This is a genomic window from Psychrobacillus sp. NEAU-3TGS (genome assembly GCF_029955155.1).
In the GTDB taxonomy this organism is placed as follows: domain Bacteria; phylum Bacillota; class Bacilli; order Bacillales_A; family Planococcaceae; genus Psychrobacillus.
In genome coordinates, this window is the sequence record NZ_JAPNOZ010000011.1 from 519,044 (window position 1) to 576,714 (window position 57,671).

At 37.5% G+C, this 57,671-nt stretch carries 59 protein-coding genes (2 of these 59 running past the window's edge); 9 read left to right on the forward strand and 50 right to left on the reverse strand.

What is annotated here, in order from left to right; all coding sequences use genetic code 11:
* From OR571_RS15315 to OR571_RS15365, 11 genes are all read right to left on the reverse strand, one after another.
* Positions 1–259, reverse strand: the 5' portion of a protein-coding gene (locus OR571_RS15315) for a GNAT family N-acetyltransferase (protein ID WP_142537249.1). It extends 101 nt beyond the left edge of the window; 259 of the gene's 360 nt are visible here — the first part of the coding sequence; the start codon lies at positions 257–259; its stop codon lies beyond the left edge, outside the window.
* Between the two features lie 211 nt (positions 260–470).
* Entirely contained in the window at positions 471–1,787 is a 1,317-nt protein-coding gene (gene lysA / locus OR571_RS15320) for a diaminopimelate decarboxylase (RefSeq protein ID WP_282243934.1), read from the reverse strand.
* A gap of 69 nt (positions 1,788–1,856) precedes the next feature.
* On the reverse strand, positions 1,857–3,275 hold the full coding sequence (locus OR571_RS15325; protein ID WP_282244212.1) for a spore germination protein: 1,419 nt from the start codon (positions 3,273–3,275) through the stop codon (positions 1,857–1,859).
* A gap of 26 nt (positions 3,276–3,301) precedes the next feature.
* On the reverse strand, positions 3,302–4,090 hold the full coding sequence (locus OR571_RS15330; protein ID WP_373287579.1) for a SigF/SigG family RNA polymerase sporulation sigma factor: 789 nt from the start codon (positions 4,088–4,090) through the stop codon (positions 3,302–3,304).
* The gene (gene spoIIAB / locus OR571_RS15335; protein WP_142537251.1) at positions 4,090–4,536 is read right to left on the reverse strand and encodes an anti-sigma F factor; all 447 of its coding nucleotides are present in this window, start codon (positions 4,534–4,536) and stop codon (positions 4,090–4,092) included. Before spoIIAB ends, OR571_RS15330 begins: the two co-directional genes overlap by 1 nt.
* Positions 4,526–4,882 (reverse strand): STAS domain-containing protein, encoded by a 357-nt coding sequence (locus OR571_RS15340; protein ID WP_142537252.1) that lies wholly within the window; start codon positions 4,880–4,882, stop codon positions 4,526–4,528. The genes spoIIAB and OR571_RS15340 overlap by 11 nt, the downstream gene beginning before the upstream one ends.
* 1,095 nt (positions 4,883–5,977) lie before the next feature.
* On the reverse strand, positions 5,978–7,267 hold the full coding sequence (locus OR571_RS15345; RefSeq protein WP_282243937.1) for a thymidine phosphorylase: 1,290 nt from the start codon (positions 7,265–7,267) through the stop codon (positions 5,978–5,980).
* Between the two features lie 20 nt (positions 7,268–7,287).
* On the reverse strand, positions 7,288–8,466 hold the full coding sequence (deoB, locus tag OR571_RS15350) for a phosphopentomutase (RefSeq protein WP_282243940.1): 1,179 nt from the start codon (positions 8,464–8,466) through the stop codon (positions 7,288–7,290).
* 222 nt (positions 8,467–8,688) lie between these two features.
* Positions 8,689–9,867, reverse strand: coding sequence for a glycosyltransferase family 4 protein (locus OR571_RS15355; RefSeq protein ID WP_282243942.1), 1,179 nt, complete (start codon positions 9,865–9,867; stop codon positions 8,689–8,691).
* A gap of 97 nt (positions 9,868–9,964) precedes the next feature.
* Positions 9,965–10,966 carry an LTA glycolipid anchor biosynthesis glycosyltransferase, IagA/BgsA family gene (locus OR571_RS15360; protein ID WP_282243945.1) on the reverse strand — a complete coding sequence of 334 codons (1,002 nt, stop codon included), beginning with the start codon at positions 10,964–10,966 and terminating at the stop codon, positions 9,965–9,967.
* 23 nt (positions 10,967–10,989) lie between these two features.
* Complete coding sequence (locus OR571_RS15365; RefSeq protein WP_282243947.1) at positions 10,990–11,607, reverse strand: TVP38/TMEM64 family protein; 618 nt, start codon at positions 11,605–11,607, stop codon at positions 10,990–10,992.
* Between the two features lie 444 nt (positions 11,608–12,051).
* On the opposite strand from OR571_RS15365, the gene OR571_RS15370 reads away from it, so the two are divergent.
* Positions 12,052–12,669 (forward strand): transmembrane-type terpene cyclase, encoded by a 618-nt coding sequence (locus tag OR571_RS15370; protein ID WP_282243949.1) that lies wholly within the window; start codon positions 12,052–12,054, stop codon positions 12,667–12,669.
* A 36-nt stretch (positions 12,670–12,705) separates the two neighbouring features.
* Here OR571_RS15370 and xerD read toward each other — a convergent pair whose 3' ends face one another.
* From xerD to OR571_RS15390, 4 genes are all read right to left on the reverse strand, one after another.
* Positions 12,706–13,608, reverse strand: a complete 903-nt coding sequence (gene xerD / locus OR571_RS15375; RefSeq protein WP_282243951.1) for a site-specific tyrosine recombinase XerD — start codon at positions 13,606–13,608, stop codon at positions 12,706–12,708.
* A gap of 51 nt (positions 13,609–13,659) precedes the next feature.
* Positions 13,660–14,100, reverse strand: coding sequence for a ferric iron uptake transcriptional regulator (gene fur / locus OR571_RS15380; RefSeq protein WP_282243953.1), 441 nt, complete (start codon positions 14,098–14,100; stop codon positions 13,660–13,662).
* An 86-nt stretch (positions 14,101–14,186) separates the two neighbouring features.
* Positions 14,187–14,654, reverse strand: a complete 468-nt coding sequence (locus OR571_RS15385) for a hypothetical protein (protein WP_142537258.1) — start codon at positions 14,652–14,654, stop codon at positions 14,187–14,189.
* A 56-nt stretch (positions 14,655–14,710) separates the two neighbouring features.
* Positions 14,711–15,253, reverse strand: coding sequence for an NUDIX hydrolase (locus OR571_RS15390; protein ID WP_282243957.1), 543 nt, complete (start codon positions 15,251–15,253; stop codon positions 14,711–14,713).
* Positions 15,254–15,322: 69 nt separating this feature from the next.
* On the opposite strand from OR571_RS15390, the gene OR571_RS15395 reads away from it, so the two are divergent.
* Complete coding sequence (locus OR571_RS15395) at positions 15,323–16,225, forward strand: aldo/keto reductase (protein WP_282243959.1); 903 nt, start codon at positions 15,323–15,325, stop codon at positions 16,223–16,225.
* A gap of 139 nt (positions 16,226–16,364) precedes the next feature.
* Here OR571_RS15395 and OR571_RS15400 read toward each other — a convergent pair whose 3' ends face one another.
* From OR571_RS15400 to OR571_RS15420, 5 genes are all read right to left on the reverse strand, one after another.
* Positions 16,365–17,030, reverse strand: coding sequence for an HAD family hydrolase (locus OR571_RS15400; protein ID WP_282243961.1), 666 nt, complete (start codon positions 17,028–17,030; stop codon positions 16,365–16,367).
* Positions 17,031–17,046: 16 nt separating this feature from the next.
* Positions 17,047–17,457 (reverse strand): DUF4181 domain-containing protein, encoded by a 411-nt coding sequence (locus OR571_RS15405; protein WP_282243963.1) that lies wholly within the window; start codon positions 17,455–17,457, stop codon positions 17,047–17,049.
* Positions 17,458–17,788: 331 nt separating this feature from the next.
* On the reverse strand, positions 17,789–19,912 hold the full coding sequence (locus tag OR571_RS15410; protein ID WP_282243965.1) for an ATP-dependent Clp protease ATP-binding subunit: 2,124 nt from the start codon (positions 19,910–19,912) through the stop codon (positions 17,789–17,791).
* Between the two features lie 187 nt (positions 19,913–20,099).
* Entirely contained in the window at positions 20,100–20,351 is a 252-nt protein-coding gene (locus tag OR571_RS15415) for a YqkE family protein (protein WP_282243966.1), read from the reverse strand.
* A gap of 18 nt (positions 20,352–20,369) precedes the next feature.
* A complete protein-coding gene (locus tag OR571_RS15420) occupies positions 20,370–21,551 on the reverse strand; it encodes an acetyl-CoA C-acetyltransferase (protein WP_282243967.1) in 1,182 nt (393 codons plus the stop codon).
* A gap of 218 nt (positions 21,552–21,769) precedes the next feature.
* On the opposite strand from OR571_RS15420, the gene OR571_RS15425 reads away from it, so the two are divergent.
* Both OR571_RS15425 and OR571_RS15430 read left to right on the forward strand, forming a co-directional pair.
* Positions 21,770–21,937, forward strand: a complete 168-nt coding sequence (locus OR571_RS15425; protein WP_282243968.1) for a hypothetical protein — start codon at positions 21,770–21,772, stop codon at positions 21,935–21,937.
* A 15-nt stretch (positions 21,938–21,952) separates the two neighbouring features.
* Positions 21,953–22,882: an alpha/beta hydrolase gene (locus tag OR571_RS15430; RefSeq protein ID WP_282243969.1), complete on the forward strand. Its 930-nt coding sequence runs from the start codon at positions 21,953–21,955 to the stop codon at positions 22,880–22,882.
* 23 nt (positions 22,883–22,905) lie between these two features.
* Here the strand turns inward: OR571_RS15430 and OR571_RS15435 are convergent, their stop codons facing one another.
* The 5 genes from OR571_RS15435 to yneA form a co-directional block, all read right to left on the reverse strand.
* A complete protein-coding gene (locus tag OR571_RS15435) occupies positions 22,906–23,127 on the reverse strand; it encodes a YneF family protein (RefSeq protein ID WP_142537267.1) in 222 nt (73 codons plus the stop codon).
* A gap of 149 nt (positions 23,128–23,276) precedes the next feature.
* Positions 23,277–25,277, reverse strand: coding sequence for a transketolase (gene tkt / locus OR571_RS15440; protein WP_282243970.1), 2,001 nt, complete (start codon positions 25,275–25,277; stop codon positions 23,277–23,279).
* An 88-nt stretch (positions 25,278–25,365) separates the two neighbouring features.
* The gene (locus OR571_RS15445; RefSeq protein ID WP_142537269.1) at positions 25,366–25,599 is read right to left on the reverse strand and encodes a DUF896 domain-containing protein; all 234 of its coding nucleotides are present in this window, start codon (positions 25,597–25,599) and stop codon (positions 25,366–25,368) included.
* Positions 25,600–25,664: 65 nt separating this feature from the next.
* Entirely contained in the window at positions 25,665–26,312 is a 648-nt protein-coding gene (locus OR571_RS15450; RefSeq protein WP_282243971.1) for a YneB family resolvase-like protein, read from the reverse strand.
* Entirely contained in the window at positions 26,309–26,626 is a 318-nt protein-coding gene (yneA, locus tag OR571_RS15455; RefSeq protein ID WP_142537271.1) for a cell division suppressor protein YneA, read from the reverse strand. The genes OR571_RS15450 and yneA overlap by 4 nt, the downstream gene beginning before the upstream one ends.
* A 173-nt stretch (positions 26,627–26,799) precedes the next feature.
* Between yneA and lexA the strand changes: the two genes are divergently transcribed.
* Positions 26,800–27,411, forward strand: a complete 612-nt coding sequence (lexA, locus tag OR571_RS15460) for a transcriptional repressor LexA (RefSeq protein ID WP_282243972.1) — start codon at positions 26,800–26,802, stop codon at positions 27,409–27,411.
* A 145-nt stretch (positions 27,412–27,556) separates the two neighbouring features.
* Here the strand turns inward: lexA and OR571_RS15465 are convergent, their stop codons facing one another.
* The 9 genes from OR571_RS15465 to OR571_RS15505 all read right to left on the reverse strand — a co-directional run bounded on the left by OR571_RS15465 (position 27,557) and on the right by OR571_RS15505 (position 35,666).
* The gene (locus OR571_RS15465) at positions 27,557–27,991 is read right to left on the reverse strand and encodes an OsmC family protein (protein WP_282243973.1); all 435 of its coding nucleotides are present in this window, start codon (positions 27,989–27,991) and stop codon (positions 27,557–27,559) included.
* A 19-nt stretch (positions 27,992–28,010) separates the two neighbouring features.
* Complete coding sequence (locus OR571_RS15470; RefSeq protein WP_282243974.1) at positions 28,011–28,757, reverse strand: amino acid ABC transporter ATP-binding protein; 747 nt, start codon at positions 28,755–28,757, stop codon at positions 28,011–28,013.
* 12 nt (positions 28,758–28,769) lie between these two features.
* Positions 28,770–29,411 (reverse strand): amino acid ABC transporter permease, encoded by a 642-nt coding sequence (locus OR571_RS15475; RefSeq protein WP_282243975.1) that lies wholly within the window; start codon positions 29,409–29,411, stop codon positions 28,770–28,772.
* Positions 29,412–29,428: 17 nt separating this feature from the next.
* Entirely contained in the window at positions 29,429–30,247 is an 819-nt protein-coding gene (locus tag OR571_RS15480) for a substrate-binding periplasmic protein (RefSeq protein WP_282243976.1), read from the reverse strand.
* A 257-nt stretch (positions 30,248–30,504) separates the two neighbouring features.
* A complete protein-coding gene (locus OR571_RS15485; protein ID WP_282243977.1) occupies positions 30,505–31,302 on the reverse strand; it encodes a peptidoglycan DD-metalloendopeptidase family protein in 798 nt (265 codons plus the stop codon).
* Between the two features lie 118 nt (positions 31,303–31,420).
* Positions 31,421–31,687 carry a hypothetical protein gene (locus tag OR571_RS15490; RefSeq protein ID WP_282243978.1) on the reverse strand — a complete coding sequence of 89 codons (267 nt, stop codon included), beginning with the start codon at positions 31,685–31,687 and terminating at the stop codon, positions 31,421–31,423.
* Positions 31,688–31,842: 155 nt separating this feature from the next.
* Positions 31,843–33,165: a gluconate:H+ symporter gene (locus tag OR571_RS15495; RefSeq protein ID WP_282243979.1), complete on the reverse strand. Its 1,323-nt coding sequence runs from the start codon at positions 33,163–33,165 to the stop codon at positions 31,843–31,845.
* A 538-nt stretch (positions 33,166–33,703) separates the two neighbouring features.
* Entirely contained in the window at positions 33,704–34,669 is a 966-nt protein-coding gene (locus OR571_RS15500) for a 3-hydroxyacyl-CoA dehydrogenase family protein (protein WP_282243980.1), read from the reverse strand.
* A gap of 91 nt (positions 34,670–34,760) precedes the next feature.
* Positions 34,761–35,666: a beta-keto acid cleavage family enzyme gene (locus OR571_RS15505; RefSeq protein WP_282243981.1), complete on the reverse strand. Its 906-nt coding sequence runs from the start codon at positions 35,664–35,666 to the stop codon at positions 34,761–34,763.
* Between the two features lie 238 nt (positions 35,667–35,904).
* Between OR571_RS15505 and OR571_RS15510 the strand changes: the two genes are divergently transcribed.
* Together OR571_RS15510 and OR571_RS15515 are read left to right on the forward strand one after the other, a co-directional pair.
* The gene (locus OR571_RS15510; RefSeq protein WP_282243982.1) at positions 35,905–37,344 is read left to right on the forward strand and encodes a sigma-54 interaction domain-containing protein; all 1,440 of its coding nucleotides are present in this window, start codon (positions 35,905–35,907) and stop codon (positions 37,342–37,344) included.
* A gap of 177 nt (positions 37,345–37,521) precedes the next feature.
* Complete coding sequence (locus tag OR571_RS15515; RefSeq protein ID WP_282243983.1) at positions 37,522–37,785, forward strand: excalibur calcium-binding domain-containing protein; 264 nt, start codon at positions 37,522–37,524, stop codon at positions 37,783–37,785.
* 108 nt (positions 37,786–37,893) lie between these two features.
* Here the strand turns inward: OR571_RS15515 and glnA are convergent, their stop codons facing one another.
* The 12 genes from glnA to cotE all read right to left on the reverse strand — a co-directional run bounded on the left by glnA (position 37,894) and on the right by cotE (position 52,884).
* Positions 37,894–39,228 carry a type I glutamate--ammonia ligase gene (glnA, locus tag OR571_RS15520; RefSeq protein WP_282243984.1) on the reverse strand — a complete coding sequence of 445 codons (1,335 nt, stop codon included), beginning with the start codon at positions 39,226–39,228 and terminating at the stop codon, positions 37,894–37,896.
* Positions 39,229–39,268: 40 nt separating this feature from the next.
* A complete protein-coding gene (locus tag OR571_RS15525; protein ID WP_282243985.1) occupies positions 39,269–39,652 on the reverse strand; it encodes a MerR family transcriptional regulator in 384 nt (127 codons plus the stop codon).
* Between the two features lie 653 nt (positions 39,653–40,305).
* A complete protein-coding gene (locus OR571_RS15530; protein ID WP_282243986.1) occupies positions 40,306–41,559 on the reverse strand; it encodes a methionine gamma-lyase family protein in 1,254 nt (417 codons plus the stop codon).
* Between the two features lie 83 nt (positions 41,560–41,642).
* Positions 41,643–41,942: a rhodanese-like domain-containing protein gene (locus OR571_RS15535; protein ID WP_282243987.1), complete on the reverse strand. Its 300-nt coding sequence runs from the start codon at positions 41,940–41,942 to the stop codon at positions 41,643–41,645.
* Between the two features lie 75 nt (positions 41,943–42,017).
* On the reverse strand, positions 42,018–42,239 hold the full coding sequence (gene hfq / locus OR571_RS15540; RefSeq protein WP_142537315.1) for an RNA chaperone Hfq: 222 nt from the start codon (positions 42,237–42,239) through the stop codon (positions 42,018–42,020).
* A gap of 66 nt (positions 42,240–42,305) precedes the next feature.
* On the reverse strand, positions 42,306–43,223 hold the full coding sequence (miaA, locus tag OR571_RS15545; RefSeq protein ID WP_282243988.1) for a tRNA (adenosine(37)-N6)-dimethylallyltransferase MiaA: 918 nt from the start codon (positions 43,221–43,223) through the stop codon (positions 42,306–42,308).
* Positions 43,216–44,112, reverse strand: a complete 897-nt coding sequence (locus tag OR571_RS15550; RefSeq protein WP_282243989.1) for an alpha/beta fold hydrolase — start codon at positions 44,110–44,112, stop codon at positions 43,216–43,218. The genes miaA and OR571_RS15550 overlap by 8 nt, the downstream gene beginning before the upstream one ends.
* A 20-nt stretch (positions 44,113–44,132) precedes the next feature.
* Positions 44,133–45,785 carry a glycerol-3-phosphate dehydrogenase/oxidase gene (locus OR571_RS15555; protein WP_282243990.1) on the reverse strand — a complete coding sequence of 551 codons (1,653 nt, stop codon included), beginning with the start codon at positions 45,783–45,785 and terminating at the stop codon, positions 44,133–44,135.
* Positions 45,786–47,297: a glycerol kinase GlpK gene (gene glpK / locus OR571_RS15560; protein WP_282243991.1), complete on the reverse strand. Its 1,512-nt coding sequence runs from the start codon at positions 47,295–47,297 to the stop codon at positions 45,786–45,788.
* An 11-nt stretch (positions 47,298–47,308) separates the two neighbouring features.
* Positions 47,309–49,114 (reverse strand): DNA mismatch repair endonuclease MutL, encoded by a 1,806-nt coding sequence (gene mutL, locus OR571_RS15565; protein ID WP_282243992.1) that lies wholly within the window; start codon positions 49,112–49,114, stop codon positions 47,309–47,311.
* A 293-nt stretch (positions 49,115–49,407) separates the two neighbouring features.
* Complete coding sequence (mutS, locus tag OR571_RS15570; protein WP_282243993.1) at positions 49,408–51,972, reverse strand: DNA mismatch repair protein MutS; 2,565 nt, start codon at positions 51,970–51,972, stop codon at positions 49,408–49,410.
* A 369-nt stretch (positions 51,973–52,341) separates the two neighbouring features.
* Positions 52,342–52,884 carry an outer spore coat protein CotE gene (gene cotE / locus OR571_RS15575; RefSeq protein WP_282243994.1) on the reverse strand — a complete coding sequence of 181 codons (543 nt, stop codon included), beginning with the start codon at positions 52,882–52,884 and terminating at the stop codon, positions 52,342–52,344.
* Between the two features lie 139 nt (positions 52,885–53,023).
* Here cotE and OR571_RS15580 point away from each other — a divergent pair, with 139 nt between their 5' ends.
* The gene (locus tag OR571_RS15580; protein ID WP_282243995.1) at positions 53,024–53,722 is read left to right on the forward strand and encodes a glucosamine-6-phosphate deaminase; all 699 of its coding nucleotides are present in this window, start codon (positions 53,024–53,026) and stop codon (positions 53,720–53,722) included.
* Between the two features lie 49 nt (positions 53,723–53,771).
* On the opposite strand, the gene OR571_RS15585 is transcribed toward OR571_RS15580, so the two are convergent.
* The 4 genes from OR571_RS15585 to OR571_RS15600 are packed head-to-tail and all read right to left on the reverse strand — an operon-like array spanning position 53,772 to position 57,366.
* The gene (locus OR571_RS15585; RefSeq protein ID WP_282243996.1) at positions 53,772–54,359 is read right to left on the reverse strand and encodes a hypothetical protein; all 588 of its coding nucleotides are present in this window, start codon (positions 54,357–54,359) and stop codon (positions 53,772–53,774) included.
* Positions 54,360–54,369: 10 nt separating this feature from the next.
* Entirely contained in the window at positions 54,370–54,939 is a 570-nt protein-coding gene (locus tag OR571_RS15590) for a nucleotidyltransferase family protein (protein WP_282243997.1), read from the reverse strand.
* The gene (locus OR571_RS15595; protein WP_282244216.1) at positions 54,936–56,585 is read right to left on the reverse strand and encodes a hypothetical protein; all 1,650 of its coding nucleotides are present in this window, start codon (positions 56,583–56,585) and stop codon (positions 54,936–54,938) included. The genes OR571_RS15590 and OR571_RS15595 overlap by 4 nt, the downstream gene beginning before the upstream one ends.
* The gene (locus OR571_RS15600) at positions 56,572–57,366 is read right to left on the reverse strand and encodes an ABC transporter ATP-binding protein (RefSeq protein WP_282243998.1); all 795 of its coding nucleotides are present in this window, start codon (positions 57,364–57,366) and stop codon (positions 56,572–56,574) included. Before OR571_RS15600 ends, OR571_RS15595 begins: the two co-directional genes overlap by 14 nt.
* Positions 57,367–57,554: 188 nt before the next feature.
* Here OR571_RS15600 and OR571_RS15605 point away from each other — a divergent pair, with 188 nt between their 5' ends.
* On the forward strand, positions 57,555–57,671 hold the 5' end (the start) of the coding sequence (locus OR571_RS15605) for a CynX/NimT family MFS transporter (protein ID WP_282243999.1). It continues 1,086 nt past the right edge of the window; only the first 117 of its 1,203 coding nucleotides appear in the window; its start codon is at positions 57,555–57,557; its stop codon lies beyond the right edge, outside the window.

Consider the following 57,671-nt stretch of genomic DNA (forward strand, 5'->3'; position numbering starts at 1 on the left):
GCATTTGTTTCCCAACACCTTCCCCGCGATGAGACGGATTGACGGAAAGATGCTGAATAATTCCATCTGTATTATTCATCCGAACGCCAACTAATCCTACTAAATCCTCACCTTTTTTCCATAAAAACAAATGCCAATCTGGATTCGTTTCATACATGTGTATCGTTTCTAGTAACTTTTTTACGTCTTTTTCATGAGGCATAAATGATAGAAGACCCATAGAAATTTTTTCGAATGCTTTTTTATACCGTAGCAACATAGTTAAAACCCTCTTTTAGTTTCATCACTTCTAGAAAATAGGAAGACTCTCATAAAATAAGATTAAAATGATCATTATAATCGTACACGACTTTTGGTCAAATTACAAATCAGCATTTGGTGCTATAAAGATCCAATATATTACTCCCCATACAATTCCTATTATTAATAACATGAGAAATAACATACGATTCGTTTTTTTCAACTTACCTTCACTCCTTTTCCATCGTTAGAGGAAGGTCAAGATGAACAATATCTTCTAGTGTTTCTCTTCTAACAGCTAATTGATGCTTTCCATTTTCCACAAACACAACAGCAGGTCTAGTTAAGCGATTGTAATTACTTGCCATGGCATATCCATAAGCACCGGTACAGAACATCGCTAAAATATCTCCTGGCTCTGCTTTTGGTAATGTAATATGTTCAATCAGCTTATCCCCTGATTCACAACATTTACCAGCAATAGTATACGTTTCGTCTGCTTTTTCATCCAGTTTATTTGCAATTACTGCATCGTATAGTGCACCATATAGGGCAGGACGAATATTATCCGACATTCCACCGTCTACAGCCAAATAGTTTCGAACGTCCGGTACTTCTTTTTGGGAACCAATTGTATATAAAGAAGTTCCTGCATCCCCAACAAGCGAACGACCTGGTTCGATCCAAATTTCAGGCATTGCAAAATCTGTTTCAGCAATTAGACCTTTTACGACCATGATCATCTCTTTTACATATACAGAAGGTTCAAGTGGCGCATCTTCTTTTGTATACCTAATCCCAAAGCCGCCGCCTAAATTTAATACGGTACACTCAAAATCATAATCCTGATGCCATTCAATCATTTTTTTGATCAATTTTTCTGCAGCGACTTTAAATCCGATAGTTTCAAAAATTTGAGACCCAATATGACAATGAAGGCCGAGCAATTGAATATAATCATCCTGATACACTTGTCCAAAAGCAAGGTCTGCTTGTCCATTCATCAAATCGAAACCAAATTTAGAATCTTGCTGTCCAGTTGTAATATAGTCATGAGTATGTGCTTCTACTCCTGGAGTGACGCGTAAAAGAATGTTTACTTTTTGGTTCAGTTCTGTAGTTAGTTGTTTTAATAACTCGATTTCATAGAAGTTATCTACAACTATACAGCCGATATTATGTTCAATAGCTAGTAATAATTCTTCTTTACTTTTATTGTTTCCATGAAAATGGATTCGTTCTACTGGAAAACCGGCTTTAATCGCTGTATATAACTCTCCGCTAGAAACTACATCAAGTGACAAATTTTCTTGTTTCATTACTTGATACATTGCCACACTAGAAAAAGCTTTACTCGCATAAGCAACTTGCGCAGGTACATTTTGTTCTTGGAATGTTTGGATAAATGCACGTGCACGTTCTCTTATGAGCGACAAATCATATACAAACAAAGGTGTTCCATATGTTTTTGCTAATTCTAGGCTGTCGATTCCACCTAGTACTAAATGTCCTTTTTCATTTACTGCATGTGTTGATACCGTCACCAATTAAATCGCCTCTTTTCCTCTTTCGCTATAGAAACTTTACCACATTAAAAGAGGATATTGCAATGGCATTCATGACCGCTTGCGATCGTACGATCTAGTGATAAACGGACGCTTTGCATCCACTGGCATAGGGAAACGGACTAGTATTCGCATAAATGCTTTTGGAAAAAATGGCATTAACGGCCATAAATAAGGCACATTCAAAGGTCTTAAAGACCCTACATAGAAAAGCAAGATGACCAGCGCGATAAAAAATCCATTTGCCCCTAAAAGTGCCGTACAGACTAATATAAATGTTCGAAAAATTTTCGTTGAAATACTTAGTTCATACGAAGGAATAGCAAACGTAAAGATCGCTGTAACCGCCGTATACAAAATTACCTCTGGGACAAACAATCCAACATCTACCGCCATTTGACCGATGACTAATGCCGCAATAATCCCCATCGCTGTCGATAACGGAGTAGGAGTATGAATGGCAGCAAGCCTCAAGAATTCAATCCCCACATCAGCGAAAATTATTTGCAGAAAGAGTGGAATTTCCCCGGTTTCTTTCGGTCCAAAAAAATCAAGGGCTTTCGGCAAAAACTCTGGATGCTTCGAAAGCAAATACCAAAAAGGAAGTAAAAATAAGCTTAACAAAACACCTGCCAAACGAATCCAACGTACCAGTGTACCGATTAAAGGAGCTTGCCGATATTCTTCTGCATGCTGCAAATGGTGAAAAATCGTCGTTGGCACAATAATAGCAGATGGAGATGTATCCACAACAACGACGATATGCCCTTCCAACAAATGTGCAGCTGCAATATCGGGTCTTTCCGTATATCGCACAAAGGGCAATGGATGGAATCCTTGCTTAAACAGCCATTCTTCCAGTGCTTTATCAGTCATTGTAAAGCCATCATGCTTTATTTGGTTTAGCCTATCTCTGATTTGTTTTAAATTATCCTCATTGGCAATGCCTTTGATATACGATATTGCAATGTCTGTTTGACCTAAAGTTGATACTTGATGTAGTTCAAACTTTAAATCTGGGTCCCGAATTCTTCTTCGAATAAGCGCAGTATTTTGTACGATATTTTCCGTAAATCCATCCCTTGAACCTCTTACTACTTTTTCGTTGTCCGGTTCTTCCGGATTTCTTCCTGGATAGGACCGGACATCGATTGTATAAACAGAACCATTATTTAAAATGAATGTTACTTGTCCACTGAGTAACGCTACTAGCCATTTCTCTTTAGAATCGTACTGGGTAATCGAATAATATGGAAAATAATGTTCAATAATATTATTTTCGTCGACTGTCCCCTCTTGTATTTCAACCTGCGCATTCGTTAGTAACTCTGTCAGAACCATGCCATCCACTAATCCATTAATATACACAAGGAGTACAGGAAACTCATACAAATGCGTATGCAAAGTGCCAAAATCGTACGATTCGTTTACACCGAATTTTTCTTTTAAGTACGATTCTGCTTCAGACATACTTGAAAATAAAGGTTTCGTTTCAATCACCTATCTTTTGCTTTTGATTGCTCTTCAAAGCCAGCTGGAACTAGCCATAACTTAAGCTGGCTTAATATTTTCTTTTCGAGTCGTGATACTTGTACTTGCGAAATACCAAGTCGTTCGGCAATATCACTCTGTGTACAGTCTAGGTAATATCGCAAATAAATAATCATTTGTTCTCGTTTATCTAATTTTTCCACTAGCTCTCTCAGTGGAATATGGTCAAATGACTTCTCCGAGCGTTCATCTTTCATTTGATCCATTAATGTAAGTGCATCTCCACTATCATTTTCATACAACTGCTCTTGTAAGGATGCAGGATCTCTTAATGCATCGGTAGCCATGACAATTTCTTCTCTCGATACTTCTAAAATACCTGCTAGTTCAAGAATCGTTGGTTGACGTTCATGCTTTTTCAGAAAATCATCTGTTGCATGACGAATTTTAAAATTTAACTCCCGTATAGAACGACTGATCTTCACCATTCCATCATCTCTTAAAAACCGCTGAATTTCTCCAATAATCATAGGAACTGCATACGTAGAAAACTTTACTTCATACGCCAAATCAAATTTATCCACTGATTTCATCAGGCCGATACAACCAATTTGAAACAAATCCTCTAAGTCGGCTCCACGTGAAGCAAAGCGCTGCACGATTGACCAAACTAACCGAGTATTCCCTTCGATCATTTGCTGTCTTGCCTGTTTGTCACCAGCTTGTGATAAGGCAATGAGTTCTCTCATTTTTTCTTGGGTTAATAAAGCCGATGTCGTCTTATTATTCATCATTAGACAATCCTGCTAGATTCTTGAATTGGCACAAATCGCTTCGTTATAGTTACAGTCGTCCCCCTATCAGGAATTGAGTATATTTCCACATCGTCACTGAAGCTTTCCATAATGGTGAACCCCATTCCAGAACGCTCCTGCTCCGGTTTTGTTGTAAAAAGTGGCTCCCGAGCTTGACTTACATCTCGAATTCCGCGTCCATAATCCACAATGGATACAATAATTTCTCTATCTATCCGTTGTGCATGAATTTCAATTTTTCCTACTCCATCCTCTTCATATCCATGTACAATGGCATTCGTTACCGCTTCAGAAATAACTGTTTTAAATTCAGATAACTCCTCGATTGTCGGATCAATTGCTGCGATAAAACTGGACATTACCATTCTCGCTAATGCTTCATTCTCACTTTTTGCTATAAAAGATAGTGTGATCTCATTGTCCATAAACAATTCCCCCTAACTTTGACATAATTTCAATTTCTGATTCGTTATAAATGTAGGGACTTAATCCTGCAAACTGAAAAATTTTCTTCATCGTCGGTGAAGGATTGACGATGATGGTTTGTCCTTCGATTGGCGCAAGCTCACGCATTCTTCCGAGAATAAGCCCTATGCCTGAACTATCCATAAAATTTAAATCTTTTAAATTCCAAACTAATACTTTAATAGACCCATTTTTAATCAGTGGCACTATTTCATTGCGAATATCTGTCGTACTATGATGATCTAATTCACCTTTTAATCGAATAATAATAATTTCTTCTCCAACTCTTTCTACTTCATGAATCATAAAATCGCCTCCTCTAATAGCGCAATTCTACATGAACAGATGTTATTCCTTGCGCTTGACAAAAGTAGAAGAAATGATATCTTATTAGTCGATTTTCGACAAAGGGCTGCTCCTTATAAGTATGGGAAGCTTTCGTATTTTTTAATCAAAAAATAGGCATCTCGTAAAAGTTTTTATAAACCTTTAGAGATGCCTATATGATTACTTGAATATGGCTTGAACATAGGGTTGTAATGTACAACAGAGAGAGATGAAAAATCTTGAGAAGTATTATAGAGAAACTACTACGTAGGAAATTTTATTAGGTAACCGCTAGGATTTTCTCTTCAGGAGGACGCTTTCCGCGGGCATTGCTTCAACCTCCTCGTCGCTTCGCTCCTGAGGGTCTTCAGCTCATGCTATTCCCGCTGGATCGCCTCCTTTCGCTACAATCCATTAAGGATAACGCTATCTAATTAGTCTCACTATTTAACAAATCAACCTTCTTCAGAGGTTTTCCGCTTATAAAATACCAATAAATAGTGTAATGAGACATAATATGTTGTGAAGACGACAAACTAGCCTCTGAACGCGACAAAGTCATACTTGAACACGACAAAACACAGTGCAAACACGACAAAAGCCAAGCAAGCGGAAGCTTTTTGTAAAGTAATCCAAAATAATATCCATAAATATGGACATTTCATTCAAAGTAAACTTGTGTTCTGAGGCAATGATTGCTCTCAGGGGTAATCTAGTTTCTTTCAGACTAGAGCTAGTTGCTCTCATCAGTCGTTTGGTTGCCTTAGACTAGAACTGGTTGCTATTGACAACTCTTTAATTGCCCTTGTCCTTTTTTTTGGAAATTACTATTTTGATGAAGGGATTTAGTGCGGCTGCGCTCGCACTCGGAAAGCGAAGCACCGCCGTGCTAAATAAAAGCGGAGTCTTCATTCAATTCACTACAGTGCAGTTACCCCTGTAAAATGTGTACGCAATTTTTGCTAGCCTTATCGTTGTTATTTGTAAAATATTTTTATGATTGATAATACCCAATGTATTTTTTCTACAAAAAAAACAGCCAAATTTATATATTTGGCTGCTTACTAATGTATATTACATGATCTTCAATATAGACTGATTTTTCACTGGTTCAGCATCTGTTATAGAATAAGCTTCCTCGATCAATCGAACAGACTCTTCCACCGCATCTTTGTTAGAATACAGAACTGCTAGTGTATCGCCTTTTTTAACTGATTGCCCATTAAGTGCCACCAATTTAACCCCAGCGTCGAAGTCTAATACATCCGCTTTTGTTAAGCGACCTGCTCCTACTAAAAGAGAAGCTTTTCCGATTAATTCCGCGTCAATCAAGCTAATATACCCATCTTTGGCAGCTTTCACTTCGATCTCATGTTTTGTAGTTTTTGCATGAACATCCGAAGCATCTCCGCCTTGAGCAGTAATAAATTCTTCTAATTTCGCTAGTGCCGCACCATTAGAAAGTGTCTCTAACACTTTTCGCTCTGCAATTTCATCACTCACATCCGTTGCAAGTTGATACATTTTAGAAGAAATCGCTATTGTAACATCTAATAAGCCTTGTTCGCTTTCTTTGTAGTTATTTAAGAAATCATAGGCTTCCGCTACTTCTAGCTTATTCCCGATATTATGACCAAGCGGCTGGTTCATATCAGTGATAACTACTGCTACTTTTCTACCTAGACTTTCACCGATTTGAATCATTGTTTTAGCCAACTCGGATGCATGTTCTAAATCCTTCATAAATGCGCCTTTACCACATTTTACGTCAAGTACGATCCCATCCGCACCACTCGCTATTTTCTTACTCATAATGGAAGAAGCGATTAAAGGAATGCTGTCGACTGTTCCTGTCACATCTCGTAAAGCGTACAATTTTTTATCCGCTGGTGTTAAATTGCCTGATTGACCGACAATCGCAATTTTATGTTCATTTACTTGTTTAATAAATTCATCCGCTTCCAATTCTACATGAAAGCCTTCAATAGATTCTAACTTATCCACTGTGCCTCCAGTTATTCCAAGCCCTCTACCACTCATTTTAGCAATAGGAATATCTAGGGATGCTAAAATAGGCGCGACAAGTAAACTTACTTTATCGCCAATCCCACCTGTACTATGCTTATCCACTTTAAATCCTTCAATACTGGAAAGATCAATAACATCGCCTGATTCCACCATTGCCTTTGTTAACCAAGCTGTCTCATTTTCATCCATTCCATTGATGAGAATTGCCATAAGCATTGAACTCATTTGATAATCTGGCACCTCATCTTTAGTATATTTCGTGATCATATAGTTAATTTCTTCTTCTGTAAGTGAATGGTTGCGTTTTTTCTTATCTATTAATTCAAGCATATTCATGTGTTTTCCCGCCTTAACATTTATTTTAATAAAGATAAAAAGCTTTCCCCAAATGCAGTTTTAGCAACTCCAAAGTTTTCAGCAATCGTTGCGCCAATATCCGCAAACGTCATGCGGATTGGAAGCTCTTTCATTTCTTTTAATGCCGGAGAGTAAACAGTTAACGGAACAAATTCGCGTGTATGATCCGTACCTGGCATTGTTGGGTCATTCCCATGGTCCGCAGTTATGATAAGTAAATCTTCCTCAGTTAACTTAGGCAATACTTCTTTTAAACGTGCATCGAATTCTTCTAGCGCTTTCCCATATCCAATTGGATCACGACGGTGTCCAAAAGAAGCATCAAAATCTACTAAATTTAAGAAACTAATGCCAGTAAAATCTTTATCTAATGTCGCGATAAACTTATCCATACCGTCCATATTATCCGTTGTACGTTCAGTAGCCGTAATTCCTTCTGCATTAAAAATGTCATAAATTTTCCCGATTGCCAAGACATCTAGTCCTGCATCCTGTAATTCATTCATCGCTGTGCGGCCAAAAGGTTTTAATGCATAATCATGACGATTCGACGTTCTAGCAAAATTTCCAGGCTGTCCGATAAATGGACGCGCAATCACTCGACCGACTAAAAATTCCTCAGAAAGCGTCAATTCTCTTGCCACTTCACAAATATGATAAAGTTCCTCTAAAGGAACAATTTCTTCGTGTGCAGCAATTTGTAAAACAGGATCTGCTGAAGTGTAAACGATGATTGCGCCAGTTTTCATATGCTCTTCGCCTAGTTCATCTAAAATAGCTGTACCACTCGCTGGTTTATTACCAATTACTTTTCGACCTATTTTTTCTTCTAAAGCCGAGATTAGTTCTTGTGGGAATCCATTTGGGTATACTTTAAAAGGCTTATCAATGTTCAGCCCCATAATCTCCCAATGTCCTGTCATTGTATCTTTCCCAACAGAGGCTTCTTGCATTTTTCCAAAATATGCAGTTGGATGTTCTACTCGTTCAATCCCTTGAATCGTGTCGATATTGCCAAGTCCAAGCTTTTGCATCTCCGGCATATGAAGGCCATTCATTTTCTCTGCAATATGTCCTAAAGTATGTGATCCTACATCCCCGAAAGCAGCGGCATCAGGTGCCTCGCCGATACCAACGGAGTCCATTACGATAACATGAATACGTTTGAATTTGCTCATTTTTTTGCCTCCTACTATTTTCTTCTAGTTTACCAAAAATTTCAGGAATGTACAGGTCAGACCTCTGACTTATTTTATTATTTGTTGTGTACCTATTATAACAATAGTTGAAAACAAAACGAAATAAACAGCCAGTCCCCCAGTAAAATAAAATACTGGATGACTGGCTGTACAATATTTAAGAACATCTTGCATCTAAAAAAATCCGCATATCATTTCCTATTACGAGACATGGTACAATTTCTTATGCTCATCAAGTAAACCTTCGTACATAGCCTCAATTGCCTGTGCAAAATAAGTAGCTGAATATCTTTCAACTGACTGGATTGCTCCTAGCGATAAACGTTCTTTTTTACTTTCACTATCTAAAATACGATCGATAGACTGGACAAAATCTTCCGTTCCATAAAAAACATAGCCGTTCACATCGTTTTGTAATACCCCGTCTAAACAACGATCCGCTTTTGCCACTATCGGTAGCGCAGATGCTAATGCTTCAATATAAGTAAGTCCTTGTGTCTCACTTTGTGAGGCACTTATAAAAACATCACCTAACTGATAATATATGCCGATTTCATCCCAAGGTCTTTCTCCTATAAAGAGCGTTTGTTTATCGATCCCCAACTGCTTTGTTAGTTCTTCTAAATTGTTTCTTTCTGGGCCGTCACCAACAAGTACAAATTTCACACTTGCATTTTCGGCTAAATAGCATTTCAACGATAGCAATAGTTCCGCAATATTTTTTTCTTCTGATATTCTTCCAATGTACAGTAGCACTTGGTCGTCGGCTTCTATTTCTAAATCGGCGCGTAAATTTTGTACTGTCGCGGATTTTTTATTAACATTGGCGAATTTATTAAGCTCAATGCCTGTTGGCACAACAAATATCGGTCGCTCTACATTGTAAACGAACAATAAATCCCTTACCTTTTCGGTTGGAACAATCACTCGATCGACTGAGTTACAAAAGTTAGCACTTATTTTTCGCGCTGTATTTTTTGCTATGAAATCTAGCATTCTAAACTTTACAATATAATGCGTATAATCCTCATATATCGTATGGTAGGTGTGTAGCAAAGGTATATGAAATTTCCTAGCCATTGCCCTTCCGAAAATGCCTAACGAAAATTCGGTATGTGTATGAATAATATCCAACTCTAATGATTTAATAAAGCGCACTAATCGAGGATGGTAAAACATTCCTAAGCGTCTTGCACTTGCAAATGGAATACTCGGCATTCGATATACATTTTTCTCATTATTGCTTGCTTTTGGATCAGTTGTGGTAAAAACGTATACTTCATGGCCAAACATTTCAAGATTTTCTTTAAGTATGAGAACAGAATTTGCGACCCCATTGATTTGAGGATAAAATGTATCGGAAAAAAGACCAATTTTCATCTTCCTTACACCTTCTTCTTGACTGATAGCTAAAGTATAAAGTTGAAATGTAAAGCATAATCGAATACTATTTATCTTTTTTGTAAATTCATCCAAACTAATGCATAAGTAGCTTTCTATATTCATTGCCTAGTTGCTGTCCTATTGTTTTAATATCTCTTTCTACCACTACTGCATAACCGCCTTCTACTAAAGATGGCAACTCTTTATCCAATATCCCTATTATTATTTGTTTAAATTGCTCCAGAATATTAGCTTTGTATACATGCTCCTGATCACGAAGCCAATCTTGATAAATTGGAATATCTCGGATTAAAACTGGTAGCTTCATAGCCAACGCTTCCAACAAAACAATTCCCTCGGTTTCTTCATGTGTAAGAAACAAAAACAAATCACTTCCACTGTATGCATCTCTCAGTTCTTCTCTACTTACATAACCAGGGAAATGTAAGTTTGGCAATTGTGTCTCTACCGCTTTTTTTACACTGTTAGATACTGTATTTAAATTCGTGTACCCAAACCACATAAATGTATATTCAGGCAGCAATCTTGCAAGTTTCACAAAATCTACTATCCCTTTTCTCTCGATAAATAGGCCTACTGAAACAATCACTTTATCCGTTTCTTTTAATTGATATTTTTCTCTGAAGCGTTTGCTATACTCCTCACGTTTTGAAAAATAGTCTAAATCGATTCCATTTGATATATGGACAATTGGCTTCTTTAAACCATAACCTTCTAGCAATCTTTTAGAATAGCTTGTCGGTGTGATGATCAAATCTCCGCTGTCATAACATCTCATAAGCCACTTTTTAAACAAAGGTGCTACTAAATTGGAGCCACGGAAAGAGTTTTTAAAATCTTCCTCCGTAGAATGAGCGTGGTATACGACCATCTTGCCGCGAGCCCTAGCAGCTTTACTCATCAATAGAGAGCTTGGAAAAACAGTATTAATATGAACAATATCAAAATCTTCTAGATGATCCATCGTATAAGGAATATTATTTTCTTCTAAAGCTTTCTGTTGATGATAGATGGCTCTCCCGACACCACTTTTTTCGACCAGCCTCAAATTTTTAGCATACAATAGAACCTTCATAAGCTACCTCGTCTTTTGAATTTTTAATTCATAAAGTCCATCAAATACTGTATTACCGCTGCCATTCCTAAACTATAAATTGTAATTGGTATGGGCTTTCCTAATAAAATGATAACCATGAATTTGCGCAGCTTCATCTTCGTTAAACCTGCGATATAACAAAGCAAATCATCTGGTGCAACTGGGAATAATATAGCATAGACGAACATTCGTTCAAATCTTTTCCCTTTATTGACCCACTCTATATATTTTTCATATGATTTTTCGCGTACAACACCCTTCACAAACTGTCTACCATATCGTTTGGCAAGTATAAAAACGATCATCGAACCTATGCAAATACCAATATAGTTATATAATAATCCTAACCACGGCCCAAAAATAATAACCCCAGCAACACAACCAATTGCACCAGGCAATATCGGAATAATCACTTGAATAATTTGGATCAATATAAATACAATTGGAGCCCAAATACCAAAGCTAACGATATAATCTCTAAATACTTTGGTTGAGGTAAATAACCCATTCATATATCCATGGATAACAAAAATCCCAACAGAAAGCAAACCGAGACAAGTACAAAAGTTCATGAAATGATTAGTTAAGTTTTTCCGTTCTTTAGCTTTTAACACTTCCATCGGACTGCCTCCTCTGGCCAACATGATGCTCGTTAAGACAGCATCGAAGTGGTTGTTCTTAGCCTCTGTTCCTTAGCTCACTCCTAAGGCTCTTTCACTCATCTTTACATTATATTCGTTGAATGTGCCTCAAAGTATCACAGTATCGTTAAAGTATTATGATGTTTTATGGCAAGAATTTACGGAACTTTAATATTCATGGGGGAAAAGGTAATGAACTGTAAATCAGAAGAATGGGAGAAGTGAATATAAGGTATCCCCTTTTTATGTAGTAAATGCTATTTATATTTTTTTGGTTCCATCGACCAATTTATATCCATACAAACAATTCTGATGATTGACATGCCCATTTAAATAAACTTCTTTTGACATAAACCATGAATTTCCTCTCATATAATATCAGAGAAGAAATATTGTAATGAATGTTAATAATGGGGGATGTATTTGCTTAATCAAGATCTATTTATTTTACAATTAGGCACTGGTCTGTTTTGGATAATTACATACATACTCATTATCAAACGTGGATTTCAAGATAAGAAATATGGAATGCCTATGGTAGCAATTTGTGCAAATATATCATGGGAATTCATCTTCCTATTTATCTATCCACCTGATGATCCGCAAAGATTAATCACGAGCATTTGGTTCGTACTGGACATTATTATTCTGATTCAATTTTTAATCTTTGGCCGTCAGGAATTCAAAAGATTTATATCAGCAAGGTTTTTCTATTTATCTTTTTTTCTGACACTAGGAGTAAGCTTTCTAATAATTATTGCGATGACACTTGAATTTCATGATGTGGAAGGAAAATATGCTGCTTTTGCACAAAATTTAATGATGTCCGGACTGTTTATCTCGTTATTATTAAATAGAGGTAATTCGAGCGGTCAATCCATTTATATCGCAGTTTTTAAAATGCTAGGAACCCTATTAGCTTCTATTGCATTCTTTTTATATTTTAGAACATACTTGATTACCATTCTCTCTATCGCTACTTTAATTTTTGATTTGATTTATATTGTTCTTTTATGGAAGTTAAATAAAAAAAGAGCGTAAGAGTGTCAGGGTTCTCCTGAATGGAAAACCCTTCACTCAAGCTCGTGGGTGAAACTGTTTATAAACCTCTTTCAAACGTTTTTTGCTTACATGCGTGTAAATTTGTGTAGTAGAAATATCGGAATGCCCGAGCATTTCTTGAACGGCACGTAAATCCGCCCCATTTTCGATAAGATGGGTGGCAAATGAATGTCTAAGTACATGTGGTGTAATGTCTTTTTGAATGCCTGCACTTTGTACATGCTTATTTAACAGCTTCCAAATACCTTGCCTAGTTAATCGCTTACCTCGTTGACTAATAAAAATAGCATCTGTTCGTTCCGCTTGTTTTAATAACTTCGGTCTTGCTTCCTCTAAATACCTCTCACATGCACGGATTGCCGCACCGCCAAGCGGGATGATTCGCTCTTTACCACCTTTACCGAATACTCGGACAAAACCCATCGTTAAATGTAAGTCTTCTAAATCTAAATTTAAGCATTCGCTTATCCGCATACCACTTGCATACATCAACTCAAACATCGCCAAATCACGAACTCCTTGAGGCTTGGACAAATCGATACTATCCAATAATTTCGTTAGCTCTTCTACCGATAAAAAATTTGGCAGCTTTTGTTCGATTTGAGGTAGCTCTAGATGAATTGTTGGATCTTTAGTTGTCACTTTTTCACGTAGTAAAAACTGATGGAACGATCGGATGGAGGAAATATGTCTTGCAATCGTGCGTGCAGACTTACCTTCTTCTTTTAATTTTCGTAGGTGAACCAAAATATGTTGTCGCTCGACAAGGTCTAAATTATGTAATTGTTGCGTTTCCAATACGGACTGTATGTAATCGACTAAATCTTTTTTATAAGATACTAATGTGTTTTCCGCAAGCTGGCGTTCCATTCGTAAAAAATGTATATAATCTTCTAAATGCACTAATCCGTTTTTCAAAAAAGAACCTCCCTATGAAAAAAAGGACAGCATATGCTATCCTTTTTTCGATTATTTATCTTGGCAGCGATGACATACTCCGTGAAACGTTAATCGATGGTCTTTTATTTTAAAGTTCCATTTACTTTCCACAATTGCTTCCACGTCTTCTAATAAGTCTTCTTGAATTTCATCTACTGCACCACATTCGATACATACTAAGTGATGATGGAAATGTGCTGCCCCTTCTTGTCTTAAATCGTATCGGGATACACCATCTCCAAATTGAATTTTGTCGACGACATTCAATTCATTCAATAATTCAAGTGTTCGATACACTGTTGCAAGTCCAATATCTGGTGATTTTTCTCTTACTAATAAAAATACATCTTCCGCACTTAAATGGTCTTCTTCGTTTTCAAGCAAAACACGAACAGTCGATTCTCGCTGCGGCGTCAGTTTATAGCCCGCACCAGATAATTGTTTTTTAATACGATCAATACGGCTTTCCATATGACGCCCCCCTAAACTTCTTTCATTATACCAAAAAATGAATTCTCATTACAAGACATTCACTTAATAATAATTATTAAAAGGAACTAATTATTAAATAATATAAATGGTATAAAGAAGAACTCTATAATAATAACAATTATATAGAAGGAAAGCGAGAATACATTGACCCGGTTTGCAAGCGCTAGAAGAAGTAAACAATAGATGAGTTGAAATGGGAACCACCAAAACACATAAGGAAACGTAGATTCCTGTGTTTGAAGCAAGTAACTAGAGGCAAACCCGTAAAACGTAATGCGAAAAGCACAAAGGATTAAGATGAGCTTGCGCAAATAACGATGCTGGTAAAACAAAAAGAATACAACAGCAATCATGATATGCGGGAAAATAGTTTCCAGAAAAGTAGGTTGTTCTAATAATAGAACACGTGCGTCCAGGAGATTAATAATCCATTGCTGCTGTTCTGGTGTGCTTTTTTCAAAGAGATATAAACCACCGATAAAGCTAAAAACGAGTACGCATAGTGAAATGAGAATAGTATAAGACTGGTTCAAGTTGGAACACCTCCCTATCTACTCTCATCATATGCTTGTACCACGATTAAAGATGTCTACTTTAAGTAGTTTTTTACCCAAAGAAATGCAAAAGCAGTCTTTGCATCATATATTTCTTTTCTATCAATCATAGATTCCATTTCGTCTAATGACACATGCATCAATTCGACAAATTCATCTTCATCCATATCTACTTTCTCTTCCAGTTCCACAATATTTTCAGCTAAGTAGATATGGATAATTTCATCAGCAAATCCTGGAGATGTGGCAAATGATTGAATGTATTGCAGCTTGTTTGTTGTATACCCTGTCTCTTCTTCTAGCTCCCTTAAAGCAGTTACTTCCGGCGCTTCATTGGGCTCGATTTTTCCAGCAGGTATTTCAATAATAGAACGTTCTAAAGCTTTTCGATATTGTTCGACTAAAATGATCTTTTTGTCTTGGGTAAGCGCAATAACTGCAACCGCTCCTGGATGCTTCACTATTTCTCTTTTACCAGTTTGGCCATCCGGTAATTCTACGTCATCTACTTGTAAAGTGATAATTCTACCTTTAAACTTTTGTTCTGTTTGAATAGTTTTTTCCTCGAATTTTTTCATTTTTTCATTTCCTTTCATTTGAAACTGTCTTGCTCTCATTGTACCATGAAGAAAAGGACGTGATACAAAATGAAAAAAAGACAACTAGGAAATAGTAAAATTTTCGTTTCGGAAATAGGCTTTGGTTGTATGTCACTACCAACCAATCAAAAAGATGCGGATCAAATTATACAAACAGCCCTCGATCATGGCATCAATTATTTCGATACCGCAGATTTATACAATCACGGAGAAAATGAAAAAATCGTAGGGAATGCACTTAAAGATAACCGAGAGCAAATCATTTTAGCAACCAAGGTTGGCAATCGCATGAACGAATCAGGAGACGGTTGGTCATGGGATCCATCGAAAAAATGGATCACAACTGCTATCCACGAATCTTTAAAACGACTACAAACCGATTATATTGACGTATACCAATTGCATGGCGGCACAATGGAAGACGATGCAGATGAAGTAATTGACACGATGGAATCACTAAAAAAAGAAGGCATTATACGAGAATACGGAATTTCTTCAATCCGACCGAATGTAATCGACCGCTTTCTAAAGAATAGTAATGCCATTTCTGTCATGATGCAATATAGTTTACTAGATAGAAGACCAGAAGAATGGTTACCACTACTTGAGGAACATCAAGCTTCCTTACTTACTCGAGGCACTCTAGCAAAAGGATTATTAACTGCAGAAGGGCTTGAACGGGCTAATAAAACAGGTGAATATCTGACCTATTCCAGTGAGGATTTGCTAAAAACCATTGAACAGTTACAAGCATTGGATGCACCAATCAATGCAATTGCACTTCACCATGTCCTCGATCAAAAAGCCACCGGATCAATGATAATTGGTGCAAGCAGTATAGATCAGCTTTTAGAAACGATGGAAGCTTACAATACGGATGTTTCTAAGGATGTTTTATTAAAGGCACGAGAAATAACCAAACAATATGTGTATACAGAGCATCGGGCTTAACAATAGGAAACCCGCTGAACATGCAGTTCAGCGGGTTCTATGTGGTTATTGGTGTGATCTTGCGATTTGGAGAGTCTATCTTGCGATTCTAGGCCGGTATCTTGCGATTTGACCATGGTATCTTGCGATTCGAAGAAAGCTACCCCATATTTAGCTGTTTGATAAGCTTTGGAAGCTCCCCTAAATCCTCCACTACAAAATCCGTCTGAAAAGCATCCCATTGAAAATCTTTTTTCCAAATCCCTTTAATTCCTACAGATTGCGAAGCCCTCACATCATTATCGGGATGATCTCCAACAAAAACGCTCTGAGAGGCAGTTACATTCAACCTTTCTAATGCCCTTTCAAAAATTGCAGGATCTGGTTTCTTAAGCCCTTCTGTTTCAGATATTAAAATTGCGTCAAAATACTTTTCAATCCCGAGAGCCAATATATTGTCCATCTGAAATTGTCCGAACCCATTCGTAATCATCCCTAAAACATGACCATTCGTTTTCAGCTCTTTCAACATACGATGAAGATTTGAAAAAGGAACGCAATGTTGCTTAAATTCACTTATGTAATCTTTCAGCAGATACTCCCAATCTATTTCTAATTTATATTCTTCCACTAATTGTTGATACACTTTATCTTTCCACACATATCCTCGACAATCTAACTCTATGAATCTATTCATATACTCCTCTTTAGGTATATGCCCTACATAATTACTAATTCGTTCGTATTGATTATCAATAAATTTCTTTACGGATGCATCTCGGTCAAGTAATGTCCCATCCAAATCAAATAATACCGCTTGAATCATCCAACTATCCCCTGTCCTAATTAATCAACCCCAAAAAGTTTGTTTGTGCAAACGTAAAGATAATGATGACCATAAACAACATTTCACTCAATGTGTAAAGATAATCTCTTCGATTAGTAGCGTATTTCCATTCCATAAAAACACGCACTAATTGTCCCAAGACAAAGATGATAGATAATACTCCCAAAAAGTACCATGGGTTATTTGCTAATTGGGGATATTCAATCTTCCCCATATTGAAAACTATAAATACTATAATAAAAGCAATAAGTAGTATCCAATCTAACTTTTTATGTAGCTCATTTACATAGTTATTAGAAAAAATTCGTTTCTTTTCTACCTTCAACACCTTTGCCATTATTCTATTAAAAATAAACATTACTAAAAACATAGCAACAATGAACAGGAAAATCTTTCCGAGCAACATTTTATATCCCCTTCCATTAGTGGTAGTTATTTCTATCTTTTTTCAGTTTAACATAAAAGTTGGCCACTTTATTGAATATTTCAGTCTATTCTTGCATTAGCGCGAAACGGGCGCGACATAGACCTGCAAGATGCCTGTTACAGCTTCAAATACTGGCGTTATATAATCAGATCAACTTAAAAGCATGGATATAAAAGCGAGATCACTAAAATTAAAAGAAACATTATCTAGCAATAAAGATTTAGAAGTTGTTATCGAAGAATGCTTGGCGAAAATTAAAACATTAGTAAATTAACACCCCCTGAAAAATTTCAGGGGGTGTTAATTGTCATTATGCTTTTCGAACAACGATTTCTTCATCCACAACATCTACATAGACCTTTTCCATAGACTCTTCTTCCAAAATAAGATCTGTTAAAGGATCTTCAATTTTGTCTTGAATCACTCTACGAAGTGGTCGAGCACCGAACCGTTTGTCGTAACCCAGTTTAACCAATGCATGTTTTGCTTCCGAAGAAATGGTTATTTCCATATTATTTTCTGCAATCGTTTCTTGTAAATCTTCCAACATCAAGTCCACGATCGCTAGTAAATTTTCTTCTGTTAGTTCATTGAATGCAACGATTGCATCGAAACGGTTAAGAAATTCAGGTTTGAAATAAGCACCTAGTGTTTCGAGCATGTTGACGGATTCATGTACTGCTTGATTAAACCCGACACTTACTTTTTTGTCGCCTGTTCCAGCGTTACTTGTCATAATGATAACAGTATCTTTAAAGCTGACTGTTCGGCCTTGTGAATCCGTTAATCTACCATCTTCCATTATTTGCAGGAACATATTTTGCACATCTGGATGTGCCTTTTCTATTTCATCCAACAGTAAAATGGAATATGGATTACGGCGAACACGTTCTGTCAGTTGACCTGCTTCTTCATGACCTACATAACCTGGTGGCGAACCAATAATTTTAGATACAGAATGTTTCTCCATATATTCACTCATATCGAGACGGATCAACATATCTCGTGAACCAAATAGTTCCTCTGCTAGCACTTTCGTAATCTCCGTTTTACCGACACCTGTTGGACCGACAAACAAGAATGAGCCAATTGGGCGATCTTTCGATTTGAGTCCTGCACGGCTACGACGGATGGCTTTAGCAATTTTGTCTACCGCATCTTCTTGGCCAATCACTTTTATGCCAAGGTTTTCTGCAATCCCCTTCATTTTTGCTTGCTCTGCCGCTTGTAGTTTCGTCACAGGAATTCCTGTTTTTTCTTCGACGATTAATTCGATATCTGCAACCGTCACTTCTACTTGAGGAGTGTCCCCATTTTGTTTTGCTTGCTCTAATTGTTTACGCAATTGGATTTCCTCCATACGTAAATTTGCTGCTCTCTCGTAGTCTTCTTTTTCTGCAGCTTGTTCTTTTTGTTGTATTACTTCGTTAAGACGAGTGTTGATTGAATCTGAATCCGCTATCGTATGTGTTAAGTTTAAGCGCGCCCCTACTTCGTCCATCAAGTCGATTGCTTTGTCTGGTAAAAATCGATCTTGAATATAACGTTGCGATAAAGTAACAAAAGCTTCTATCGCTTCATCCGAATAGCGTACTCCGTGGTAGTTCTCATAACGATCCTTAACACCATTTAATATATGAATCGCATCTTCAGTAGACGGTTCCTTCACCATTATTGGTTGGAAGCGGCGCTCAAGAGCAGCGTCTTTTTCGATTAGACGATATTCTTTCAACGTAGTTGCACCGATTAGTTGCATTTCGCCACGTGCTAAAGCTGGTTTCAAAATATTCCCGGCATCCATTTTTGAACCTTCCGCAGTACCTGCTCCTACTAATAAATGAATTTCATCAATGAAGAGAATTACGTCTTTCCGCGTTTGAAGCTCTTCGATCAATTGTTTCATGCGTTCTTCGAATTGCCCGCGAATACCAGTGTTTGTTACTAGGGATGCGACATCTAGCAAGTACACTTGTTTATTCATTAATTTTACTGGTACATCTCCTTCGTGGATCTTCACTGCAAGCCCCTCGGCGATCGCTGTTTTACCAACACCAGGCTCACCGATTAAGACCGGATTATTTTTATTTCTTCGATTTAACGTTTCGATCACACGTTTTACTTCTTGGTCACGCCCGATGATTGGATCGATTCGGCCTTCCTTAGCATCGTTTGAAAGGTTTTTACCAAGTTGGTCTAACAAACTATTGCCTTGATGATTATCTGCCTGTCTTGTTTCTGTTCGTGCCTGATGACCACCATTAGATTGGAAAAATTGCTGTGCATCACTACTAAATGACGGTATTTTCCCTGCAGTCAATTGCGATTGAATATCTTGAAAACAAGTATGACATAGGTGCATTTGCATTCCTTGATGATTCACTTGTACTTTTAAACTCATCGTTGCGTCGTTTTTTCCACAATGTTGACATTTCATATATATAATTCCTCCCAATAATCATTTGACTTTGACTATCTTTAACCTTTTACTTTAGTATACACTGACCTTTTTTGACTTTCAAATAATTTGCTTGGGTATATAAATTATCAAACATGAAATAATAACTATTAAAAAACTGTCCAGAAATCTAATAACAGATTTCTGGACAGTAATGGTACTTCTATTAAAACTTCGAACCACCATATCCATACTCATCCAGTAGTTCTTCAAACGTTTTATTTTTTTCTTTTTGCTTTTTTTCAAAAGCTAGCTGAGCTTGTCTTTCTTCTTCTTTTGCTTGCTCTTCTGCTACTAGCTGTTTCTTTGTTTCTTTTAATTTATCTAGTACATCAGAAGAAAGCTGATCGAATAGACCATTTCCCTCTTCTTTTTTTGCTGTTGGTTTTGCTTGTTGTTTTTGTTTTTTCTTTGCCATTTGGTTCACCTTCTTATATTAACGTTTAACGATTGTCGCTACTCCTTGGCCACCGCCGATACAAAGCGTTGCAAGGCCTGTTTTCGCATCTTGTTTTTCCATTTCATGAAGTAAAGTAACGAAAATACGTGCGCCACTTGCTCCTATTGGATGACCAAGAGCGATAGCTCCACCATTTACATTTAGTTTATCATGATTAAAAGCTAATTCTCTATCAACAGCAATCGATTGTGCCGCAAATGCTTCATTTGCTTCGATTAAATCGATATCGGAAAGCTCGATTTGCGATTTAGTTAACACTTTTTTCACTGCTTCCACTGGTCCAATTCCCATGATACTTGGATCTACCCCAGCAGATGCATTCGCTACGATTGTAGCAAGTGGTTTTAACCCTAATTCGTCCGCTTTTGCCTTAGACATTACAACTACCGCTGCTGCTCCGTCATTAATACCTGAAGCGTTTCCTGCAGTGACAGATCCATCCTTTTTAAATGCTGGACGAAGCTTACTTAATTTTTCTTCCGTAGATCCTTTTTTCGGATATTCATCCGTATCAAATATGATTGGATCTCCTTTACGTTGTGGAATTTCTACAGGCACGATTTCATCCGCAAATTTTCCTTCTTCAATAGCACTAGCAGCACGAGCTTGTGATCTTGCAGAAAAAGCATCTTGCTCTTCTCTTGTAACACTATATTGATCGCATAAATTTTCCGCTGTAATTCCCATATGATAGTCATTAAATGCACACCATAAGCCGTCAGAAATCATACTGTCTACCACTTTTTGATCTCCCATACGGAAACCTTCGCGTGCATTTTTTAATAAGTAAGGAGCTTGGCTCATGTTTTCCATACCACCAGCGACGATTATGTCTGCATCCCCTGCAATGATTGCTTGTGTAGCAAGGTGGACTGCTTTTAGACCTGATCCACATACTTTGTTAATAGTTAGTGCAGACACAGCTACAGGTAATCCAGCTTGGATAGAAGCTTGTCTAGCTGGGTTTTGTCCTAATCCTGCTTGAAGTACATTCCCCATGATTACTTCATCAACAGCATCTTTACTTACTCCAGCTTTTTCTAAAGCTTTTTCAATAACGATGGCACCTAATTTTGTTGCTGGTACATCTTTTAATGCACCTTGGAATGAACCAATTGCCGTTCTAACTGCGCTTACGATAACTACTTCGTTTGTCACTTTTATTTCCTCCTCATTTTCCCCTATATTTTGTTCCCCAATTTCCACTACCTTCTTATTCTACTAAAATTCTTAAAAAGTTGCTTGTTTTAACTACGATTCTTACAATAGAATGGTAGAGATACATATGTATAGTTTACCAAAGAAGGGGACAATTATCGAGATTGAAATGGGAGTCAGCTGGAAACGTAAAATAATCACAAACAACTGTAAAAAGTATGCATGAACTCCTATCAATTGTGGAAAAATTATTAGAAGAAAAGAATTTCGTACGAGCAATTAATTTAAATAGTTGTCCTTTTACTATTGGTAACCCAGAAAATGTAACAACCTTAGATATTGTGAATATGCTAAGACATAAGAGTATTGTCGAGAATACGAAATAAATAGGAGTGGAGGCTATGAAAAAAAGAGTAATCGTTTGGACGAGTGTTTTTACAAGTGTCGTCACGGCGATCACCACTGTTTTCGGATTTTTTGTTACGAACAAGTTAATGTATATGAAGAAAAAAGAAAATGACTTCATATTAAACCGCGAAGTTACATCCAAACGGTTTGATGAGGCTTGGTTTCGTGCAGTGAACAAAACAGAGCAGTGGATCGAGTCAATAAATGGGTATTCCTTAAAGGCTATCTTTGTAGAGCCATTAGAAACAAAAAACTACGTTATTATTTGTCATGGAGTAACCGAAAACAAAATAAATTCCCTTCGTTTTGTACGGATGTTTGAACGACTAGGCTTCAACAGCGTGGTCTATGACCATCGAAGACATGGAGATTCTGGTGGGAAAACAACAAGCTTTGGTTTTTATGAAAAGATAGATCTGCAGTCTATTGTAGAAGTAGTCCGAGAGCGGGCAGGAGAAAATGCGGTTATCGGCATTCATGGTGAATCAATGGGAGCAGCAACTATGCTACTATATGCAGGTTCTATAAAAGATGACGCAGATTTCTATATTTCCGATTGTGCTTTTTCTAATTTTGAGGAGCAAGTGTCACACATCATCAAAAAGTCAACTCCCCTTCGCACGGGACTTGCCATTCGATTTGCGAATCTATTCTTAAAAATGCGGGATGGTTATACATTAAATCTTGTATCGCCAATTGATGTAGTAGATAAGATTGAGAAACCAGTGCTATTTATTCATAGTTTGCAGGACGATTTTATACTGCCAAAAATGACCGAGGAATTATTTGAACAGAAAAAAGGATCCAAAACATTAAAGCTTTTTGATATTGGATTGCATGCAAAATCATTTAATGAAAATAGTGAAGAATATGAGCAAGTAGTTGCAGACTTTTTATTAGAAAACAAGCTACTGAATAAGTAAAAAGCACTCGTTAAAGAGTGCTTTTATTTGTTTTGCATTTTATTCATTTGGTTCATCATTTGTTTTACTTGTTTTTCAGAAGGCTTACGTCCCATCTGTGCCATCATCATTCGAAGCATTTGTTCATTGATAGGTGGGTTTTCTTTTAAGTATTTCATCATATATTGACGTGCTGCAAAGAAACCGATTGCCGCACCAGCGATTAACGCAACGATTACAATAATAATCCATATCCAAGTTTGCATATTTTCTCCTCCTTTACGTTCTTGTCTACGTGTACAAGACACCACTGAAAATTATACTATATATCCCCTATGCATTCTATATAAATTAAAAGAAAAAAGCAATTCGAATACTAATAACGACAAGTATTCGAACTGCTTTTATAGATTTCTTATTTTTGAAGTAAGTTTTTCATTTTCGAAACAACGTTTTCTACAGAGAAACCATATTCTTTCATCACAATTTCCCCTGGAGCACTAGCACCAAATTGATCAATTGCAATGACGTCTCCTTCAAATCCTACATAACGATGCCAGCCAAGAGATGATCCCATTTCAATTGCTAATCTTTTCGTTAAATGAGATGGCAAAACAGATTGTTTGTAAGCTGCATCTTGTTTCTCAAATAGATCCCATGATGGCATCGAAACTACGGAAACTTGAATACCTTCATTAGCAAGAGCCGTCTGCGCTTCTACCGCAAGACTTACCTCTGAACCTGTAGCAAGTAGAATTGCTTCCGCATTTTCATTTGGTGAGATGACATAAGCACCTTTAGCAACACCCTCACTTGCTTGTTCTACAGAACCTTTTAGCGTCGGCAAGTTTTGACGAGATAACACAAGTACTGTCGGATGATCTTTCGCAGATACAGCAAGTTTCCACGCTTCCGCTGTTTCGTTTGCATCAGCAGGACGAACGACTGACAAACCTGGCATTGCACGTAACGAAGCTAAATGCTCGATCGGTTCATGTGTAGGACCGTCTTCTCCAACGGCAATACTATCATGTGTGAACACATAAGATACTGGTAATCCCATAAGAGCGGATAAACGAATCGCTGGACGCACATAATCACTAAATACGAAGAATGTACCACCAAATACGTTTAAGCCACCATGAAGTGCCATACCGTTTAATGCAGCACCCATCGCGAATTCACGCACTCCGAACCAAATGTTTTTGCCTGCATAATTCTCTGCAGCAAAATCTCCAGCATTTTTCATCGTTGTTTTATTTGAACCTGCTAAATCTGCACTTCCTCCAAAGAATGAAGGGAGATTTTGAGCAATCGCATTAATTGCATCTCCAGAAGCAGAACGAGTCGCATGGGATGAACCTTCTTCATAAGTTTTCATTGCAGACGCAAAATTCTCCGGAAGCTCTCCACTGATTGCTTGTTTAAATGTAGTAGCAAGCTCTGGAAATGCTGCTTCATATGAGCTAAATCGTTCATTCCAAGCATTTTCTTCGTTTACTCCTTGACGCTGAGAAGCTTCTTTAAAAGTCTCATATACTTCTTCTGGTACATGGAAGTCACCTTCGAATAACCATTCATATGCCACTTTTGCTAAAGCTGTTTCATCTTTTCCAAGTGGCATACCATGTGCATCCGATTTACCAGCTCTATTTGGAGAACCAAAACCGATAACTGTTTTTACTTCAATAAGGGTTGGTTTATCATTTTGTGCTTTCGCTTTTTCAATTGCAGCGGAAATTTCAGCAATATCATTTCCGTCTTCCACTAAAATATAATTCCATCCGTAAGAATCAAATCGTTTCTCCACTTTCTCAGAGAAAGATTTATGCAAATCTCCATCAAGAGAAATGTCATTGCTATCATATAAAACGATTAGCTTATCTAATTGTAAATGCCCTGCAAGTGAAATCGCCTCTGCTGCGACACCCTCCATTAAATCGCCATCTCCGCAAAGCGCATATGTGTAATGATCTACAATAGCATGGTCTTCTTTGTTGTACGTAGCTGCTAAATGAGCTTCTGCCATAGCCATACCTACTGCCATTCCAATACCTTGTCCAAGAGGACCAGTTGTTGCTTCTACACCTACAGTATGACCAAACTCTGGATGTCCTGGAGTTTTAGAGCCCCACTGTCTGAAGTTTTTTATCTCTTCCATTGGTAAGTCGTACCCACCAAGGTGAAGTAGACTATAAAGAAGCATGGAACCATGACCTGCGGATAAAACAAAACGGTCACGATTGAACCAGTTTGGATTATTAGGGTTGTGACGTAAGTGCTTTGTCCATAATGTATAAGCCATTGGTGCAGCTCCCATTGGAAGACCTGGATGGCCTGAATTCGCTTTATCGATTGCATCAATAGATAGTGTACGAATTGTATTAATTGCAAGTAAATCTGACTGTAATGACATGAATGACATCCTCTCGAACAAAATTTTTAACTATAGCTCTAGTTTAGACAACAATGCATCTATTATCAATGGTTTCTGAAATGATTAATTAATTCAGAAACTTACCTTTTTTGGCTTGTTGTACTTTTGCAGGAGTGACATCATTTCCAGCAGGATCGATTACTTTCACACTTTCAATAGTATCTCTCATAGTAGATCGGAACGTTTCTAAATATTCTTTTCTTAGAGCGCTTTGTTCTTTTGCTTCTTCTATGGATAATCCAGTTGTTTTAGATTTTTTGGAGAGCTCGCTAATGCGTGCTAGTTTTTGTTTACTTAACATATATATCATCCTTTCCTTTTGTATCTCTTATAAAGGTAAGTAAAAAAGAGACAGAGTGCAAGTCTTTACACTTCCTCTGTCTCCATAAATTCAATATATCTGCGATGAACAGTTGCCTTACTTATTTCAAAGCCTAATCCTTTTAACGTGGAAGCTATCTCTTCGTACGTTAGCCCAGCATTTCGCAGCCTTACAATTTCATTTACAGGTGCATCAATTCGTTCTCTTCCTTCCGGATTTCCTTTTGCCTTTAAGTTTTTCTCAGGTCGAAATCCTTTAGAAACAGCTCGTTTCATCCCCCGCTTGATTTTCGCATTATGAAGCTTCCGTTGATATTCCTCCACCAGTGCTAAAATTTCTAATAGCATAGAATCCATTTCATTTAAATTCAATATACCTTTATCTTGTAAAGTAAAGACAGAAGTATTAGTTTTTTGAAGTAAATGAAGTACTGCCATTCGACCATTTCCACGACCTATTCGAGTCTCATCCTGTACGAAAACCGCTTTAATATCGAAATCCTTTATGTATACGAGTAAATCAAGCAAGCCCTCGCGCTCAATATCATATCCACTATGTTGATCTGTAAACACTTCACATACTTCATAACCTTGCGCCTTTGCAAATTCTATCAGTTCCTCTTCTTGTCTAGCTAAAGAAGATTCTTGCGTTTCTTTTTCCGTGCTCACACGGCAATATATTACTGCTTTCAATTACTATCACTCGCTATCTCTGTGCCATGATCAAAATGGAAGTTTTCCTGTATCTCAGGAATAACAAGCACTTCCCCTACTCGAATATGAGAGCTTTGTAAATTATTCATGACCATTACTTTATTTATCCATTCTTCTTTTGGTTCATCTGTTGCAAACTTGTTTGCAAGTTCCCATAAAGAGTCACCATGTTCTATTTTAATTTCAGATTGTTGTTCTGTCGATAATGTATTAGAGATAATCAGCGTCATCATAAAAACAACACATAATCCTAAAAATAATGTAATAAAATTGTTTTCTTTTACCCAATTCACGTTAAATCCCCCTAATTAGAATGTTTGTTCGGTATGTATGTTCCTATCATAAAACGAACATTTGTTTTTGTCAACACTTATTAGAACCTATGTTTGCATAATGTATGAGAGACTGTTATACTTATAGTAAGAAAGATTTTAGTAGAAAAATGACCAAAAAAGAGGTGAACTCATTGAAAAAAGCATCGAAAAGACAAGAGGACATTTTAGCTTTTATTAAGGAAGAAGTTCGTACGAAAGGATATCCACCCTCCGTACGTGAAATAGGCGAAGCAGTTGGACTAGCATCGAGTTCTACTGTGCACGGGCACTTAGCTCGTCTTGAGAGCAAAGGCCTTATTAGAAGAGACCCGACGAAACCACGCGCAATTGAAATTCTTGATGGTATTGCCGAAAAACAAGGTGTTGTCCATGTTCCGTTAGTAGGTAAAGTTACAGCTGGTCTACCAATCACAGCTGTCGAAAATATTGAAGAGTTTTTCCCGCTGCCTGAAACATTCGGTACAGCCGATGATCATTTATTTATGTTAGAGATTATGGGAAATAGTATGATAGAGGCAGGTATACTAGATGGTGATTATGTTGTCGTAAAACAACAACAATCTGCTAATAATGGGGATATAGTTGTCGCAATGACAGAAGAGGACGAAGCTACGGTTAAACGTTTTTTCAAAGAAAAATCATATTTCCGCTTGCAACCTGAAAATTCTTCTATGGATCCAATTATCGTTGACCAAGTATCGATTCTCGGTAAAGTAGTTGGCGTATACCGCAATATCCAATAAGGGATAGAATTCTCGTAAACTTGACAAATTATATGAAAGTCCGTATGATGACAAAGAGCCGATATCATATTTAAACGAAAAGTGGACATTTTCGTTTAAATCATCGAAAAACCCACTTATCTTCAATAGATGAGTGGGTTTTGTTTTATTCTTCAGTTGTTTGTATTTCTACTTCTTCTCCATTTAGGATTAATCGATAGGTTACTTCTGCTTTTAAGGATGCAGAAACGGCGCAATACTTTTCTTCTCCAAGTTTAATAGCACGAATAACCTTTTTCGCATCTATATCGCCTTTTACCTCGAACAATAAGGCATATGCTGTAAATGCAGTCGGTAATTCTTCACGACGAGCCCCGTCCACCGTAATCTCGATCGATTCAATTTTTTCTAAATGCGGTTTTAAAATCATCGTTACGTCAATTCCAATACAACCAGCTAACGAACTAAGTAACATTTCCGTTGGTGTCGGAGCCTTTCCTTCTCCCCCGTAGTTTGCCGTTGCATCCATTACCATTGGATAACCAGATGCTCCTTTTGCTTCAAACGCTCGTCCACCTTGCCATATCGCTTTTACTTCCATTGTTTATCATGCTCCTTTTTTAAAATTCATTTACTTTTGCTAAAAACTTTTGGGCTCGTTCTTTTGATGGATGTAAGAAAAACTTTTTCGGCTCTGCATCTTCTACAATTTGACCATCCGCCATAAATAATATGCGATCTGCCGCATCCTGTGCAAACCTCATCTCATGCGTAACGATGACCATTGTCATGCCTTCATCAGCCAATTCTTTCATCACTTTCAACACTTCTCCTACAAGCTCTGGATCTAATGCGGAGGTTGGTTCGTCAAACAACATAATTTTAGGTTCCATTGCAAGTGCACGTGCAATTGCTACACGCTGCTGTTGCCCACCTGAGAGCTTCGAAGGATAGACATTCTCTTTTTCCTGCAAGCCGACCTGTTTCAAAACTTTTGAAGCGATTGCTTTCGCTTGTTCCTTCGATTGCTTTTTCACGACGATCAATGCTTCCATAACATTTTCAATCACCGTTTTATGAGGATATAAGTTAAATTGTTGGAAAACCATACCAGTATCTTGACGGATGGCATGAATCGTTTTTTGTTGTACTTTTCTCGAATCCTTTGCAAATAGTTGATGATTATTAACAGAAATTGCCCCGCCAGTAATCTTCTCTAATCCATTGATACACCGCAAAAACGTACTCTTTCCTGAACCGCTCGGTCCAATAACCGCGACTACTTGATGAGCGGGAATCGTCAGCGAAATATTTTTTATCACTTCCTGTTGATCGAAGCTTTTCGATAAATCACTTATCTGTATCAAGACTGTTCCCCCTTAGTAAACGGATAATCGTTTTTCTAATCTATTTAATATAAATGTAAATACTGTACTCATAATCCAATACATTAAAGCAATCGTTAAATAAAACGGCATATATACATAATACTGTGCGATTAATAATTGGGCTGAGCGCATCAACTCCGTAACTGCTATTACGGAAACTAAGGAAGTCTCTTTTAACATCCCTACAAATGTATTTCCCAGTGGTGGTATCGCAATTCGTATCGCTTGTGGAATAACGATTCGACGAATAGCCTGTGCTTCCGTCATCCCAGTCGCAAGAGCAGCTTCTGTTTGGCCCGCAGGAACAGCTTGGATCGCACCCCGGAAAGCTTCAGACACATAAGCACCAATATTAATACTTAACGCAATATAAGCTGCTGTCAATGAACCTAGCTCTATACCAAAATCGACAAGCCCAAAATATACGATAAAAATTTGAACTAATGGTGGTGTTCCCCGAATAATCGATACATACACTCTCGCTACATTACGAAAGAAGCGATTGCCCTTTAAACGTGCAATCGCTGTGATCAAACCGATAATTAAACCGAAAAACATAGATACCACCGTTATTAATAAAGTATAATACGCACCCTTTAATAAAAAGGGTATATTATCTATTATCATATCCATGTATATAACCTCTTTCCTTACTCGGCTTTCGGTTCTTCATCAAACCACTTAACGAAAATCTCTTTATATGTGCCATCTTCTTTCATTTCGGCTAATGCTTTGTTTAATGCAGCTACTAACTCTGTATTCCCTTTTTTAACAGCTACTGCAGCTTGATCCGATTTAATCGGCGCGCCGACCGCTTTTACTTGAAATCCATTTTCTTCAACGATTGGTTTTAAAGCATAGGCATTATTGATCGTTGCATCCACGCGTCCAGCGTCTAAATCTTTAAGCGTTGTAATCACATCATCGTATGTGTTGATTTGGAACTCACCAACTTTTGGCATCAACTCATTACGTAAAAAGGCTTCATCATTTGTACCCAAACCAACGGCAATCTTTTTGCCTTTAAAATCATCTACTGATTGAACGGTAGTATTATCTTCCTTCACAATAACTTTTACATCATTTGTAATATAAGGTTTTGTAAAATCTATTTGTTTTTGTCGCTCTTCTGTAATCGTTACCTGACTAACTAACATATCAAATTTACCCTTTTGCAACCCAGGGATTAATCCTGAAAATTCCTGTGCGACAAAGTTTGCTTCTACACCCAGTCGTTTCGCTAATTCTTTTGCGATATCTACATCAAATCCATCATATCCCTGATCCTTATTCCTGAAATTATAAGGCGCATATGTACCCATTATTCCTACTGTTATTTCCCCTTTGTCCTGAATTGCTTGTAATGAGTTTTTGTCATTCTCTTTACTAGTATTATTACCACATGCTGCTAACAGTAGAACCACTGCAGCTACTAAACTCAATAAAAACTTACTTTTTTTCATCATCATTTCCTCCTTATGTCACTGACATTCATTTGCCTTAAAATCCTATTAGATTACTAGTCATTCGTCAACTACTCTGTACTATCCAGACTTTTTCAGCTATTCAGCTTTTTCATCACTAGTACCACTAATCAACCAAAACCAAACTTTCTCTTATTATTCCCCAAAAGTAAGTGTAATATGACGAAAATTAACGGGCATAAAAAAATAAAGAAGTTGTTGGATAAGTCTCTACAAAAACTAATCCAACAACTTCTTTATTACTACATTTTTTTCTCTAATTCCGCAAGTCGCTTTTCTAGCTCCTCGACTTTCTGTGCGATCGGTACTGCAACCGCCCATGCATAAAATTGATTAACACTTTTAAGTGGATCGTTGCCATTTGTAATTTTCAATCTCATTGCTTCTTGACGAAGTGCTTCCTGTCCTGCTGTCAGCTGTGACTCGGCCATACGTAATTCCTCCTTTTTCAATTCAACTGCGTTATTCAGTGCAGCTAATGTGTTAGCTCCTACTATTCCGTCTGCCTGTAAGTTGTTTGATTGTTGGAAGCTTTTAATGACTGCTTCCGTTACTGGACCTTCTATTCCGTCCACATTCAACTGATAGCCAATCATAACGAACATTTTCTGTAGCTCTGCCACTTCTGGGTCTACTATATAGTGTAATGGATTTACGGCATTTGGTTGGCCTGGTGCGTAATTAGGAATATGCAATTCAAAATGTAAATGCACTCCTGTACTATTACCAGTACTGCCTTTAACTCCAATTTGTTGTCCTTGATTGACGATTTGTCCCGGTTTTACGGTAATCGTTTTCAAATGCGCATACAATGTTTCGTACCTATTGCCATTCACAATATGTGTAAGGATGATCGCATTTCCATATCCATCAATCACTTCAGCTCGCTTAACAGTGCCTTTTTCAGAAGCTATAATGATGGGACTTCCATCACTACCAAAATCTACACCTTTATGTGCTTTCCATTCTCCAGTGACGGGATTTTTTCGAAGTGGGCTGAACCTCGAAGTGATTCTTCCTTCGCATGGTCTAATAAACATGACATTTCTCCTTTCTATTGTTTAGTAGAATCAATGTTCCCTTTATTAGTAAATGCAGAAGTAATATATTTTTATAGTCTATTACCATTAGTTTTGAGAATAAATTTATAAGAGAGCTCTATCCTAAGCCTTTTTCTACTAATTTATTCGTAGCATAACGAACTTGCCGCTGCGTTAAACATACTTCCCTGTACCAATCTTTATACGATTTATAAAAAAATCCATCCGATCTTTTAGCTTTGTCCGCATAAAAAACAATCTGATTTAACAACAAAGACTCTGCCATATCACCAGTAATTTCAATATACAATTTAGGAATCGAAACAATGCCATTTTGTACACTTGATTGCGCTAAGACACACTGCAGTTTTTTAAATTTACTCATCACCAATTCTCCTTTCATTATGTAGATAGGTTAGTTTGGTGAGATTGGATACATAAAAATAGAAAAAATAAAAAGGCTTTAGTTCAAGTTCACACTGACCTAAAGCCTTTTTATATATTATTCATTTGTAAGTTTTATTGATAAAACATTAATGTTTATCCTATAAACGTACTTAATGCCATTACACCAAGTAACCCATATATAGCTAGTAGGGTAAACATTACACAAACCATTTTCACTGTTTGACCGAGAGTCAAGTTAAAATACTCTTTCGTGAACCAGAAAGATACGTCACTTGGTGGTGCCCATGCGATTGAAGCACTTCCGATTGCTAATACCATTAATTCCGGGCTTGAACCAGTTGCCATAAGAATAGGAAGCATAATACCTGCAGTTGTTAAAACGGTTACTGTAGCAGATCCAACTGCTAAACGAATAATAGCCGCAATTATCCACCCTAAAACATATGGTGAGATATTCCAATCACTTGTAAAATGAGCGATATAATCGGCCATTCCGCTATCAATAATAACCTGTTTGAATGCCCCACCTCCACCAATAATAAAGATGATTCCACCCATCGATACTAAGGCAGTTTCTACAATTTTCATTAGCTGAGATATGCTCTTTCTTTTCTTGTGCAATCCAAATACATATAATGCTATGAAAACGGCTATCAATAGAGCAATATCAGCATTTCCGATAAAAGTAAACACTTTGTAAACAACAGAATCTACTGGTGATGTAAATTCTACGATAACTCCTATTAATATAAATATTACGGGTGATAAAGTAACCAATATGCTTGTAATAAAAGATGGAACTTCTTTCATATTAAATTCTTGTTTTGATACTAAATGATCTGGAATTTCAATATTCCAATTTTTATAGAACCTAGAGAATAATGGCCCAAAAAGTATAGTCGCCGGAACCGCTAAAATTAACCCATAAGCTAATACCAGACCTAAATTTGCTTCTAAAACACCTGAAATAGCAGTAGGCCCCGGATGAGGCGGTAAGAAACAATGTGTAATGGATGTTGCTGCTAAAAAAGGAATTCCTACTTTTAACAGCTTAACCTTTGCTTCAACAGCAACAGTGTATACGATTGGGATTAATAGCATAAAGGCAACTTCCCAAAATAATATTACCCCTAAAACGAAGGATGCCAAGCAAATAGCCCAATCTACTTTTTTCTGTCCAAACTTATCTAGCAAAGTCCTAGCTATTCTGTTAGCTCCACCTCCTTCAGAGATGATTTTTCCAAAAATAGCTCCTAAACCAATAATTACGGCTAAATGTCCTAAAGTCCCACCAAGACCGGACTCAATAGACTTAACAACTGATAGTGGCTCCATCCCTTGGAAAAGACCAACAAATATAGAAGATATTATTAACGAGAGAAAAGCATTTAATTTAAATGCAATAATTAAAACAAATAATAAAACGATTCCCAATGCCAATATAACCAGCGGCATAAAATCCCCCCACTTCTAAGTGTATGAATAAATTCTCTAAAATTTTTATCAAAATCCTATCTGCAATTGTACTAGAGAGAAATCATCATCCTTTCTCTTCACTTTTCTGATAACGATTGGATAGTCCTCCTTCAAATAATAAATCTATGAAAGCATTCAATATTTTTAATGCAAGTATCATGCCAAATGAAGTTAACGGATTAACAAAAGAAAAATGCATCAAAATAAGTATATTTAATCTATTCCTTGATTCCTGTGCTACTAAATTTTAATCCCACATTAACTCAATAGTTCGAATCATTTTTGACTTATTCGATAAGGAATGATTTATTGTAAGTCATTTTTGACTTATCTATATTTTCAAGCATACTAGTCTGAAAGCAATAAAATTCTCAGAAGAGCAAAAAACTTACACGTAAAAGGAAATAAAATTTTAAATACGGCAAATTCTCAACTCTCACTAATCAATTTAATGCAATAGACTTTATTATTTACATACATAAAAAACCTGACCGCTTAACAATCAGGTTTTAAGTCATTATAATTTTTTATGAAGTTTTAATAATCCAATAAGCATATCATCTCTGTATTGACGTAAGCTTTCACGATTATTTCCAAGCTCAGCAGGACGGTTCTTTAATTCTTCATCAACTCCCTGTTGGATAAAATCACTGAAGCCTTCAGGATACTCCTTGAAATCTGCCATATCCTTCAGCCATAGATTTATGGAAGGTCCCATATGGTCAAAAGTGTCCTTAATCCCCCCTTCTCCACCGCCAAGATCGAATATTAGTGCCGGGCCCATGATTCCCCAACGGATACCAGGTCCGAAAGTAGTAGCTTTATCTACATCTTCGACGGTACAAACACCATTCATAACGAGATTGGCGGCCTCTCTAAATAAACCCTGCTGCAAACGATTTGCTATAAAGCCTAAAGCTTCTTTTTGAAGAACAACTGGTTCTTTCCCAACCGCTAAATAGAATTCCTTTGCTCTTTGTACAAATTCTTCAGCTGTTTTTTCACCCTTCGTAATTTCTACAAGAGGAATTAAGTGAGGTGGGTTATAAGGATGTCCTCCTACACAACGCTCAGGATGTAGGGCAAATTTCGCTATTTCTGTTATAAGCAAGCCAGATGTGCTGCTTGAATAAATAGCATCTGCCGGAGCATATTTTTCAATTTGAGCCAGAATGCTTCGTTTAATTTCATAGTTTTCTGGACCGCTTTCTTGAATGAATTGAACGTCTGTGACTGCTTCTTCTATGGAAGTAAAGAAGTATATTCTTGCTGTTATTTCCGGAATTTCTTCATATTTAATTACTTCATTTTTAGCAAGATACTCCAGACTCTCATTAATTCTCTTTTTAGCTAGTTCAAAGAGCTCTTCTTTCACATCATAAACATTTACAGGATATCCCTTTAATGCAAAATTTGTAGCCCAACTGGAGCCTATTACTCCGGTTCCTATACAAGCCACTTTTAACACTTTATTTTTATCCATTCTTCTTCCCCCTAAAGATGATGATATCAAATTGTTTTTAACCTGTAGCAGCACATGACATATGTATAGTTAATTCAAATGAAGGGTTGGTTTATTTGTTTATTCCTAACATTTTTCTCGCCTCGTCTGGTGAAGCAGCTTCATAACCTAAAGATTCTGCTATTCCTTTGATTTTTTGAACTGTTTCGGCATTTGATTTTGCCAGCTGTCCTTTTCCCAGATATAAATTATCTTCTAGACCAACTCTAACGTTTCCACCCAATATCATAGCAACAGTTGTCAATTCAAACTGAGCTTTCCCAGCTGCCCCTACTGACCAAAAAAAGTTCCCTAGGGCATTCTTAGCTGTGTTAAGTAAAAAAACAAGATTTTCTACAGTAGCAGGAATTCCTCCTGTTATTCCCATCACAAATTGAATATAGACTGGCCCCTTGATAATCCCTTTGTTCACAAAGTATGAAATGTTATTAATCATTCCAACGTCATATACTTCAAATTCTGGTTTTGTGTTATGCTCATTCATTGTTAGAATATATTCTTCTATTCCCTTAAAAGTGTTAGTAAAAATGTTATCATATGTCTTTTCAACATACGGAATTTCCCAATCATACTTTGGATTCATTATTTTTTCTGCAATACCAGAAACGTTAAAGTTAAATGATCCCGCATTACATGATGCAAGCTCTGGATGAAGTGCTGGAATTGCAGCCAATCTTTCAGCAGTTGTTGACCCTAACTTTCCTCCTGTAGTTATACATAAAACAGCGTTTGATTCCTTTCTAATTCCATTTACAATTTTACCAATAAGCTCTGGATCGTTAGTTGGTTCACCAGTTTCAGGAATTCTAGCATGAACATGCAGAACTGAAGCACCAGCTTCTGCTGCTTCAACACCACTTTGGATTATTTCCTCAATTGTGATTGGTAGATACGGTGACATACTGGGAATATGTACTGCACCTGTTAACGCGCAAGTTATTACTCTTTTATTCTTCATATAGTTTTCCTCCAAATAAGAAATTTAAATAAGCACTCACTATCTCTTATGCAAGAATCATGCCAATTTAAATATATTCTATGTTCTCGAACTACTAAATGAACAACCTATATTTCTTGAATCATTATTGACTTATTAAATAAGGAATGATTTACTCTAAGTCAATTATGACTTATAATAATTTTATATACATATAATATAGAATCTTCACAACAATTAGGGCTAGGAGGGTATTTCATTGAATGATGATAATCTGTTTATCATGGATATTTTAAACAGCAGCCAAAAAGGGATGTATATTGTTGACAATCAAAAAAAGTATGTTTATGCCAATAATACATTCTTAAGCATACTCGGAATATCTAGAGAAGAATTAATCGGTCATTCTGTGTACGAATTTAGAGACAAAGGAAAATATGATACTTGTGTATCTGACATCGTTTTCCGAGAAAAAAACTACATATCCATATTTGGCAATATTGCAGTAAATAGTAATGGGGTTATTAGAAATGAGCGCCTGATGATTAATGCTACGCCAGTTTATGACCAGTTTGACAATATAGAATATGTTCATGTAGAAATCGAACTCGTTAGTGACATTAATGCAAGATTTCATGAAGCAACCGCTCGAAATCTATCATTTGAATCTTCCTCTTTTAATACTGCGATAACTAAACCATATTCGCAGAGGATGACTGGTACATCAATTATAGCTAATTCACATCTTATGAAGAAAGTTCTCTCCACATCTTTAAATATCGCAAACGTCGATACTACTGTACTCATCTCGGGTGCTACAGGAACTGGAAAAGAAATCATTGCAGAGTATATTCATGAGAACAGCAACAGAAAAGAATATCCGATGATTGTTATAAATTGTGCCTCAATACCTGAAAATTTACTTGAATCAACGCTTTTTGGTTATGACAAGGGTTCTTTTTCTGGTGCTTCACCTACTGGCAAGACCGGCTTAATCGAACAGGCAAACAGAGGTACTTTATTTCTGGATGAAATCAATTCGCTCCCACTTGGATTACAAGGCAAAATATTACGTGTGATAGAAACTAAAAAAATTCAACGTATTGGATCAAGTAAAGAGTTATCCGTTGACTTTAGACTACTAACAGCAACAAATGAAAACCTCAAGCAGAAAGTCTTAAACGGAACATTCCGCTCAGATTTATATTATAGAATTAATATTCTTCCAATCCATCTCCCTAGATTAGCAGAACGAAAAGAAGATATAATTCCACTAACCCAGCATTTCAATGAAATGTATTGCAAAAAATATAATAAAAATCGCATTTTCAGTAGTGATGCACTAAACAAGATCGTTCTCTACAATTGGCCAGGTAATATTCGAGAACTTCGAAATGCTATAGAACGTGCTATAGTAATGACCGATCACGAATATATTGATTCAGCTGACATTGATTCAATTATTGACATGCAAAAAAATGAACTGCAGCCTTCCGATTCTCAAGAACTCTATAACGAAAACGTTTATTTGGAATCTCTATTAGAACAAAACGTTTCCTTACAAGATTACATTAATGACTGCGAAAAGAATTATCTTTCTACGGCACTAAATAAATACGATAGCACGTACAAAGCAGCTAAAGCACTTGGAACAAACCAATCCTTAATTATGAGACGTAAAAAACAGTATAACTTGTGATAATTCTATTTACCTAATTTATTCTGTGTATTTCAATTTAGTAATTTTATGTTAAAATCTCAATTAGGTATATGTGCACAAAACTATAACAGGTGGATAGTCGCACTAAAATCTTTTCTATTTACATATATTTTTAAATAGGAAGAAAATTGAGGAATATTATTAGGAGGAAATAAAATGAAAAGAACTTTATCAATCGCATTAGCCACTTCATTGATATTTAGTGGATCAGCTGTCTCCCCAACTCCAGCAGATGCAGCAGGAAAGGTATTTAAAAACTGTACTGAATTGAACAAAGCCTACAAAGGCGGAGTAGCAAAAGCGGCTAACGTAAAAAACAAAGGTGGCAAAACTAAATATGCGCCTTTTGTATCAAAAGAAATTTATGATGCCAACGCAAAAAGCGATCGCGATAAAGATGGGATTGCTTGCGAGAGATAAGTTTGTTTAGATTAGATAATAGAGGGTCTAGTCATCAAAATCAGTTTGATACCGAGTTATTTTGAAAGCAAAAAAGCGTTGGAGCTCTATGGCTCCAACGCTTTTCTATTAATACATCTTCAAATATTGCTCTCTCTCCCACGGATGAACTGTCGTTCTAAACATATCCCATTCAATCTCTTTCGCTTCTACGAAGTTTGCATAAATATGCTCACCTAGTGCTCCGCGGATTACTTCACTTTTTCCAAGTTCTAATACCGCTTCATGAAGAGTTGGTGGTAAGTTATGAATACCGTTTTCGATACGTTCTTCTTCAGTCATCACGTAAATATTACGGTCAACTGCTGGTGGTGGCGTCATTTTTTGTTTAATGCCATCTAGACCGGCTTGTAAAATTACAGCCATCGCTAGGTATGGGTTCGCTGCTGGATCTACGGAACGAACTTCAATACGTGTACTTAATCCACGAGAAGAAGGAATACGAATTAATGGACTTCTGTTTTGACCTGACCAAGCAACATAACAAGGTGCTTCGTAACCAGGAACTAAACGTTTATATGAGTTTACTGTAGGGTTTGTAATCGCAGTAAAACTTTGTACATGCTTTAACACACCTGCCATGAATTGCATGGATGTTTCACTCATTTTGCTTTCTGTTGATTCATCGAAAAATGCATTTTCTTTACCGTTGAATAATGAAACGTTAAAGTGCATTCCAGAACCATTTACGCCGAATAGTGGCTTTGGCATGAACGTCGCGTGCAAACCATGTTTACGAGCGATTGTTTTAACAACTAGTTTAAACGTTTGAATATTATCACATGCTGTTACCGCATCTGCATATTTAAAGTCAATTTCGTGTTGTCCAGGAGCTACTTCATGGTGAGATGCTTCAATTTCAAAGCCCATTTCCTCTAGCTCAAGCACGATATCGCGACGGCAGTTTTCTCCAAGATCGACTGGTGCTAAGTCGAAGTATCCACCGTGGTCATTTAATTCTAAAGTTGGTTCGCCTTGTGCATCTAATTTAAATAAGAAAAATTCAGGCTCAGGTCCTAAGTTAAAGCTTGTGAACCCTAACTCTTCCATTTCTTTTAATACACGTTTTAAGTTATTACGTGGATCTCCTTCAAATGGTGTTCCATCCGCTTTATTGACGTCACAGATTAAACGAGCTACTTTCCCTTTCCCTGTAATCCAAGGGAATACAACCCATGTATTTAAATCTGGAACTAAATACATATCAGATTCTTCAATTCGCACGAATCCTTCAATAGAAGAACCGTCGAACATCATTTTATTGTCGAGAGCTTTATCGAGCTGACTCACTGGAATTTCAACGTTTTTAATCGTACCTAGTATGTCTGTAAACTGAAGACGAATAAAATTCACCTCATGTTCCTTGACGAACTTTTTAATATCTTCTTTTGTGTACTTGCTCATTTTTTCACTCTCCTAAATTATTTTATAATCAAACCCCGTTCTATCGAAAGAAGCGAGATAGATCTCCTTGTCGTAAAGATGCCCGTTGATGTCTTTGGGCTATTTGCATTTCTTCTTTTACAATTGCACGAAGTTGTGCATCTGTAATTACTTGTTTTGCATCGTTTTTTAATGCTGGATTATTTTTCATCTCAAAGATTTGTTTAATCCCGGCAATATTCACGCCTGTTGCTAGCATGTCTTTTATTTCCAATAAAGTATCGATATCATCTAGCGAGAACATGCGTTGTTTTCCTTCTGTTCGTGCAGGCTGAACAAGTTCATGCTCTTCATAATATCGAATTTGTCTAGCTGTTAAGCCAGTTAACTGCATGACAATATTCATAGATAGCAGTGGCATGGAACGTCTCCATTCCTTTTCCATCGCTGCACCTCCTAGTTGGATATATGAATAGTATATGTCATGTTAGCTAACATGTCAACATCATGTAAGGAAAAGTGACATCATTTTTTTGCACTTAATAATCCATATTTACCCCTAGTAACATGCATCTTCTCAAACCAGGTAATCCTTTAGCTTTATAGAATTTATAGCCCTCAGCTGTGCATTAGTTTCTTTCACCAGCAAGTGGTTGCTCTTGTTGGTTATTTGGTTGCTCTCATGCTGAATTGATTGCTTTCATCGTTACTCTGGTTGCTTTCAATGACTTGCTAGTTGCCCTTAGCCATTTACTGGATATGATATATCTCGCATACTATGTATCTCCAGCCGCTTCTTCCCTTCCACTCATTATTTTAAGAATTGGTTGCTTTCACTAGTAATTTGGTTGCTCTCATGCTGAATTGATTGCTTTCATCATAAATCTGGTTGCTTTCAATGACTTGCTGGTTGCCCTTAGCCATTTAATGGGATTAATTGAGTCCAGCAACACTCTCCCTGACACTCTTTATAAAAAGCTGTATATGTTTAACTAATCTCACCGTTCCATACTTTCCCCATCAGAGGCACAACAAAACAAGACTGAAAATTAAAAAACGTAGAAAATGATTTACTCATTTTCCACGTTTCTTTCATTTCTATAACTTCCGTAAAGACTGCACTGCTCCTAAAATGGCATATTTCACATGTTCGTACGTTAAACCACCTTGTATAAAAGCCGTATACGGAGGACGAATTGGACCATCAGCCGTTAACTCCATACTCGAACCTTGGATGAATGTTCCGGCTGCCATAATTACATCATCCTCGTAGCCTGGCATATAGGCAGGTTCTGGCGCAAATTGTGCATTTACCGGCGAATGCAATTGAATCGCTTTGCAAAACTGAATCATTTGCTCGGCCGTTTGAAACGATACCGATTGAATAAGGTCTGTTCTTGTTTGCGAATAATGAGGCTCCGTCGTCATTCCCACATCTTCTAATACTGCAGACGTAAAAATGGCTCCTTTTACCGCTTGCGAAACAATATGCGGAGCTAGGAAAAATCCTTGGTACATATCCATCAAGGTATTTAGAGAAGCTCCAGCCTCTGCTCCAATTCCCGGTGAGGTCATACGATACGCACATTTCGTTACAAGCTCAGCTTTTCCTGCAATGTAGCCACCCGTTTTCGCAATACCACCACCAGGATTTTTGATCAAAGAGCCTGCCATCAAATCTACCCCAGCATTGGTCGGTTCCAGTTCTTCCACAAACTCTCCGTAGCAATTGTCCACGAAAATAATGGCATCTTCTTTTATCGCTCTTATCTTTTGAACCATTTCTTTTATTTGCTCCACCGTAAATGAAGGTCGCACTGCATACCCTTTTGAACGTTGGATCGCAATTACTTTTGTATTTGCTTTGACCGTTTTTTCAACCATTTCCCAATCGATCACTCCTGATTCCAGCAAGTCAACATGCTGATACGAAATACCAAAATCGGCAAGTGAACCAGTATCTTCTTCTCCTCCACTAACGATCGATTGAAGTGTATCATAGGGCTTTCCAGTTATGTACAACAACTCATCATTCGGTCTAAGCACGCCAAACAAACTAATCGAAATGGCATGCGTACCCGAAATAATTTGCGGACGTACAAGTGCAGCTTCTGCTCCAAACGTGGTCGCATACACTCTTTCTAACGTATCACGTCCCTCGTCGTCATAGCCGTAGCCAGTAGATGGGTTAAAGTGGTGATCACTTACTTGATGCGTTTTAAATGCATGGATTACTTTTTGTTGATTGAAGAATGCTATATTTTCTACTTCTTTATGGTAGCTCGCAATTTTTGCTTCCGCTCTTTTTGCAATATCTAAAACTTCTGGTGATAATGTTGTCGTAAAATTCATCTGTTTCGCTCCTTGATTTAAATGACAAATAGAAAAGACTAATCTCAACTAAATGAAATTAGCCTTCGCTGAAGTAAAGTTAGTTAAAACTGTATCTCGCCTTCCCAATCTAGCATGCCACCTGCAACGTTTGTTACTGTAAAACCGTTTTCCTCGAGAATCTCGCAAGCCATCGCACTGCGGCCACCAGCTTTGCAGACGATATAATGAGGTACGGATTTGTCCAGTTGATCCATACTCGTTTCGATTTGACCTAGCGCGATATGTTTTGCACCTGGAATGATACCAGTTGCTACTTCTTCGCTTTCACGTACATCAATGACACTTACTGTTTCGCCAGCGTCTATTTTTTCTAAAAGTTGTTCCGTTGTAATTACATTCATTTTTTAATCTGCCCTTCTGATATCTATTCCTTTAAAATCATAATAGTAACCAGCTTGTCTGTCAATTTACCCGGCTTATTCTTCCGTAAGCGGTACAGGCTTAGAAGGAGCAAATGTCGAAATAGCATGCTTGTATATTAATTGTTGCTTTCCATCTGACTCAAAAAGAACGGTAAAATTATCATAAGACTTCACTAACCCTTTTAGTTGGAAGCCGTTTAATAAAAATACAGTAACAAAAATATTGTTTTTTCTTAATTGATTCAAATAATTGTCTTGAATATTCATAGGTTTCATTCCAATTCCCCCATTGTGCATTTTACATAATTAAGTACTCTCCACATCTACTATTCGCCTTATTTCTTAATTATCCTGCAAGAAATCGGTAATTTCTTTTATAATCTTTTTACCATCCATAAATGGATCATACCAATGGATGTCCATTTTGTTACGGAAATAAGTTAACTGGCGTTTTGCGTACCTTCTAGAGTTTTGCTTTAAATTATCCAATGCCTCTTCTAGTGTGAGGAATCCATCCAAGTAAGCATAAATTTCTTTATAACCGATTGCTTGAATCGATTGAACTCCACGAATCCCTTGCTCATGGAGTTTTTTTACTTCTTCTAATAATCCTTTTTCCACCATCAACTCTACCCGTTTATTTATCCGCTCGTACAGAACTTCACGATCGGTTGTTAGACCGATTATATAATGGGGATATACTTTTTCCTGCCCATGGTCTTGTTCTATTTCTTTTTTCTGCTTTCCGCTAAGCTCTACTCGTTCGATCGCGCGAATCACTCGTTGTATATTATTCGGATGAATTTCACTAGCTGCCTCTGGGTCTAGCTTACGTAATCGATTAAATAGTTCATCTGATGGGAGCTTTTCTAATTCTTTTTGTAAGCTTGCGTCTATTTTAGGCTGCTCTGTAAAACGAAAATCATATAAGACAGATTGGATATAGAGCCCAGTTCCTCCAACGATTATCGGCAGTTTCCCTCTCGCTGCAATTTCTTCTATTTTCTCTCGCACGATTTTTTGATATTCCGCTACCGAGAAACTTTCTGTGGGATCCTTTATGTCCAATAAATGATGGGGAACTCCTTCCATCTCCTCTTCCGTAATTTTCGCTGTTCCAATAGAGAGCTCGCGGTAGATTTGCATAGAATCACCGTTAATGATTTCTCCATTAAACGTTTTTGCAAGCTCAATACTTAGAGCAGTTTTCCCTACGGCTGTAGGACCTACAATTGCTAGTACTACAGGTTTCTCAGACATCTTTTAACATCCAATTTAAGATAAATTGATATGTGTCTTGTTTATTTACTTCGTTTAAAATTTCATGTCGTGCATTTTCAATTAATTGAACTGTTACATTTTCCATTCCTATATTCGTCATACCTTTCGCTACTTTAAAAATATCCTTACCAGATTTACCGACCGGGTCTTCTAGACCGCTAATTAATAATATAGGTAAATCTTTTCTTATGTTCTTGAGTTCACTTTTATGATGAACTATTTTTAATCCATGAAAAAGATCGATATAAAATTGATTTGAAGGGATAAAACCGCAATATGGATCATCGATATACTTTTTCACTTCATTTGCATCCGAACTCAACCAATCGAAATCTGTTTGAGCATCTTGAAACTGTTTATTGAACCCACCAAAGGAAAGCTTGTTAAGCAAAGGGCTTTCCGCTTGCGGTGTTTTCTTTTTGGAAGCAAGCTTTCCGATGACAGTCCCAATATCTCCCATAATTCCAGGATCAAATGCCGTACCACTGAGGACAACCTTAGCTAGAGATTCACTATACTTTTGCATATATCTTCTCGCAACAAAGGACCCCATACTATGACCAAATAAAACAAGCGGCACGTCTCCGATATCTTCTCGCACATGCACTAAAACTTCTCGTACGTCTTCTACGATTCGTTCAAAACCATCTTGAACTGCCAAAAAACCTAGTTGCCCATTTTTTTCAGCTGTTTTTCCATGCCCACGATGATCGTGACCACTCACGATAAAGCCTTTTCCTACTAAAAATTGTGCAAATTCCTCATAGCGTTCTATATGCTCTGCCATCCCGTGCAAAAGATGCACATGAAGGACCGGAGTTTCTTCCGGCATATATTTGACAATATGAACCAAGTGACCATCAGACATTTGACCTTCTAGAATCGTTTTCAGAGAGCAGCCCTGCTTTCATTTATAGTAGCTTCCATTAATAATGCGTCCAATTGTTTTTGATAAAAAGTCTTTTCTTGCTCGCTATACTGTAACAATTGCGCCATCACGTTCAATATACCCTCTTTATACATTTTATATTGATCGATTTTAAAATAAAGCATTCCCGTTCTTCTTACTAAAAAGTCAGCAGGAGTATAGGCCATCTCTTCATGAACCGCATAATAGACTTGCGCAAGAAGACTTAATGGCAGCTCAGTTGGAATGGTCGACAGTATATGCGCATAGTGGAATACTCGGTCTACATTCGTTCCATAAAATTTCGCTAAGCTTTTTCCTTCAGCTATCGATAAACCATACGAAGGAGCTAATTGCGCTTTCGTTGCAATAAAAGCTTCCAACTGGTCCGCTCCTCCGAGGTCCCCACCCGATAGAGGAACATGCTTAGTGACACAGGGACCATATTGTTCATCGCCCAACTCTTTGGAAATAGCATTGACGATGGTTTCCGCCATTTTACGATAGCCCGTCAATTTACCACCAGCAATTGTAAATAATCCAGCCTCAGACCGCCAAATTTCATCTTTCCTAGAAATTTCAGAAGGATTTTTCCCATCCTCATATATGAGCGGACGAACACCAGCCCAAGTAGATTCCACCTGTCTTTTCGAAACATTTACAAGCGGAAACATATGATGAACTGCATTTACTAAATAGTCCACATCTTCATCCGTTGCAGTAGGATGTTCGATATTCCCTTCAAAAAAAGTATCCGTTGTACCGACATATGTTTTCCCCTCACGCGGAATCGCAAAAATCATGCGTTTATCGGGAGCATCAAAATAAACTGCCTGCCTTAAAGGAAAAACAGATTGATCCAAGACGATATGGACACCTTTTGTTAGCTTTAACTTTTTCTTATTATCAATGGCATCTAGTGATCGTACTGCGTCTACCCAAGGTCCAGTTGCATTCACCACTTTTTTCGCGTGAATATGAATGCGCTTGTTTTTTAGTACATCTACAATTTCTGCACCGTTGATTTTGTTTTGATCATCATATAAAAAAGATTTTGCTTTCGCATAGTTAAGACAAACTGCCCCTTTTTCAATTGCTTTTTTCAGCACTTCTATTGTTAGTCTCGCATCATCTGTTCGATATTCTACATAGTAGCCGCCACCTAGTAAATCTTTACTTTTTAAAAGCGGTTCTTTTTCAAGCGTTTGCTCCGGAGTCAGCATATGACGTCGCTCTTCTTTTTTGACACCAGCTAGAAAATCATACACTTTCAATCCTGCAGATGTGCTAAGTGGTCCAAATGTTCCTTTTTTATGAAACGGTAACAACATCCATTCTGGTTCGGTCACATGCACAGCATTTTCATACACGATTTCTCGTTCTTTCCCAACCTCTGCTACTACTTTCACATCAAACTGCTTTAAATATCGAAGTCCACCATGTACAAGCTTCGTCGATCTACTAGAAGTTCCGGCAGCAAAATCCTGCATCTCGACTAGTGCGACGGACATGCCGCGAGTCACCGCATCTAATGCTATACCCGCTCCCGTAATACCTCCTCCGATGACTAATACATCGAATTCGTAAAAATTCAATGTGTGCAAAATTTGTTCTCGTTCCACAGAAGATTTCACTTAATCCACCTCTTCATCTGAAAGTTTGAATACTCTTGTTGCTTCCACTGCTTTTTTCCATCCTTTGTATAACCGGTTGCGCATTTGTTCATCCATTTTAGGTTCGTACAGTTTCTGACTTTCACGCATATCGGAAAGTACCTGCTCATCTTTCCAAAACCCAGTAGCTAATCCTGCTAAAAAGGCAGCGCCAAGTGCAGTTGTTTCATTTAGCTTTGCTAGTTCTACCGGTAAATCTAAAAGATCACTTTGAAATTGCATAAGGAATTCATTACCCACGGCCCCTCCATCCACACGAAGCACTTCAACATCCACGCCAGAATCCTGTTCCATCGTATGGAGTACATCCTTCGATTGATATGCTAAAGATTCTAATGTCGCGCGAATGAAATGCTCTTTTGTCGTCCCTCTGGAAAGTCCAAAAATGGCTCCTCTTGCATCTGAGTCCCAATAAGGAGTGCCAAGACCAACAAAAGCTGGAACAATATATACACCATCTGTCGATTCCACTCTTTTTGCATAGTCTTCGGAATCCGCCGCTTTTTTCACCATACGAAGCCCGTCTCTAAGCCATTGTATAGCCGAACCAGCAACAAACACACTACCTTCTAGAGCATAAGTTACTTTGCCATTTAGACCCCATGCAATCGTTGTGAGCAGTCCGGATGGAGATTTAACCGCTTCTTCCCCTGTATTGAGCAGCATAAAGCAACCAGTACCATACGTGTTTTTGGCCATTCCCTTGCCAAAACAGCATTGACCAAATAAGGCAGCTTGCTGATCCCCCGCTGCTCCTGCAATGTCTATCGCTTTTCCGAAAAATACAGAAGGATCCGTTTGTGTATAAACTTCGGAAGAGGTTGCAACGTTTGGAAGCATACTCATCGGGATATTTAATTTATCGCAAATTTCTTGATCCCACTGCTGTTCATAAATGTTATAGAGCATAGTCCTCGACGCATTCGAGTAATCCGTCACATGCGTACTACCGTTTGAAAGTTTCCAAATTAACCACGTATCAATCGTCCCAAAAAGCAGTTCTCCTGACTCTGCTTGCTCTCTTGCTCCGTCAACATGATCTAAAATCCATTTTACTTTCGTAGCAGAAAAGTAAGGATCTAGCATCAGCCCTGTTTTATCCTTGAAAAATGTATCGAGCTTTTCTTTTTTTAACTCATCGATAATACTTTGCGTTTGTCTGGATTGCCAAACGATCGCATGATAGATCGGCCTTCCAGTTTTTTTGTTCCAAACGACCGTTGTTTCCCGCTGGTTTGTAATACCAATTGCATGCACGTTTTCTGGTTGGTTCCCACTTTCGGTCAAAACCCCTGCAATGACCGACAAAACAGAGCCCCAAATTTCCTGTGCATCATGTTCCACCCATCCTGGTTTCGGAAAATATTGTGTAAATTCCTTTTGGGCGGTGTGCACAATATTACCTTGCTGATCAAACAATATTGCGCGCGAGCTTGTAGTACCTTGATCAATCGACAAAATAAATTTTTCCATCTGATTCCCTCCTACATGACTCGTTTAAACATCTTCTCCACTTCATACGTTGAAAAATGCACAATAACAGGGCGGCCGTGCGGACATGTAAGTGGGTGCTGTGCAGCTTTCAAGCTTTGTAACAGCTGTTCCATATCATGCATCGTTAAATAATGATTCGCTTTGATCGATAATTTACAGCTCATCATAATAGCGGCTTCCTCGCGAAGCTTTTTAATGTCTGTTTTTCGGTTCGTTAATACTTGTTCGATTAAGTTTTCGATAATCTTCGTTTCATGTCCTGCTGGAAACCATGTTGGATGCTCTCTGACGACAAAGCTGGAGGAACCAAACTCCTCTAAAAATATCCCCACGTCTTGAAGTGCCTGGATGGATTCTTTAATTCGGTACGCCTCGTCTAGTGAATAATGGAATGTAAGAGGTAGCAATAAAGCTTGTCGTTCTCCAGCGTTTACTTCTCCCACTTTTTCTTTATAAAATTCATATTTTATCCGTTCCTGCGCTGCGTGCTGATCGATTAAATAAAAACCATCATCGCTTTGCGCAACAATATATGTTCCATGAATTTGTCCTACAACATGTAAATCAGGAAAAGGCTGTTTTTCTGCCACAACTTCTTCTATATAAGCCTCTTCTACGTAAGGTTCAACCACTGGTGACTGCTCTTCAGGTAACGGAGTTTGCGCTTCATGAATGATCGTTGGTTGCTCCGCCAGCTCTTCTGTTACCTGTGCAACTGGTTCTTCAGGAGGTGTATATGGTTTAAAGAAATCGAATTGCACGCTCTGCTGCTTTTTCACTTCTGGCTTTTCTATAATTTTCGGTGGCTGTTGCACTCGGTGAATGACTGAGCGAATCGTTTGACGAACAAGCTCCATTAACTCTTTTTCTTTACTAAGCCTTATTTGATGCTTCGCCGGATGGACGTTCACATCTGTAAGCATAGGGTCCGTTTCAATATTCAATACAACAATCGGATATCTGCCAATCGGAAGAAGTGTATGGTAAGCATCTACAATCGCATTATTCAACCCGTAATGCTTAACCCAGCGTCCATTCACTAAAACCGTTATATAGTTTTTAGACGCTCGTGTAATTTCAGGCATCGTCGCAAATCCTGAAATTTGAAAATCGGATGATTCCTTTTCAAATGGAACCATTTTCTTTACATTCGTCACACCATATATAGAAGCGAGCACTTGTCTTAAGTCTCCTCTTCCGCTTGTTTGGATAATTGTTTGGGCATTATGGATAAGCTTAAAAGCTATGTTCGGATAACTAAGTGCTAATCGGTTGATCAAATCGATCGAATGACCAAGTTCCGTTTGAATCGTTTTCAAATATTTCAATCGTGCTGGTGTATTAAAAAATAATTGCGTAACTGCGATATCAGTTCCACGTCGAATAGGGGCGGGTGTACAAGAAATGATTCGCCCACCTTCTAGTTCCACTTTCGTTCCAACATTTACTCCGTCAGATGTCCATAAACTTATTTTGGACACAGATGCAATACTGGCAAGTGCTTCCCCGCGAAAACCTAATGATCTAATGCGAAACAAATCATGCTCCGTCGTAATTTTAGACGTCGCATGTCTGGAAAAGGATTGAACAGCATCCGCTTCGTCCATTCCTTTTCCGTTATCCGTTACTTGAATTTTCGCAAGCCCTGCTTCTTCTAATATGATTTCAATCGAGGTGCTTTCTGCGTCGATTGCATTTTCCACTAATTCTTTTACAACAGAAGCGGGACGTTCTACTACTTCCCCTGCTGCTATTTTATTGGAAAGTAGCTCTTCCATTACGATGATTTGTCCCATTTTCTTCACCTACTTTTTTTAAAGATTAGAAAGTATATACCTTATACTCAGTATCGATCTAGCTCCTGCGCAAAGCTCGTCGCAGAAGAACGTTGCCCCTCGGGGTCAAATGGGAAAAAGCTGCTCCTGCGCACAGCTCGTCGCAAACAAAATCGCTTGTGGTGACTGAGGAGCTGCCTCCTTGGCCCGCACGATGCGGGTTATGTCTGCTTTGCCACAGGATGTGGCGTACTTTGCAGACCTACCACTTTCCCATTTGCCTGTCGGGGCAGACATAGGCGCTTGCGCTTTTTTTAGTCTAACTCACTTTGCAGCTCGTATAGTATTTGCAATGCAGCAAGTGGCGTTGTTCCGGAAATATTGATCTTTTTCAGCTTTTTCATTACTTTTTCTGATGAACTATTTACTACTTGTAGTTTCGTTTGCTTTACCGGTTGTTCATCAAAGAACGATAATTGTTGTTCTTGAACTGCAGGAGCATCGGTTGATTCTTTTTTCTCTTGCTGCTCGAAGGTATCCAATATTTCTCTCGCACGCTCAATAATTTCTTCCGGTAATTGTGCCAGTTCTGCTACATGGATTCCATAGCTTTTATCAGCTGGGCCATTTTTTAATTTGTGCAGAAACACGACTTTCCCATCTTTTTCGGTTGCTGCTACATGCACATTACGCAGTTTTGCTAACGTTTTTTCTAAATCGGTTAACTCATGATAATGGGTGGAAAATAACGTATTCGCCCCAATATGATCATGAATATATTCCATCATTGCCTGCGCTAGGCTCATTCCATCATAAGTAGATGTTCCGCGCCCGATTTCATCAAAAAGAAGTAAACTTTTACTTGTTGCATTCATAATCGCATGCTGAGATTCCATCATCTCAATCATAAACGTACTTTGTCCACCAGCTAAATCATCTGCCGCTCCGATTCGCGTGAAGATTTTATCAACGATCGGTAATTCTGCTGATTCCGCCGGCACGTAACAGCCAATTTGAGCCATAATAACGGTAATGGCAATTTGTCGCATAAACGTACTTTTACCGGACATATTAGGCCCCGTAATTAGTAGCATATTCTCCTCTTCCGTTAAGAGACAGTCATTCGGCACATATAATTGATTGTTCATCATTTTCTCCACGACCGGATGTCTTCCTTCTTTAATAATCATCGCATTCGTATCGTGGAATGTCGGTTTCGTTAACCGATATTTTTCAGCTACTTGTGCAAAGGAAATATACACGTCTAACTCACTAATTTGTTTAGCCAGCTTCTGTACTCGAGGAATATATGCTTTAATCTCTTCTCTTAATTGGGTAAATAAATCATATTCTAGTACTAAACTTTCTTCTTCTGCTGAAAGAATGAGTGATTCTTTTTCTTTTAACTCATCTGTAATATAGCGTTCCGCATTTGCCAGTGTTTGTTTGCGTACATATCGTGCTTCATCTGCAAACTGAATATTCGATTTCGTCAACTCAATATAATAGCCAAATATGCGGTTATACCCTATTTTCAAGTTTTTTGCACCAGTTAGTTCTCGCTCTTTTTGTTCTAATTCTGCAATCCATCTTTTCCCATTCACAGAAGCATCTCTAAGCTGATCTAATCGTTTGTTATAGCCATCTTTTAGGACGCCGCCGTCTTTTACGGAAATCGGCGGATTTTCATGGATCGCCTCTTCTAATTTACTCCAAATATCCTGACAATCCTCTATCGCCTGTCCAAGATTGTTTAATGCTTTTTTGTCTGCTTGCACTAATTGCTCTTTAATAGAAGGAATTTTAGATAAGGACTGTCTAAGCTGTGCAAGGTCTCTCCCTCCTGCACTTCCAAACCCGATTCTTCCCACTAATCGTTCTAAATCATATACTTCTTTAAACGCTTCTTTTATTTCTTCTCGTAACATAAAGTCTTCTAGAAAGCTTGTGACTATCGCCAAACGGTTTTCAATTGCATATTTATCGGCAAGCGGCTGGTGAATCCATTGCTTTAGCTTTCGTCCCCCCATTGCCGTGACGGTTTCGTCCAGCAACCATAGCAAAGTCCCTTTTTGATCTGCATTTCGAATAGAAGATATAAGCTCTAAATTTCGTTTGGAATGATAGTCAATTGCTAAAAAGGAATCTCTACGCAAAAAGGTAAAGGGTTGAATATGTAAAAGGGAGCGCATTTGCGTTTTTTGAATGTACTGTAGTAATCGTTTGACTGTGCGATGTGTTTCCGGTGGATGATTTGGTACATACTTCTCAATCGATTGTTCATTCGATTCGTCTTTTTCAATAGATAAAGTAAAGTCGTGAATCGCAGATAAATCATTGATGAGTACATACATTTGTTCACTCACGATCAATTCTTTTGCTTGAATAGCTAGAATTTCTTGTACGACTTCTTTTTCATCCCCATGAAGGATTGTTGTAAATCCGTCCCCTGTGGAAACATCTAAATACGAAAAAGACACTTCGTTCGGAGAAACCACATCCGCTGAGGCGATAAAATAGTTCGTCTTGTGTTGCATGCCTTTCCCTTCAATAATCGTACCAGGCGTGATTAATTGAACTACTTCTCTTTTTACTACGCCCTTTGCCTGTTTCGGATCTTCAACTTGCTCACAAATAGCTACCTTATGCCCTTTGCTAATAAGCGTTTCAATATAGCCCTGTGCAGAATGATGAGGCACGCCACACATTGGGATGCCATCTTTTCGGCTAGTCAGGGTAATTTCCAAAATAGCTGCTGCTTTAATCGCATCATCATTAAACAGCTCGTAAAAGTCTCCTAAACGAAAAAATAAAAACGCATCTATATATTCATCTTTTATTTTTATATATTGTTGCATCATTGGTGTAACTGTTGTCATCAATTGCCCTTCTCTCTACAAAAAACTTTCTATTTTATTATAACAAATCAAAGGACTGAACGCTTCTCCTAATGAATATTGACCAAATCTCCAATTAGTGACGACAAATGCTCGTAGACAACGGTTTTCGGTTAGCCAGGACATATGGGCAATTAGGAGCGCTTGGCAAATAAATAGATCAAGCAGTAGGCATACCCAGTAAATCGCGATTAGCAACAGAATGATCAATGAGAGCAACCAAATTCCGCCGAAAGCAGCATCCCCTAAATGCCTGATTTGGAGTATACATAATAACATTTTTATCCCAAAAAGAATCGGCTACTGATTGTTTCCTCAAATAAAAAAAAGCCGGAATTTCTTACCGGCTTGTTAAAGTGATGAAGAATCTTCGGAATCATTAGGCAAGTTAGCAGGGACTGCTGCAACAGAAGAGCTTTCTTCACCGAATACCCATTCTTCTTCTACCTCATCTTCTTGCACTTGGATATAAATGGTCGTTTCTCCCACTACTTCTGCAAGTAACTCGCGTTCTACTGTCACTTGGAATTTCGTACCTTTTTCAATAATGATAGCTTCTGTACAATTTGGTTGTTGAAGAACACGTAGATGCACTTCTTCTCCAGTTGAATCTCTGTCACGGTAATGTAATTTAATGCGGTCTTTATATTGAATTGTTTCTGTAAAAACAGACGTTTTCGAATGATCATGATGTGCATACCATACGTTTATGTCAAATTTCCCCGTTACTTCTACGTATCTACCGTGCTTTTTGGATTGGCAAGAATGATTGATTACCCAGCATCCTAATATGCTAGATGGAGTATTTGGCGGACAAAGGATTTCACGAGATTCCGTTCTTTTTTTCCCTTTAGCTACTACCGCTTTCGTTACAATTTGTCGCATGTGTTTCATGTTTTTCCTCCTTGTATTCAAGTCATAACATCATATGCGCATTATGCCCAATCGGTTCATTCGCTTTTGATAATTCATTGACCTTTTAATAGAATCAGCATACAATTATAGGATAATAAAGGAAGAGTGAGGTTATACAATGGCGTTTTTTGAAGTAATTCATGTAGCCGATCAACAAGAGGCTGCTATAATCGTGCAAGAAAAGCTTGAAAAAGATTTAAAAGCGAACACTTTGCACGTATTAGGCTTAGCAACTGGAAGTACAATGATTCCTATTTATAAGAGATTAGCAGAATCATCTTTGGACTTTTCCGAAGTTACTGCATTTAATTTAGATGAATATATAGGTTTAGAGCCAACAAATATCAATAGCTATGCTTATTTTATGCAAGAGCATTTATTTGGGCACAAACCATTTAAAGAAACGAATATTCCAAACGGAAAAGCGCTTGATTTAGAGGCAGAATGCGCCCGTTATGAAAACCAATTAAATGAGCACCCATTAGATATTCAGTTTTTAGGTGTTGGAGAAAATGGACATATTGCATTTAATGAACCAGGTACTTCTTTTGATTCAATAACGCATGTTGCGAATTTGACAGATTCAACGCTTGGCGTAAACAGTCAATACTTTGGAGATGAAGAGGAAATTCCAAATACTGCTTTTACGATGGGGATTGCTTCTATTATGAAGGCGAAAAAAATCATTTTATTGGCATTTGGAGAAAAGAAACGGTCTGCGATCGAAGCTTTACTTGGGGATACCATTACGGAAGAATGGCCAATCACAATTTTGAAGAAACATCCGCATGTGACGATTATTACGGATATTAAATAAACGAAAGGACTTCCTATTTCAGCGGGAAGTCCTTTTTTATTTAATTCTACTACTCTAGAAATTCACTTTTCAATACATACACCATATCAACATTCGCAATCTCACTTAAGCGATTATCGAAATCCGTATAAAACGCTGGAGAAAGCGAGCTCATGCTATGCCCATTCGAGCTACTAATAGATGCTAAAACTATAATCCCATCAATCTGTATTTCTTCTGATGGGTTTCTACCCCATGTGCTTTGGCTAGTCATTTTCTCTAGCAGGGTTATGCTATTACTTCCACTAGCACTCTTTGACTGAACACCTATATTGAATTTCACCTTTTCTTCTCCCACATTTTGCGCAGCAGTAAAAATAAGTGTCCCCTTTTCTTCGATATCCATCGTTAACCGATTGATTTTTTCCCCTACTAATTTTCCGAACGCATACTGATCCACCCATACGGATATTTGTTTATATTTTTTGTCTGCCTGAAAATCGAATACAAATGACTGTTCACTGGTTGAGGAAAGCAAAAATTTTTCTCTATCTGTTAGCTGAACCTCCGTTAAAGCATTGTTTAATGTTGTTTTATTGGTACAGGCTCCTAGAAATAGTAAAAATAAAACAATAAAACCTAACAACACTTTCTTCATATCGTCTCCCCTAACTATGAAAAATTTCCAACTTAGACCAAGTCTTCTTCCAATCCTTTTTCTGCACGCGTCCTTTATATACAGCATTTAACTCTTCAGTAGTCAAAAAATGAGGCGTAGGTTTTACTTGTTGATGAACAACGTCCGTTATCCCGTGCGGAGCGGTTAAGATCACTTTATCTTGATCGTCTAATTTCACCCCTAAAGCCGTTGCCGTCTCCGGAAAATTGGCTATACCTTCTGTCGCAGATGTATAGGGTGGAAATCCATTTATCACATGCATCCTTGCTTGATTTTTTACAGACCAAGGGATACTTGGCACCAGATCTCTTAAATGTTCTTCTAGCTTTTTTTCTTCATCCTCTTTTATATTGGTTGGATCAAAATAGATAACATCTATATCTGTTAGCGGAGTCCGTTCTTCAAAACCATGCAATACATCCCATATTTTAGATCTTACAAAGCCTGCACAAATCCACCAATCCGGTAGGTTTAATACTCTCGCAGCTCTTAATAAGGAGATCATCCACTCGTCTTCTTCAATTATTCTAATCAACTCTTCTTCATTTGGAATATTCAACTACTAGACCCTACTTTCGTTCTCCTTGGGAATACTTTCTTCCAGCCTATTAAAATACCAATGGCTAACAGTACTATATAGATAAGTAAACCAAACGGAATTTTCGTAAAAATTAGATGCACAAGCACAAACACTCCAACGACTAATACGCCAGCCAGCACTTTAAAAGTGCTCATTTCCTGCATAAATTCATGCGATTGAGAAAACGGATAATCTTCTGCATCAAATAGTCGATAGGAAATAAGGGTCACCGCAATCGCTGTAAGTAGTACTACGATTAAATCATCTATAATTCGAATGGAGAAAATCCATATAAACAAGACACTTAGCAATAAATAGACTGGTATAAAATACTGGATCAGACAAGCTTTCAACGTTCCACTATAAATGGAAAACTTATTATGGATAGGCGCAACCTCGTAAATCCACTGCGCTTTATATGTCCCTGAAAATTTGAGCATAGGAACGATGGTTGGAAGCATCGATAATGCAAAATAAATGACCAAAAACATATTTCCATTACTCATTTCCTCAAAGGAACTACTACGAAGGTTATTATAGATAAATACAAACGGAATAATGAGCGCAAAACCAATCTGTGGATAGACTTTCAGCTTAAGCTCACGTTCTTGCTTCATCATTAAAGAAGCAAACAAGTAAAACGTACGCTCCTCTTTGGACCTACATAATACTCTTGCCCAAAACCGATGGAGCCCAAGCCATTTCTTCCTATTTCTTTTAGAATCACTTAATAATTTGGCTAAATTTCGTTCAAAAGCGGGCATTAGGCGAATATATAACAGGATGGATACAATTGGTCCTAATATAGCCAACCCAGAAAAAATAATGATAGGATTCGAAAAATTGCTATTTAAAATTAATTCAAATGTCGCACTATACCATAATGGCGGTAAGAAAAAATGCCACCAGGCAAAAGTGTAGGCAATATCAAAATTGACGATTTCAAACACACGAGCAACCAGCTGATAGCTAACCATGATTGCTATAGACAAAATAATTTGGACATAATTAATCATGTCCTTTAGCTTTTCTCCACTAAAAAAACGTAAGATGAATAAATAAACAAATGCAGTCAACACAACTATTAAACAACTAATCAGTATAATATCCAAGAGAAATATAATGGCAAATACAATTCCATGCTTAAAAATACTCACGATGAGTGGAATCACGACAAACGAACCCGTTAACATAAACATGTAGATGAGGATATGTACCACTTTTGCAGCATTCAATGTCCGAGGGCTGATCGGTTTCGAGTGAAGAATGCTTTTATCTCGTATATCAAGCAGGACAGCCGAAAAGTCAGATACCATGGACGTCATCACAATAAACATCAAAACACTAAACAAAATACTCATAAAGAAAATAAATTGATCACCGAAAAATAAAAATGGAGTCAATAATAATAAGCCATAAAAACCGTACATCCACAAAGATTTTTTGAACTGATTTCCTTCCTTTTTCACCCGAGAACCGTTAAAAACAGTAGGCATACGTCTGCCATCCATCGTTAGCTTTAACTGCAAAATTTTACGCATTACTGCATAGTCTATATGCAATTTTTGAAATAGCCATTTAAAGCGATCCAAAACACGAAGCGAGGTAAAATCACCCATGCCCATTTGCTCCACTTACAATTTCCACAAAATTTTCTGCAATCTCTTTATGCTCTGAGAATCCTGTGATTTGGTTGAAAATCGCTTCTAATGTTCCTTCTTTGCTTTGTGCTTGTAATTCCTCAAATGTACCATCTGCCACTACTCTTCCTTCTACAAGCAAAATAATTCGGTTACTTATTTTCTCGACGACGTCCATAATATGAGAGGAATAAAAAATCGTCTTTCCACGCGCTGCTAGCTGATCGAGAATTTCTTTAATAATCATGACACTATTTGCATCCAAGCCACTCAGCGGTTCATCAAAAAATAATAGATCTGGATCATGCAATAAGCTAGAAATGATCAGAACTTTTTGTCTCATCCCTTTTGAAAAAGAAGACAGTCGCTGATGAAATACATGCTCTAAACCAAATTCTCCCATCAGTTGATAGGCTTTGCTTTCCGCTTGTTTTGTAGTTAAACCATATAGTTCCCCCGTAAAGGTTAAATACTCGCTTGCTGAAAGATTATCATAAAGCTCCGCAGTTTCTGGAACGTAGCCGATTTTCCGTTTATATGCAACGTCTCCTTTCCCAATATCTTCCCCGAAGATTTCAATTTTCCCATGGTAACCCTCTAGTAATCCAAGCATAATTTTAACGGTGGTGCTTTTTCCAGCACCATTTGGTCCAATATATCCGATGATTTGACCTTGATACACTTCTAGATTGATTCCGTTTAATACTTGTTTAGCACCAAAACGCATGGTTACATCACTTAAGGATAAAACCTTTTCTTTATTCATCCAAAAACTCCCATCATTTCATTCGTTATATACTTACCATTTTCCTATATACTGTTAATTATACTATTAAAATATTAGATAAAGGAAAAGAATATTCAAACTACTAAAATTCTATTCTTCCGGTTATTGAATCTTGCTTTCTGAAAGTGATAGGCTATAGAAAAATACGAAAAAAGGAGCTAATACATTTGCAAACGAGGAATGAAACAAATAAAACAACCACTCTATTGCTTATATTAGGCATTATTTTCATCGCAACAACGCTTCGGTCTCCGCTTACTTCCGTAGGACCTATTATTGCTTAT

What these genes read in the sequence shown, in the direction of transcription:
- OR571_RS15325 (WP_282244212.1), bottom strand. Translation starts at nt 3,275, where the DNA reads ATGTCTGAAGCAGAATCGTACTTAAAAGAAAAATTCGGTGTAAACGAA.
- OR571_RS15330 (WP_373287579.1), bottom strand. Translation starts at nt 4,090, where the DNA reads ATGATGAATAATAAGACGACATCGGCTTTATTAACCCAAGAAAAAATG.
- spoIIAB (WP_142537251.1), bottom strand. Translation starts at nt 4,536, where the DNA reads ATGGACAATGAGATCACACTATCTTTTATAGCAAAAAGTGAGAATGAA.
- OR571_RS15340 (WP_142537252.1), bottom strand. Translation starts at nt 4,882, where the DNA reads ATGATTCATGAAGTAGAAAGAGTTGGAGAAGAAATTATTATTATTCGA.
- OR571_RS15345 (WP_282243937.1), bottom strand. Translation starts at nt 7,267, where the DNA reads ATGAATATGCTTGAATTAATAGATAAGAAAAAACGCAACCATTCACTT.
- deoB (WP_282243940.1), bottom strand. Translation starts at nt 8,466, where the DNA reads ATGAGCAAATTCAAACGTATTCATGTTATCGTAATGGACTCCGTTGGT.
- OR571_RS15355 (WP_282243942.1), bottom strand. Translation starts at nt 9,867, where the DNA reads ATGAAAATTGGTCTTTTTTCCGATACATTTTATCCTCAAATCAATGGG.
- OR571_RS15360 (WP_282243945.1), bottom strand. Translation starts at nt 10,966, where the DNA reads ATGAAGGTTCTATTGTATGCTAAAAATTTGAGGCTGGTCGAAAAAAGT.
- OR571_RS15365 (WP_282243947.1), bottom strand. Translation starts at nt 11,607, where the DNA reads ATGGAAGTGTTAAAAGCTAAAGAACGGAAAAACTTAACTAATCATTTC.
- fur (WP_282243953.1), bottom strand. Translation starts at nt 14,100, where the DNA reads ATGGAAAGCCGTATTGATCGTATTAAAAAACAATTATCTGGTGCGGGC.
- OR571_RS15390 (WP_282243957.1), bottom strand. Translation starts at nt 15,253, where the DNA reads ATGAAAAAATTCGAGGAAAAAACTATTCAAACAGAACAAAAGTTTAAA.
- OR571_RS15395 (WP_282243959.1), top strand. Translation starts at nt 15,323, where the DNA reads ATGAAAAAAAGACAACTAGGAAATAGTAAAATTTTCGTTTCGGAAATA.
- OR571_RS15400 (WP_282243961.1), bottom strand. Translation starts at nt 17,030, where the DNA reads ATGATTCAAGCGGTATTATTTGATTTGGATGGGACATTACTTGACCGA.
- OR571_RS15405 (WP_282243963.1), bottom strand. Translation starts at nt 17,457, where the DNA reads ATGTTGCTCGGAAAGATTTTCCTGTTCATTGTTGCTATGTTTTTAGTA.
- OR571_RS15410 (WP_282243965.1), bottom strand. Translation starts at nt 19,912, where the DNA reads ATGAAATGTCAACATTGTGGAAAAAACGACGCAACGATGAGTTTAAAA.
- OR571_RS15415 (WP_282243966.1), bottom strand. Translation starts at nt 20,351, where the DNA reads ATGGCAAAGAAAAAACAAAAACAACAAGCAAAACCAACAGCAAAAAAA.
- OR571_RS15425 (WP_282243968.1), top strand. Translation starts at nt 21,770, where the DNA reads ATGCATGAACTCCTATCAATTGTGGAAAAATTATTAGAAGAAAAGAAT.
- OR571_RS15430 (WP_282243969.1), top strand. Translation starts at nt 21,953, where the DNA reads ATGAAAAAAAGAGTAATCGTTTGGACGAGTGTTTTTACAAGTGTCGTC.
- OR571_RS15435 (WP_142537267.1), bottom strand. Translation starts at nt 23,127, where the DNA reads ATGCAAACTTGGATATGGATTATTATTGTAATCGTTGCGTTAATCGCT.
- tkt (WP_282243970.1), bottom strand. Translation starts at nt 25,277, where the DNA reads ATGTCATTACAGTCAGATTTACTTGCAATTAATACAATTCGTACACTA.
- OR571_RS15445 (WP_142537269.1), bottom strand. Translation starts at nt 25,599, where the DNA reads ATGTTAAGTAAACAAAAACTAGCACGCATTAGCGAGCTCTCCAAAAAA.
- OR571_RS15465 (WP_282243973.1), bottom strand. Translation starts at nt 27,991, where the DNA reads ATGGAAGTAAAAGCGATATGGCAAGGTGGACGAGCGTTTGAAGCAAAA.
- OR571_RS15475 (WP_282243975.1), bottom strand. Translation starts at nt 29,411, where the DNA reads ATGGATATGATAATAGATAATATACCCTTTTTATTAAAGGGTGCGTAT.
- OR571_RS15480 (WP_282243976.1), bottom strand. Translation starts at nt 30,247, where the DNA reads ATGATGATGAAAAAAAGTAAGTTTTTATTGAGTTTAGTAGCTGCAGTG.
- OR571_RS15485 (WP_282243977.1), bottom strand. Translation starts at nt 31,302, where the DNA reads ATGTTTATTAGACCATGCGAAGGAAGAATCACTTCGAGGTTCAGCCCA.
- OR571_RS15490 (WP_282243978.1), bottom strand. Translation starts at nt 31,687, where the DNA reads ATGAGTAAATTTAAAAAACTGCAGTGTGTCTTAGCGCAATCAAGTGTA.
- OR571_RS15495 (WP_282243979.1), bottom strand. Translation starts at nt 33,165, where the DNA reads ATGCCGCTGGTTATATTGGCATTGGGAATCGTTTTATTATTTGTTTTA.
- OR571_RS15500 (WP_282243980.1), bottom strand. Translation starts at nt 34,669, where the DNA reads ATGGATAAAAATAAAGTGTTAAAAGTGGCTTGTATAGGAACCGGAGTA.
- OR571_RS15505 (WP_282243981.1), bottom strand. Translation starts at nt 35,666, where the DNA reads ATGAAGAATAAAAGAGTAATAACTTGCGCGTTAACAGGTGCAGTACAT.
- OR571_RS15515 (WP_282243983.1), top strand. Translation starts at nt 37,522, where the DNA reads ATGAAAAGAACTTTATCAATCGCATTAGCCACTTCATTGATATTTAGT.
- glnA (WP_282243984.1), bottom strand. Translation starts at nt 39,228, where the DNA reads ATGAGCAAGTACACAAAAGAAGATATTAAAAAGTTCGTCAAGGAACAT.
- OR571_RS15525 (WP_282243985.1), bottom strand. Translation starts at nt 39,652, where the DNA reads ATGGAAAAGGAATGGAGACGTTCCATGCCACTGCTATCTATGAATATT.
- OR571_RS15530 (WP_282243986.1), bottom strand. Translation starts at nt 41,559, where the DNA reads ATGAATTTTACGACAACATTATCACCAGAAGTTTTAGATATTGCAAAA.
- OR571_RS15535 (WP_282243987.1), bottom strand. Translation starts at nt 41,942, where the DNA reads ATGAATGTAATTACAACGGAACAACTTTTAGAAAAAATAGACGCTGGC.
- hfq (WP_142537315.1), bottom strand. Translation starts at nt 42,239, where the DNA reads ATGAAACCTATGAATATTCAAGACAATTATTTGAATCAATTAAGAAAA.
- miaA (WP_282243988.1), bottom strand. Translation starts at nt 43,223, where the DNA reads ATGTCTGAGAAACCTGTAGTACTAGCAATTGTAGGTCCTACAGCCGTA.
- OR571_RS15550 (WP_282243989.1), bottom strand. Translation starts at nt 44,112, where the DNA reads ATGTCTGATGGTCACTTGGTTCATATTGTCAAATATATGCCGGAAGAA.
- glpK (WP_282243991.1), bottom strand. Translation starts at nt 47,297, where the DNA reads ATGGAAAAATTTATTTTGTCGATTGATCAAGGTACTACAAGCTCGCGC.
- mutL (WP_282243992.1), bottom strand. Translation starts at nt 49,114, where the DNA reads ATGGGACAAATCATCGTAATGGAAGAGCTACTTTCCAATAAAATAGCA.
- mutS (WP_282243993.1), bottom strand. Translation starts at nt 51,972, where the DNA reads ATGACAACAGTTACACCAATGATGCAACAATATATAAAAATAAAAGAT.
- cotE (WP_282243994.1), bottom strand. Translation starts at nt 52,884, where the DNA reads ATGAAACACATGCGACAAATTGTAACGAAAGCGGTAGTAGCTAAAGGG.
- OR571_RS15580 (WP_282243995.1), top strand. Translation starts at nt 53,024, where the DNA reads ATGGCGTTTTTTGAAGTAATTCATGTAGCCGATCAACAAGAGGCTGCT.
- OR571_RS15585 (WP_282243996.1), bottom strand. Translation starts at nt 54,359, where the DNA reads ATGAAGAAAGTGTTGTTAGGTTTTATTGTTTTATTTTTACTATTTCTA.
- OR571_RS15595 (WP_282244216.1), bottom strand. Translation starts at nt 56,585, where the DNA reads ATGGGCATGGGTGATTTTACCTCGCTTCGTGTTTTGGATCGCTTTAAA.
- OR571_RS15600 (WP_282243998.1), bottom strand. Translation starts at nt 57,366, where the DNA reads ATGAATAAAGAAAAGGTTTTATCCTTAAGTGATGTAACCATGCGTTTT.